Source organism: Kocuria tytonis (genome assembly GCF_003226895.2).
Lineage (GTDB): Bacteria > Actinomycetota > Actinomycetes > Actinomycetales > Micrococcaceae > Kocuria > Kocuria tytonis.
Map to the genome: position 1 here is coordinate 1 of NZ_PNJG02000004.1, position 57671 is coordinate 57671.

At 70.9% G+C, this 57671-nt stretch carries 39 protein-coding genes and 3 tRNA genes; 14 read left to right on the forward strand and 28 right to left on the reverse strand.

Annotated elements, in window-relative coordinates; translation table 11 throughout:
• Positions 1-421: 421 nt before the first annotated feature.
• From glgB to C1C97_RS10290, 3 genes are all read right to left on the reverse strand, one after another.
• A complete protein-coding gene (gene glgB / locus C1C97_RS10280) occupies positions 422-4660 on the reverse strand; it encodes a 1,4-alpha-glucan branching protein GlgB (RefSeq protein ID WP_121031702.1) in 4239 nt (1412 codons plus the stop codon).
• Positions 4661-4725: 65 nt separating this feature from the next.
• The gene (gene treS / locus C1C97_RS10285; protein WP_110920173.1) at positions 4726-6495 is read right to left on the reverse strand and encodes a maltose alpha-D-glucosyltransferase; all 1770 of its coding nucleotides are present in this window, start codon (positions 6493-6495) and stop codon (positions 4726-4728) included.
• A gap of 102 nt (positions 6496-6597) precedes the next feature.
• Positions 6598-9000, reverse strand: coding sequence for a maltotransferase domain-containing protein (locus tag C1C97_RS10290; protein ID WP_407657277.1), 2403 nt, complete (start codon positions 8998-9000; stop codon positions 6598-6600).
• A 111-nt stretch (positions 9001-9111) separates the two neighbouring features.
• Here C1C97_RS10290 and glgP point away from each other — a divergent pair, with 111 nt between their 5' ends.
• Positions 9112-11742, forward strand: coding sequence for an alpha-glucan family phosphorylase (glgP, locus tag C1C97_RS10295; RefSeq protein WP_121031704.1), 2631 nt, complete (start codon positions 9112-9114; stop codon positions 11740-11742).
• An 84-nt stretch (positions 11743-11826) separates the two neighbouring features.
• Here the strand turns inward: glgP and glgX are convergent, their stop codons facing one another.
• The 6 genes from glgX to C1C97_RS10325 all read right to left on the reverse strand — a co-directional run bounded on the left by glgX (position 11827) and on the right by C1C97_RS10325 (position 18734).
• Complete coding sequence (gene glgX, locus C1C97_RS10300; RefSeq protein WP_121031706.1) at positions 11827-13977, reverse strand: glycogen debranching protein GlgX; 2151 nt, start codon at positions 13975-13977, stop codon at positions 11827-11829.
• Positions 13964-14935 carry a 23S rRNA (guanosine(2251)-2'-O)-methyltransferase RlmB gene (gene rlmB / locus C1C97_RS10305; protein WP_121031708.1) on the reverse strand — a complete coding sequence of 324 codons (972 nt, stop codon included), beginning with the start codon at positions 14933-14935 and terminating at the stop codon, positions 13964-13966. Before rlmB ends, glgX begins: the two co-directional genes overlap by 14 nt.
• Before the next feature lie 83 nt (positions 14936-15018).
• Complete coding sequence (gene cysS, locus C1C97_RS10310; protein ID WP_110920169.1) at positions 15019-16461, reverse strand: cysteine--tRNA ligase; 1443 nt, start codon at positions 16459-16461, stop codon at positions 15019-15021.
• Between the two features lie 292 nt (positions 16462-16753).
• Positions 16754-17314, reverse strand: a complete 561-nt coding sequence (gene ispF, locus C1C97_RS10315; RefSeq protein ID WP_233542881.1) for a 2-C-methyl-D-erythritol 2,4-cyclodiphosphate synthase — start codon at positions 17312-17314, stop codon at positions 16754-16756.
• A 182-nt stretch (positions 17315-17496) separates the two neighbouring features.
• On the reverse strand, positions 17497-18234 hold the full coding sequence (gene ispD / locus C1C97_RS10320; protein ID WP_110920109.1) for a 2-C-methyl-D-erythritol 4-phosphate cytidylyltransferase: 738 nt from the start codon (positions 18232-18234) through the stop codon (positions 17497-17499).
• Between the two features lie 14 nt (positions 18235-18248).
• A complete protein-coding gene (locus tag C1C97_RS10325) occupies positions 18249-18734 on the reverse strand; it encodes a CarD family transcriptional regulator (RefSeq protein WP_110920108.1) in 486 nt (161 codons plus the stop codon).
• A 265-nt stretch (positions 18735-18999) separates the two neighbouring features.
• Here C1C97_RS10325 and C1C97_RS10330 point away from each other — a divergent pair, with 265 nt between their 5' ends.
• A complete protein-coding gene (locus C1C97_RS10330) occupies positions 19000-19551 on the forward strand; it encodes a hypothetical protein (protein WP_121031710.1) in 552 nt (183 codons plus the stop codon).
• Positions 19552-19699: 148 nt separating this feature from the next.
• Here the strand turns inward: C1C97_RS10330 and C1C97_RS10335 are convergent, their stop codons facing one another.
• Together C1C97_RS10335 and C1C97_RS10340 are read right to left on the reverse strand one after the other, a co-directional pair.
• Positions 19700-20380: a response regulator transcription factor gene (locus C1C97_RS10335; RefSeq protein WP_110920106.1), complete on the reverse strand. Its 681-nt coding sequence runs from the start codon at positions 20378-20380 to the stop codon at positions 19700-19702.
• A complete protein-coding gene (locus C1C97_RS10340) occupies positions 20377-21570 on the reverse strand; it encodes a sensor histidine kinase (protein ID WP_110920105.1) in 1194 nt (397 codons plus the stop codon). Before C1C97_RS10340 ends, C1C97_RS10335 begins: the two co-directional genes overlap by 4 nt.
• Positions 21571-21782: 212 nt before the next feature.
• Here C1C97_RS10340 and phoU point away from each other — a divergent pair, with 212 nt between their 5' ends.
• Positions 21783-22481 carry a phosphate signaling complex protein PhoU gene (gene phoU / locus C1C97_RS10345; protein ID WP_121031712.1) on the forward strand — a complete coding sequence of 233 codons (699 nt, stop codon included), beginning with the start codon at positions 21783-21785 and terminating at the stop codon, positions 22479-22481.
• Positions 22482-22559: 78 nt separating this feature from the next.
• Here the strand turns inward: phoU and C1C97_RS10350 are convergent, their stop codons facing one another.
• On the reverse strand, positions 22560-23318 hold the full coding sequence (locus tag C1C97_RS10350; protein WP_110920103.1) for a phosphoglyceromutase: 759 nt from the start codon (positions 23316-23318) through the stop codon (positions 22560-22562).
• 65 nt (positions 23319-23383) lie between these two features.
• Between C1C97_RS10350 and C1C97_RS10355 the strand changes: the two genes are divergently transcribed.
• Positions 23384-24184, forward strand: coding sequence for a class I SAM-dependent methyltransferase (locus C1C97_RS10355; protein WP_110920102.1), 801 nt, complete (start codon positions 23384-23386; stop codon positions 24182-24184).
• 192 nt (positions 24185-24376) lie between these two features.
• Here C1C97_RS10355 and C1C97_RS10360 read toward each other — a convergent pair whose 3' ends face one another.
• Positions 24377-24727 carry a DUF2516 family protein gene (locus C1C97_RS10360; protein WP_121031714.1) on the reverse strand — a complete coding sequence of 117 codons (351 nt, stop codon included), beginning with the start codon at positions 24725-24727 and terminating at the stop codon, positions 24377-24379.
• 9 nt (positions 24728-24736) lie between these two features.
• Complete coding sequence (locus C1C97_RS10365) at positions 24737-25867, reverse strand: trans-sulfuration enzyme family protein (RefSeq protein ID WP_121031716.1); 1131 nt, start codon at positions 25865-25867, stop codon at positions 24737-24739.
• A gap of 106 nt (positions 25868-25973) precedes the next feature.
• Here C1C97_RS10365 and tmk point away from each other — a divergent pair, with 106 nt between their 5' ends.
• From tmk to C1C97_RS10385, 4 genes are all read left to right on the forward strand, one after another.
• Positions 25974-26630, forward strand: coding sequence for a dTMP kinase (tmk, locus tag C1C97_RS10370; protein WP_233542882.1), 657 nt, complete (start codon positions 25974-25976; stop codon positions 26628-26630).
• Positions 26627-27754, forward strand: a complete 1128-nt coding sequence (locus C1C97_RS10375; RefSeq protein WP_110920098.1) for a DNA polymerase III subunit delta' — start codon at positions 26627-26629, stop codon at positions 27752-27754. The genes tmk and C1C97_RS10375 overlap by 4 nt, the downstream gene beginning before the upstream one ends.
• 42 nt (positions 27755-27796) lie before the next feature.
• Complete coding sequence (locus C1C97_RS10380; RefSeq protein ID WP_121031719.1) at positions 27797-29374, forward strand: alpha/beta hydrolase; 1578 nt, start codon at positions 27797-27799, stop codon at positions 29372-29374.
• 101 nt (positions 29375-29475) lie between these two features.
• Positions 29476-29551, forward strand: a tRNA-Thr gene (locus C1C97_RS10385).
• A 260-nt stretch (positions 29552-29811) separates the two neighbouring features.
• Here C1C97_RS10385 and C1C97_RS10390 read toward each other — a convergent pair.
• From C1C97_RS10390 to C1C97_RS10415, 6 genes are all read right to left on the reverse strand, one after another.
• Entirely contained in the window at positions 29812-32484 is a 2673-nt protein-coding gene (locus tag C1C97_RS10390; RefSeq protein WP_121031721.1) for an HAD-IC family P-type ATPase, read from the reverse strand.
• A gap of 203 nt (positions 32485-32687) precedes the next feature.
• Positions 32688-33794, reverse strand: coding sequence for a glycosyltransferase (locus C1C97_RS10395; protein WP_121031723.1), 1107 nt, complete (start codon positions 33792-33794; stop codon positions 32688-32690).
• 401 nt (positions 33795-34195) lie between these two features.
• Positions 34196-34774 (reverse strand): hypothetical protein, encoded by a 579-nt coding sequence (locus tag C1C97_RS12730; protein WP_110920094.1) that lies wholly within the window; start codon positions 34772-34774, stop codon positions 34196-34198.
• Positions 34775-34826: 52 nt separating this feature from the next.
• Positions 34827-35051: a YbdD/YjiX family protein gene (locus C1C97_RS10405; protein WP_121031725.1), complete on the reverse strand. Its 225-nt coding sequence runs from the start codon at positions 35049-35051 to the stop codon at positions 34827-34829.
• A complete protein-coding gene (locus C1C97_RS10410; RefSeq protein WP_233542883.1) occupies positions 35051-37336 on the reverse strand; it encodes a carbon starvation CstA family protein in 2286 nt (761 codons plus the stop codon). The genes C1C97_RS10405 and C1C97_RS10410 overlap by 1 nt, the downstream gene beginning before the upstream one ends.
• Positions 37337-37499: 163 nt before the next feature.
• Positions 37500-38483 (reverse strand): NAD(P)H-quinone oxidoreductase, encoded by a 984-nt coding sequence (locus C1C97_RS10415; protein WP_121031727.1) that lies wholly within the window; start codon positions 38481-38483, stop codon positions 37500-37502.
• Positions 38484-38735: 252 nt separating this feature from the next.
• Here C1C97_RS10415 and C1C97_RS10420 point away from each other — a divergent pair.
• Positions 38736-38823 (forward strand) — tRNA-Ser (locus C1C97_RS10420).
• A 72-nt stretch (positions 38824-38895) separates the two neighbouring features.
• On the opposite strand, the gene C1C97_RS10425 is transcribed toward C1C97_RS10420, so the two are convergent.
• The 3 genes from C1C97_RS10425 to C1C97_RS10435 all read right to left on the reverse strand — a co-directional run bounded on the left by C1C97_RS10425 (position 38896) and on the right by C1C97_RS10435 (position 42697).
• Complete coding sequence (locus C1C97_RS10425) at positions 38896-40596, reverse strand: phospho-sugar mutase (protein ID WP_121031729.1); 1701 nt, start codon at positions 40594-40596, stop codon at positions 38896-38898.
• Positions 40596-41252 carry a deoxyribose-phosphate aldolase gene (gene deoC, locus C1C97_RS10430; RefSeq protein ID WP_110919343.1) on the reverse strand — a complete coding sequence of 219 codons (657 nt, stop codon included), beginning with the start codon at positions 41250-41252 and terminating at the stop codon, positions 40596-40598. The genes C1C97_RS10425 and deoC overlap by 1 nt, the downstream gene beginning before the upstream one ends.
• A 149-nt stretch (positions 41253-41401) precedes the next feature.
• A complete protein-coding gene (locus C1C97_RS10435; RefSeq protein ID WP_121031890.1) occupies positions 41402-42697 on the reverse strand; it encodes a thymidine phosphorylase in 1296 nt (431 codons plus the stop codon).
• Positions 42698-42826: 129 nt separating this feature from the next.
• Between C1C97_RS10435 and C1C97_RS10440 the strand changes: the two genes are divergently transcribed.
• A complete protein-coding gene (locus C1C97_RS10440; RefSeq protein WP_233542884.1) occupies positions 42827-44089 on the forward strand; it encodes a NupC/NupG family nucleoside CNT transporter in 1263 nt (420 codons plus the stop codon).
• Positions 44090-44119: 30 nt separating this feature from the next.
• On the forward strand, positions 44120-45055 hold the full coding sequence (locus tag C1C97_RS10445) for a sugar-binding transcriptional regulator (RefSeq protein ID WP_121031733.1): 936 nt from the start codon (positions 44120-44122) through the stop codon (positions 45053-45055).
• A gap of 159 nt (positions 45056-45214) precedes the next feature.
• Here the strand turns inward: C1C97_RS10445 and C1C97_RS10450 are convergent, their stop codons facing one another.
• Complete coding sequence (locus C1C97_RS10450; protein WP_110919346.1) at positions 45215-47218, reverse strand: FAD/NAD(P)-binding protein; 2004 nt, start codon at positions 47216-47218, stop codon at positions 45215-45217.
• A gap of 246 nt (positions 47219-47464) precedes the next feature.
• Here C1C97_RS10450 and C1C97_RS10455 point away from each other — a divergent pair, with 246 nt between their 5' ends.
• A complete protein-coding gene (locus C1C97_RS10455; RefSeq protein WP_110919347.1) occupies positions 47465-48955 on the forward strand; it encodes an MDR family MFS transporter in 1491 nt (496 codons plus the stop codon).
• A 141-nt stretch (positions 48956-49096) separates the two neighbouring features.
• On the opposite strand, the gene C1C97_RS10460 is transcribed toward C1C97_RS10455, so the two are convergent.
• The gene (locus tag C1C97_RS10460) at positions 49097-51022 is read right to left on the reverse strand and encodes a S8 family serine peptidase (protein WP_233542885.1); all 1926 of its coding nucleotides are present in this window, start codon (positions 51020-51022) and stop codon (positions 49097-49099) included.
• Between the two features lie 212 nt (positions 51023-51234).
• Positions 51235-51323, reverse strand: a tRNA-Ser gene (locus C1C97_RS10465).
• Between the two features lie 200 nt (positions 51324-51523).
• On the opposite strand from C1C97_RS10465, the gene C1C97_RS10470 reads away from it, so the two are divergent.
• Together C1C97_RS10470 and C1C97_RS10475 are read left to right on the forward strand one after the other, a co-directional pair.
• A complete protein-coding gene (locus C1C97_RS10470) occupies positions 51524-52645 on the forward strand; it encodes a glycosyltransferase (RefSeq protein ID WP_121031735.1) in 1122 nt (373 codons plus the stop codon).
• Between the two features lie 133 nt (positions 52646-52778).
• Complete coding sequence (locus tag C1C97_RS10475; RefSeq protein WP_233542886.1) at positions 52779-54158, forward strand: lipopolysaccharide biosynthesis protein; 1380 nt, start codon at positions 52779-52781, stop codon at positions 54156-54158.
• A gap of 22 nt (positions 54159-54180) precedes the next feature.
• Here the strand turns inward: C1C97_RS10475 and C1C97_RS10480 are convergent, their stop codons facing one another.
• Positions 54181-55314, reverse strand: coding sequence for a glycosyltransferase family 2 protein (locus C1C97_RS10480; RefSeq protein WP_121031738.1), 1134 nt, complete (start codon positions 55312-55314; stop codon positions 54181-54183).
• 164 nt (positions 55315-55478) lie between these two features.
• Positions 55479-57632 carry a RecQ family ATP-dependent DNA helicase gene (locus C1C97_RS10485; RefSeq protein WP_121031740.1) on the reverse strand — a complete coding sequence of 718 codons (2154 nt, stop codon included), beginning with the start codon at positions 57630-57632 and terminating at the stop codon, positions 55479-55481.
• Positions 57633-57671 lie beyond the last annotated feature (39 nt).

The following is a 57671-nucleotide window of genomic DNA, read 5'->3' on the forward strand; positions in this document are numbered from 1 at the left end:
CATCAACCAAAAACAATCAAAATCTTTGGTATCAACAAACTAGACACACTATTGAGTTGACAAACAACACACCACATTGCGGCTACTCCTGCGAGCTGCACCGCGATCGGTTGCGGTTTGCAAGATTACCTCTGGCCGACATCCCTCGCAACCTCAGGTGAACCCTGGGTTGCTTCACGATGTTCGCACCGTTCGGTGACTTGCGGGGGTCAATCGTAGCACACCAGCCGGTCCTTGCGAACCTCCTGGCCGGCTCCGACTGGGACCCGATGCTGCTACCATTGCCGGTCTTCGCGACCGCCGCCGTGGCAACTCGGAAGACATTACACGTGGGCGCGGGATACGACAAACCCGCGGTGGCCGGCTGCCATCCGCGGGTTCGTCGTGGGCCGGACCGGATCTCCGGTTGGCCGCTGCAGTGCTAGTGGTTCCCGCTGTCCGATCCCGCGGCCGGGCTCGTCCCCGAGCCGCCGGCGGGCTTGAGGAACAGAACCGCCAACGGGGGAACCGTGAGCACCGTCGAGGCCGGTTTGCCGTCGTGGGCACCCTCCGTGGCGGTGACCCGCCCGAGGTTGCCCACCCCGGAACCGCCGAAGAGCTCCGAGTCCGTGTTCAGCACTTCCTCCCACTCCCCCGCCCACGGCAGTCCGAGCCGGAATCCTTCGTGGGTGTTGCCCGCGAAGTTCGTAACGCACACCAGGGGGTTGCCCTGGTCGTCCCAGCGGGTGAAGGACAGGGTGTTGCGCTTGGCGTCGTTCGCGTCGATCCACTCGAACCCGGAGGGATCGTTGTCCCGCGCATACAGGGCGGGGGTCTGCCGGTAGATCGTGTTCAGACTCCGCACCAGTTCCTGCACCCCGTGGTGCGGGGGCGTCTCCGAGAGCCACCAGTCCAGACCGTGCTCCTGGGACCACTCCGACTCCTGGGCGTACTCCGTGCCCATGAAGATCAGCTGCTTGCCGGGGTGCGCCCACATGTAGGCGAGGTAGGCACGGACGTTCGCCAGCTGCTGCCAGCGGTCACCGGGCATCTTGCGCAGCAGTGAACCCTTGCCGTAGACCACCTCGTCGTGCGAGATGGGCAGGATGAAGTTCTCCGAGAACGCGTAGACGAGGGAGAACGTGGCCTTGTTGTGGTGGTAGTGCCGGTTGATCGGGTCCTCGGCCATGTACTCGAGGCTGTCGTGCATCCAGCCCATGTTCCACTTGATCCCGAACCCCAGGCCCCCGGCGCTGGTCGGTTTGGTGACACCGGGGAAGGACGTGGACTCCTCCGCGATCATCACGATGCCCGGGCTGCGGCGGTAGGCCGTGGCATTGGCCTCCTGCAGGAACGCGATCGCCTCCAGGTTCTCGCGGCCACCGTACTGGTTGGGCTCCCACTCGCCGTCGTTGCGGGAGTAGTCGAGGTACAGCATGGACGCCACCGCGTCCACGCGCAGCCCGTCCACGTGGAACTCCTCGAGCCAGTAGCTGGCATTGGCCACCAGGAAGTTGCGCACCTCCCGCCGGCCGTAGTCGAAGATGAGCGTGCCCCAGTCCTTGTGCTCCCCGCGGCGCGGATCCGGGTGCTCGTACAGCGGCTGCCCGTCGAACTTCGCCAGGGCCCACTCGTCCTTGGGGAAGTGGCCGGGAACCCAGTCCACCAGGACGCCGATCCCGGCCTGGTGCAGCTGGTCCACCAGGTAGCGGAACTCGTCCGGGGACCCGAAGCGCGAGGACGGCGCGTAGTACCCGGTGACCTGGTAGCCCCAGGAGCCGCCGAACGGGTGCTCCGCCACCGGCATGAACTCCACGTGGGTGAAGCCCTGCCACGTGAGGTACTCCACGAGCTCGCGGGCCAGGTCCACGTACCCCAGGCCCATGCGCCACGAGCCGATGTGCATCTCGTACACGCTCATGGGCGCGTTGTGCGGATCACCGGCGGCCCGCTTGGCCATCCACTCCGCGTCCTGGAACTGGTAGTCCGACTCGAAGACGCGCGACGCGGTGGAGGGCGGGATCTCCGTGCCGAAGGCCATGGGGTCCGCCTTGTCCCGCCAGGCGCCGTCGGACCCGCAGATCTGGTACTTGTAGGTGTCCCCGGACTTCATCCCCGGCACGAACAGCTCCCACACACCGCTGGAGCCCAGTGCACGCATGGCGTGCTCGGAACCGTCCCAGCCGTTGAAGTCGCCGATCACGCGCACGGCCCGGGCGTTCGGCGCCCACACGGCGAAGCTCACGCCCGCGACGTCGCCCAGGGCGGAGGGATAGCGGCGCACGTGCGCCCCGAGCACCTCCCAGAGGGTCTCGTGCCGCCCCTCGCCGATCAGGTGCAGGTCCAGCTCTCCCAGGGTGGGGGCGAAGCGGTACGGGTCGTCCACGAGTTCCGGGGCCTTCCCGGCGTAGCCGACCTCCACGCGGTAGTCGGGGATCTTGCCCTCGTCGTGCGCGGGAACCACCCCGGTGAAGATCCCGCCCCACTCGTGCTCCAGGGGGAACGAACCATCGGGGGTGCGCACCGAGACCGCGGTCGCGAAACGACGCAGGGTGCGGATGGTCACGGTCCCGTCCGGGTTCGGATGGGCCCCCAGCACCGAGTGGGGATCGTGGTGCCGGCCCTCAGCCACGGCGGCCAGGACGTCCTCCGACACGGTCACCGGACCACCGGCGGGGCCGGCGGCGCTCGACGGCGCCGCGTCGGCTCCGGGCCGGTCCGCACCACTGTGCCCGGCCGCCGCCGAACCGGGCGCGGGATTCCCCGCCCCCTTCGGGTCGGACGGTGCGGCGGAGCCGTCGGACGCCGCGGGGGCCTGCCGGGCGGCGTCGTGGGCCGGGGGCTGCGGCGCCGGCTCCGAGGAACGAGGCGCGGAGTGCCCGGACGGCGTGGGACCGGGGCGCTCTGCGGCGGGCGTGGCAGCGGATTCTGCGGGGCGGGGGTGCTCGGTGGTCACGAAATCCTCGGTTCTGGACGACGTTGCATGGCTCTCGTGCTTCTCCCGCTTCACGTTACGGGAGCGTGCACGTTCAAGCGAACGAACCACCGCGTCCGCGGGCACCTGCACCCACTCCGGGCGGTTGCGCTGCTCGTAGACCACTTCGTAGAGGGCCTTGTCCAGCCAGAGGGCCCGGAAGAGCACGGAGTCCATGTCCACGCGCGCGCCGTTCGTGGCGCTGTAACCCTCCAGGAACGCCTCCGAGACGGCTCGCGTCCAGGCGGCCGTGTCCCGGCCCCGTTCCTTCGCGGCCATGGCACCCGCGTAGTCGAACGAGCGCAGCATGCCCACCACGTCACGCAGCGCCACGTCCGGGCGCACGCGCTCCTTGATGGGTCGCAGCGGCTCACCCTCGAAGTCCAGGATGCGGAATCCCTGGGCGTCGTTGTGCAGCACCTGCCCCAGGTGGTAGTCACCGTGGATCCGCTGCAGGGCGGGGATCTGCCGGGTGTCCGACAGCTCCTCCAGCAGCGCGTCCACCTCCGGCCCGAAGGCCGCGAACCGCTCGCCGCAGGACTCCCACGCCCAGCGGATGCGCCCGGCGAGGTCCTCGAGGAAGCGGCGCCGGGCGTCGTCGTCCACGGCAGCGGGTTCGAAGGCCGCCACCAGGTCCGCGTGGACGCGTGCCGTGGTGGCGCCGAGATCCCGTGCCAGGTCCGTGAAGTCGCGCTCCGCCGTGGCCGCGTCGACGGCCATGGCCCACGCGTCACGGGAGTCGTCGAGGAACTGGGCCGCCACGGCGAGCTGCCCGGAGGTGGTCACGAGGCCCTGGCGCCACTGCGCGTCGATCCATCCCGCGGTGGCCGGCACGGCCGAGGAACCATGCGAGGTGAGCTTGACCCCCACCTCGACGTCCGGGTTGCGGCCCTCGCCCACCACCCGGAAGAACTTGACGATGACGGCGTCGCCGCGCAGCACGGAATCCTCCGCGTCCGCCTCACCGGGACGCAGGATCACCGAGGTGTTGGACTGCTCCGAGGAGATCACCCGCACCTGCTCGGACGCCGCGACGCGGTAGTCGGTGTTCAGCGCCCCGGTGTAGCGCCCGTGCAGGCCCATCCCGTGGCGCAGCACGCCGCCCTCGGTGAGCTGGGCGTCCATCATGCGCAGCACGCGGTCCATGAAACCAGGCTCCGCCACGGCGTCGTAGAGGTGATGATGCGCTGCTTCGTGGCTGTCCGCGGTGCTCCCGTCCGGGCCCGCGGCGGGTGTCTTCTCCGGGTTCCCGACGCCGCGGGGGTCGCCGGAGCCGCCCGTGCCCGAGCGCGCCGACGACGCGTCCGCCCGGTCCGAGCGCCGTCGTCCCAGGAACGCGCCCGCCTGGGACACGGCGCGGCGCAGCACCGATGCCGACGCCTCCGCTCCCGCGGCGAGCTGCTCGGGGAGGGCGCGGCCGGAGCCGTCCGCGGGGTACGAGCCGATCAGGAACTGCTCGAGCTCCGGCAGGGGCTCGGTGCTGCGCACCACGGGAACACTGAGCAGTTCGTTGCGCTCCCCCACGGTGACCTGGACCAGGAACATGATGCGCTCGCGCCCCGGCTGGGACACCCAGCTGTCACCGCCGTCGAGCGCCGTCCGGCCCACCACGCTGAGGCGGAGCTGGTCCGGTGTGGCCGTGAACGGGAACCACCGCTGGCGCGGCAGCCACTCCCGAAGCCTGTCGAGAACTTGCTGGTCCGTCATGGAGGATCCCCCGTCGTCGTTCGGAAAAGCTCGGTCGGGCCCGTGCGGGTGCTCCCCGCCCGGGCTCACTCGCCGCGCGCGGGCTTGATGATGGGCATCGCGACGGTCTCCGGATGGTTGCCGTCCGTGCTGGGCGCGGTGCGCAGGCGCAGCCAGAAGAAGTCCTGCGATCCCAGGGTGATGCGGTAGTCCCCGGTCTCGGAGAACGTGCCGAAGGGCTCACCGCCGAAGAGCTCGCGCGTGCCCCTGCCCGCGTACTCCTCGAGGTGGACCGAGCAGCTCGCGGGCACGTGCGCGAGGTTGAAGATGCACAGCAGGGTCTCCCCGACGCCGTCGTCCGCGTCCTGCGGGTCCAGGCGGCGCAGGAACGCGAGCACGGACTCGTGGTCCGTGGCCACGTTGACGTACTCCCCCATCCCGAAGGCGGGGTGCGCCTTGCGCACCATGAGCATCTGCCGGATCCAGTGCAGCAGGGAGGACGACGACGCCAGCTGCGTCTCCACGTTGGTCTGCGCGTAGTTGTAGACCAGTGACTGCACCACGGGCAGGTACAGCTTTCCCGGGTCCGCGGTGGAGAACCCGGCGTTGCGGTCCGGGGTCCACTGCATGGGGGTGCGGGAGGCGTCGCGGTCGTCGAGCCAGATGTTGTCGCCCATGCCGATCTCGTCCCCGTAGTACAGGAACGGGGAGCCGGGCAGGGACAGCAGCAGCGCATGGGCCAGCTCCAGCTCCGCGCGGGAGTTGTCCAGCAGGGGCGCCAGGCGGCGTCGGATGCCGATGTTCGCGCGCATGCGGGAGTCCGGCGCGTACCAGCCGAGCATGGCCTGGCGCTCCTCGCTCGTGACCATCTCGAGCGTGAGCTCGTCGTGGTTGCGCAGGAACGTGCCCCACTGCGTGCCGCGCGGGATCTGCGGGGTGTGCTCCATGGTGGAGACGATGGGCGCGGCCTTCTGGTCCCGCAGGGAGTAGTAGATCCGCGGCATGATCGGGAAGTGGAAGCACATGTGGCACTCGGGGGACTCCTCGGTGCCGAAGTACTCCACGACCTCGTGCGGCATCTGGTTGGCCTCCGCCACGATCACCCGTCCGGGGTACTCCCGGTCCACCATCTCGCGCAGCCGCACCAGGAAGTCGTGCGTGCCCGGGAGGTTCTCGCAGTTGGTGCCCTCCTCCTCGATGAGGTAGGGGATGGCGTCCGCGCGGAACCCGTCGATGCCCATGTCCAGCCAGAACTTCACCACGTCGAACACGGCCTCGACGACCTTGGGGTTCTCGAAGTTCAGGTCCGGCTGGTGGGAGAAGAACCGGTGCCAGAAGAACTGCCGCCGCACGGGGTCGAAGGTCCAGTTGGAGACCTCGGTGTCCACGAAGATGATGCGCGCGTCCTGGTACTTCTCGTCCGTGTCGGACCACACGTAGAAGTCCCCGTAGGGACCCTCCGGGTCCTCGCGGGAGGCCTGGAACCAGGGGTGCTGGTCCGAGGTGTGGTTCAGCGGCAGGTCCGTGATGACGCGCAGCCCGCGGGCGTGGGCCTCCGCGACGAGCCGTTTGAAGTCGCTCACGGTTCCGAACTCGTCCAGCACGGAGTAGTAGTCCGAGATGTCGTACCCGCCGTCCCGCAGGGGCGACTCGTAGAAGGGCGGCAGCCACAGGCAGTCGATGCCGAGCCACTGCAGGTAGTCCAGCTTCTCGATCAGGCCGGTGAAGTCACCGGAGCCGTCCCCGTTCGCGTCCGAGAAGGCCCGCACGAGGACCTCGTAGAAGACCGCCTTGCGGAACCAGTCCGGATCGTGGGCGATCCCGGGAGCGTTGAGGTGGAAAGGAGTGGTGCTCATGGTTGGCGGGGCTGCCCTCTCGCGGAAGCGGGTGTGAAGAACATGGCGGGGTGGTTCGGGGTGGGCCGCTGCCGCCCACGACGGGGCGACGGCGGCCGCGGCTCACTTCACGCTGCGGCGGATGCTGAGCACGTGAGCGGGCTCCACGTACGGGTCCAGGCGCACGTAGTTGTGGGTCCCCCACTTCCAGCTCGCGCCGGAGATGAGATCGTCCACCCAGAAGGAGCCGTCCTCGTTGAAGTCCTCGTCCCGCAGGTCCAGGGAGTCCAGGTCCAGCCACACGGTGGCCTCGCGGGTGGCGTGGGGGTCGGTGTTGACCACCACGATCACGGTGTCCTTGACCTGCACACCGTCCCGCTCCACCGTCTTGGTCTTGCTGTACGCCACCATGGCGCCGTCCGTGACGTTCTGCAGCGTGAGGTTCTGCAGGTCCCCCAGTGCCGGGTGGTCCCTGCGGATCCGGTTCAGGCGGGTGATGTACGGCGCGAGCGAGTCCCCGCTCTCCACCGCGGCGGCGAAGTCGCGGGGGCGCAGCTGGAACTTCTCGTTGTCGATGTACTCCTCCGCCCCGGGACGGGCCACGTGCTCGAACAGTTCGAAGCCCGCGTACACGCCCCACAGCGGGGAGGCGGTTGCCGCGAGCGCCGCGCGCACCTTGAACGCGGCCGGCCCGCCGAACTGCAGGTACTCGGTGAGGATGTCGGGGGTGTTGACGAAGAAGTTGGGGCGGTAGAACCCGGAGGTTTCGTGGGAGACCTCCTCGAGGTACTCCTCGATCTCCTCCTTGGTGTTGCGCCACGTGAAGTAGGAGTAGGACTGCTGGAAACCGGCCTTGGCGAGACCCTGCATCATGGCGGGGCGGGTGAAGGCCTCCGCCAGGAACACGGTGTCCGGGTGGTCCTCGCGGACGCGGGCGATCAGCCACTCCCAGAACCACAGGGGCTTGGTGTGGGGGTTGTCCACGCGGAAGATGTCCACCCCGTGGGAGATCCACAGCTCCACCACGCGCAGCACCTCGGCGGCGAGGCCCTGGGGGTCGTTGTCGAAGTTCAGGGGGTAGATGTCCTGGTACTTCTTGGGCGGGTTCTCGGCGTAGGCGATGCTGCCGTCCGCGCGCGTGGTGAACCACTGCGGGTGCTCCTGGACCCACGGGTGGTCCGGTGAGGCCTGCAGCGCGAGGTCCAGGGCCACCTCCAGGCCCAGCTCGTGGGCGTGGGCCACGAACGCGTCGAAGTCCTCGAACGTGCCGAGGTCCGGGTGGATGGCGTCGTGGCCGCCCTCCGGTCCGCCGATGGCCCACGGGGATCCGGGATCCTGCTCGCCGGCGGTCAGCGTGTTGTTCGGGCCCTTGCGGTGGTTGCGCCCGATGGGGTGGATGGGCGGCAGGTAGGCGACGTCGAAGCCCATGCGCGCGGCGCGGTCCAGCGCGGCGGTCGCGGTGCGGAAGTTCCCGGAGGTCCACGTGCCGGACGCGGGGTCGTGGACGGCGCCCTCGGAGCGCGGGAAGAACTCGTACCAGGCCCCGCGCCCGGCGGCCTCGCGCTCCACCTCGAGGGGGTAGCGCTCGGAGGAGCTCAGCAGGTCCCGCAGGGGGCGCTCGGCCACGTACCCGCGGATCTCCGGCGACGTGGCGATTTCCCAGCGCTGCTCCGGAGACAGGTCCGTGTTCGTCATGGCCTCCGCGGCGCCCTCGAACGCGCGGGCCTCGGTGGCGCCGCGATCCGCCTCCTTGGAGGCGGCGTCGAAGAGCAGGCGCGCCTCCTGGAACATCAGCTCGACGTCCTGGCCCACCCCCAGCTTGATCTGCGCGGCGTGGTACCAGGTGTCGTAGAGGTCGGACCAGCCCTCCACGGCGAAGCACCAGCGGCCCTCGTACTCGGGCCGCAACCAGGCCTCGTAGCGGTCCGTGCCGGTCTCGACGAGCGCCATGGTCCGGCGCTGGGCCTCCCGCCCCCGGGGGTCGTACAGGACGGCGGTCACGCCCAGGGAGTCGTGGCCCTCGCGGAACGCGGTGGCGCGGACCCGGATGTCCTCGCCGGGGATGGCGGTGGCGGGGAACCGCCCGCCCTCCACCACCGGGCTGACGTCGGTGACGGGGATCCGGCCGTACACGAGCTCCTCGGACGGGAAGTCCACGGTGTCCTCCTCCGGATCGGCCGCGGCGGCCTGGGTGGTGCTGGTTTCTGCGGTGTCCCGCGCCTGCTGTGAACGGTCGACGGCGGGGCGCTCGTCCGCGTCCCCGGCCCGGTCCGCGGGCTCGTGGGTCACCGCGTCCCGCGCCACCGGCTCATGGGCCGCCGCTTCCTGGGTGATCGGCTCCTGGGCGGCCGGAGTCCCCGCTCCGGCGCGGTGGACCGAGGGAGCGACGTCGGGAACTCCCGTGGCGGGAACGGGTGGACTCAGCCGCGAACCCACGTCCGGGTGTGCGCCACCCGCGTGGGAGTCCGGTGCGGTCTCGGAGGGACGGCGGCCTTGGGGCTGGTTCTGCTGCGACACGGGGCCCACGTTACCGACTATCGGCGGGATTCTTAAGGCCGCGCGGTACCGGGGGACGGGGCGACGTCACGGGGCAGGAGGCATGGAGCGCGCCCGAGCCCACCCGCTAGGCTCGCCACTGTGAAGGCCATCCGACGGTTCACCGTCCGCACCGTTCTCCCCGAGACCATCGCCCCGCTGCGCGGCCTGGCCAGGAACCTGCGCTGGTCCTGGCACGAGCCCACCGAGAACCTCTTCGCCGAGCTGGATCCCCGTGCCTGGGAGGCCGTCCACGGCGACCCGGTCAAGCTCCTGGGGTCGCTGACCCGCGAGGAGATCCAGCAGATCGCGCAGGACCCCGAGCTGGTGGCCCGCGTGCGGGAACTCGACGCCGATCTGCAGAACTACCTCACCGAGGACCACTGGTACCAGCGCACGCAGGGCCCAGACGCGCCCGCCGCGATCGCCTACTTCTCCGCCGAGTACGGCATCACCTCCGCGCTGCCCCAGTACTCCGGCGGTCTGGGCATCCTGGCCGGGGACCACCTCAAGACGGCCTCCGACATGGGCATCCCGGTGCTCGGCGTGGGGCTGCTCTACCAGGCCGGCTACTTCAAGCAGTCGCTCTCGCGTGACGGCTGGCAGCAGGAGACGTATCCCGTGCTGGATCCGGACGAGCTGCCGCTCACGCTGCTGCGCGAGGCGGACGGCTCCCCCGCGCGCATCACCCTCCCCCTGCCGGACGGCCGCGCGCTGTCCGCCCAGATCTGGCGCGCGGACGTGGGCCGCGTGCCCCTGCTGCTGCTCGACTCCAACATCCCGGACAACGACGACGCCGCGCGCAACGTCACCGACCGGCTCTACGGCGGCGGCAGCGACCACCGCCTGCGGCAGGAGCTGCTGCTGGGCATGGGCGGGATCCGTGCGCTGCGCGTCCACAGCCGGCTCACGGGCGCACCCACGCCCGAGGTGTACCACTGCAACGAGGGCCACGCCGGCTTCCTGGGCATCGAGCGCATCCAGGAGCTGATGCACCCCTGCGACGGAACCACGCCCATGACGTGGGACGAGGCGCTCGCGGCAGTCCGAGCCGCCACGGTGTTCACCACGCACACCCCCGTCCCCGCGGGGATCGACCGCTTCGAGCGTGCCCAGGTGGAGCACTTCCTCGCGGCCGGTCCCACACCGGACGTCCCCGTGGAGCGGGTGCTGGAGCTCGGGGCCGAGACCTACCCGGGCGGTGACCCCGGCAAGTTCAACATGGCAGTGATGGGACTGCGGCTCGCGCAGCGCGCCAACGGCGTGGCCCAGCTGCACGGGGCGGTGTCGCGATCCATGTTCCAGGGGCTGTGGCAGGGCTTCGACGCGGACGAGGTGCCGATCTCCTCCGTGACCAACGGCGTGCACGTGCCCTCCTGGATCGATCCCGTGGTGTGGGACCTCGCGGTGGAGCCGCAGGAGAACGATCTCGATCCCGCCGCCCGGTGGCGCAGGATCCACGAGGTCCCGGACGCCGAGCTGTGGGCGGCCCGTCGGCTGCTGCGCGAGCGCCTGGTCGTGGACGTCCGCGAGCGCCTGCGCGCCTCGTGGAAGAAGCGTGGCGCCGCGGACGCCGAACTGGGGTGGACGGAGTCGGTCCTGGACCCGGACGTGCTGACCATCGGCTTCGCCCGCCGCGTGCCCACCTACAAGCGGCTCACGCTCATGCTGCGGGACCCGCAGCGGCTGAAGCGACTCCTGCTGGATCCGCAGCGCCCCGTGCAGCTCGTGGTGGCGGGCAAGTCCCACCCCGCGGACGAGATGGGCAAGCGCATGATCCAGGACCTCGTGCGCTTCACGGACGATCCCGAGGTGCGCCACCGGATCGTGTTCCTGCCCAACTACGACATCGCCATGGCACGCGTGCTCTTCCCGGGCTGCGACGTGTGGCTCAACAACCCGCTGCGCCCGCTCGAGGCGTGCGGGACCTCCGGGATGAAGGCCGCGATCAACGGCGGTCTGAACCTGTCCGTGCTGGACGGCTGGTGGGACGAGATGTACGACGGCCAGAACGGCTGGGCCATCCCCACCGCGGACAGCAAGGCCAGCACGGACGAGCGCGACGACGTGGAGGCGGCGGCCCTGTACGAGCTCATCGAGGGCCACGTGGCTCCCCGGTTCTACGGCGACGGATCCGAGGGCACCACACCCCCGTTCCGGTCCGACGCCCCGGAACCGACCGCCGGGGCCGTGCCCCACCAGTGGCTCGCGATGGTGCGGCACACGCTCGCCACGCTCGGTCCCCGCGTCTCGTCCCGCCGCATGCTCACGGACTACGTGCAGCAGCTGTACGTCCCGGCGTGCGTCTCAGGGCGCCGGGCGGCCGCCGACGACGGCGCGGCGGCCCGCGCCACGGCCCACTGGATCCAGCGCGTGCGCGAGGCGTGGCCACGGGTGCGGGTGGAGCACGTGGAGGCACAGGGCGTGCAGCAGGAGCCGCAGATCGGGGATGAGCTGGGCGTCAACGCCTACGTGGACCTGGGCTCGCTCGCACCCGAGGACGTCACGGTGCAGGTGGGCTACGGGCGGGTGACCGAGTCCGACCACATCCACGAGCGGTCCCATGCCGTGCTGGAGCCCGTGACCGACCTGGGAGCGGGCCGGGTGCTGTTCTGCGGTCCCGTGACCATCGACCGCTCCGGCCCGTTCGGGTACACGGTGCGCGTGCTGCCCCGCCATCCCGAGCTGGCCGACCCGGCCGAGCTCGCGCTGGTGTGCAACGCCGCGGACTGACGGCCGCGGGCACCCGGGAGCGGCGGCGCCGCGGGCCGCCGGCACGGGCTCGGTCCGGGGGCGCCCGGCGCGAGGACCGGACGCTCAGGTGAGCGCGAACACCGCGACGCTCTGCGCCGGGATCGCCACGGGGTCCCCCGAGTGCCACGTGTTGCCCGTCAGCTCGTCCAGGCGGGGGTCCGTGGCGAGCACGAGCCGGTAGCCGCACGAGCGAGGGGCCGCGTCGTCGTCGTCCGGCGCTTCGCGCGGGGGCAGCACCGCCCCCACCGCGGACCCGGTGCCGTTGATGACGAACAGCCCGGCGAGCGAGCCGCCGCGGGCCGCGAGCGCCACCTGCAGCGCCCGCTCACCGTCCGTCTGCCAGCGCTCGCCCGTCATGTGCTCACCGGAGGTGGCGTACCAGCGCAGCACCACGTTCTCGGGCCTCGTGGGGAAGTCCCGGGGCTGACCGGCCAGGAACGCCCGCCGGATCCGGATCAGGCGCTGGGTGGTGTGGAGCATGGAGCGGGCTTGGGGGGTCAGGCGCCAGTCCACCCATGAAAGCCCGTTGTCCTGGCAGTAGGCGTTGTTGTTGCCCTCCTGCGAGCGCAGCAGCTCGTCCCCGGCCGTGATCATGGGGATGCCCTGGGAGAGCAGCAGCGTGGCCATCATGTTCCGGGCCGTGGCCGCGCGGGCCGCCCGGATGCGCACCTCCGAGCTGAAGCCCTCGTGGTCGTGGTTCCAGGAGTGGTTGTCGTTGGTGCCGTCCGCGTTGTTCTCCAGGTTGGCCTCGTTGTGCTTGGCGTCGTAGGCCGTGAGGTCGTGGAGGGTGAAGCCGTCGTGGGCGGTCACGAAGTTGACGGAGGCCAGCGCGCTGCGGCCGTGGGGGGCGAACAGTTCCGCGGACCCGGCGATCGCCCCGGCCAGGCGCGCGGCCGTGCCACCACCCCCGCTGCGGCGCATGGTGCGCTGCGCGGAGAGCCAGAAGTCCCGCACGGTGTCCCGGTAGTGGTCGTTCCAGTCCGCCCAGCCGGCGGGGAAGCGCCCGGTCTGCCACCCGCCCGCGCCCACGTCCCACGGCTCGGAGATCATGCGGATCCCCTGCAGCTCGGGATCCGCGGCGAGCGCCACGAAGAAGGGGTGGTTGCGGGTGAAGTGGTGCTGCTCGTCCCGCCCGAGCTCGGGGGCGAGGTCGAAGCGGAAGCCGTCCACGTGGCACTGGGTGACCCAGTACCGCAGGGAGTCCAGGGCCATCCGCACCACCTGGGCGTCGGAGAAGTCCACCGAGTTGCCGCACCCGGTCACGTCCACGTAGTTGCCGGGCTCGTCGTGCCGGTAGTACGCGCGGTCCCCGAGACCACGCCAGCAGTACGGGCGCTGCTCGGCCCCGCCCTCCGCGGTGTGGTTGTACACCACGTCCAGGAACACCTGCAGCCCGGCGCCGTGCAGGGCGTCCACGGCCGCCTTGAACTCGTTGAGCACCGCCGTGGGGCCGGCCGCCCGGGCCGCCGCGGTGGCGTAGCCGGCGTGCGGCGCGAAGAAGCCCAGGGTGTTGTACCCCCAGTAGTTGCTGAGTCCGTTCGCGGTGAGGTGGGCCTCGTCCAGGTGGGCGTGCACGGGCAGCAGCTCCACCGCGGTGATCCCCAGGCCGCGCAGGTGCTCCAGCACCACGGGGTGCGCCAGCCCCGCGTAGGTGCCCCGCAGCTCGGGCGGGACGTCCGGGTGGGCCATGGTGAGTCCCTTGACGTGGGCCTCGTAGATCACGGTGTCGCGCCACGGCGGCGAGGGGCGGTGCGCGTCGTGCCACACGTGGTCCTGTGCCGCGACCACCGACACGTAGCAGCCGCCGTACGCGTCCGGACCCGGGTCCACGACGCCGCTCGGCGGGGCCACGCGCTCCAGGCCCTTCCCGTACGGGTCCAGCAGCACGGGCTCGGCCGCGGGGTCCGCCACGGGCGTGCCGGCGGGTGCTCCCGCCACGAAGCCGTAGCGGGTGCCCTCGGGCATGGCCGGGCACACGTCCCGGGCGAGTTCCGCGGCCGTCATGCTCTGCGGGGGGACGGAGCGCGGCCGCGGCACCGTGGCGTAGTGGATCCCGTGGTTGCGCCCCGCCAGGCGCAGCCGCCGCCAGGGCTCCCCCGGGCGCTGGAACACCAGGTCCACCTCCGGCAGACCCGGGGCGTGGACGGCCACGTTCGCCGTGCCGTCCCCCGAGCGGGAGGGGTGGACCCCCAGGGGGTGGCTACGCGCCTGCACGCCGGCGGGCGATCTCGTACAGCGTGATCCCCACGGCCATGGACGCGTTGAGCGACTCCATGGCGGACTCGATGGGGATGGAGACGATCGCGTCGCAGTGCTCGGTCACCAGCCGGGAGAGCCCCTTGCCCTCCGAGCCCACGACCACCACGAGGGGTTCGGTGGCCAGCTCGAGCTGCGGCAGGGACATGTCCCCGCCGCCGTCCAGACCCACCACGAAGTAGCCCTGCTTCTTGCAGTTCTGCAGCGTGCGGGTCAGGTTGGTGGCCTTGGCCACGGGGACGCGCGCGGCCGCGCCGGAGCTGGTCTTCCACGCGGTGGCCGTGACGCCCGCGGAACGGCGCTCCGGCAGGATCACGCCGTCCCCGGCGAACGCCGAGACGCTGCGGATGATCGCTCCGAGGTTGCGGGGGTCCGTGATGCCGTCCGCCGCGACCAGCAGGGGCGGGCGGGTGGCATCACGATCACGCATCAACGAGGCCGCGAGCTCGTCCGCGTCCGGGTAGTCGTACGGCGGGACCTGCAGCACCACGCCCTGGTGGATGGCGTCCGAGGACAGCCGGTCCAGCTCACCGCGGGACGCCTCGAGCGTGGGCACCTGGCCCTCGGCGCACAGCTGCAGGATGTCCTTGACGCGGTCGTCCACCTCGATCTTGGTGGCCACGAACAGGGTCTTGGCGGGAACCCCGGCGCGCAGGGCCTCGAGCACCGAGTTGCGGCCGGTGACCAGGTCCTCCTTGATGGGACCCGAACCCGCGGGCCGCTGCGAGCGGCGCGGCTGGTTCTGCTGCTTGCGGGCGGCGGCCTGCTTGGCCTTGTACGCCTTGTGGTACACGCGGTCCTCGGCCTTGGGCGTGGGACCGCGGCCCTCGAGGCCCTTGCGGCGCTGCCCGCCGCTCCCCACGACCGGGCCCTTCTTCTTCTTGCGGACGGCTCCGGGCCGGTTGTTCTGGGCCATGGTCAACACTCCGTGTCTGTCACGGGCACGGCCGGACGGCCGCCCCGGGGTGGTCGGCGATCTCGCCCCAGTTTAGGTCAGCGTCAGGATTCCACGGACCACGCGGAGCCCTGCGCACCGTCCTTGACGACGACGCCCGCGGCCTTCAGCCGGTCGCGCAGCCGGTCCGCGAGCGCCCAGTCCCTGGCCTCCCGTGCGGCGGCACGCTGGGCCAGCAGGTCCTGGACGAGGGCGTCGAGAGCGCGGTGCTCCGCGGCGTCGTCGTTCGCGGCGCCGCGCAGGTCCATGAGCTGCAGCAGGCCCAGGACGTCCGTCATCCCGGCGACGGCCGCCACGAGCGGCCGCGCCGCGCGGTGGTCACCGGACGAGAGCGCGGAGTTCGCGGCGCGCACGGTCTCGTGCAGCACGGCCAGCGCGCGCGGGACGTTGAGGTCGTCGTCCATGACCGTCACGAACTCGGCGGGGACGTCCCCGGTGGTCCACGTGAGGTCCAGCCCCGCTCCGGCCGCCGAGACCAGGAGGGACTCCACGCGCTCCACCGCGGCGGTGGCCTCCTGCAGCGAGGTGGGCCGGTAGTCGAGCACGGAGCGGTAGTGGGCCTGACCCAGGTAGTAGCGCACCGCCAGCGGGCGGGCCGCGCGGAGCATGTCCTGCGGGGACACCGTGTTGCCGATGGACTTGGACATCTTCTCGCCCTGGTAGGTGACCAGGCCGTTGTGCAGCCAGAAGTTCGCGAACTCCCGGCCCGCGGCCGTGGACTGCGCGAGCTCGTTCTCGTGGTGGGGGAAGCGTAGGTCCAGTCCGCCGCCGTGGATGTCGAAGTGGGCGCCCAGGTACTTGTCCGCCATGGCCGAGCACTCGAGGTGCCAGCCCGGGCGGCCGCGGCCCCACGGGGAGTCCCACGAGGCGGTGAGCGGCTCGCCCTCCTTGTGCCCCTTCCACAGCGCGAAGTCGCGGGGATCGCGCTTCCCGCGCGGATCGGCGTCCGGCGCGTCCTGCATGTCCGCCACGCGTTGCCGGGTGAGCTCGCCGTACCGCGGCCACGAGCGGACGTCGAAGTAGACGTCCCCGGAGTCGTCCAGGGCGGGGTACGCGTGGCCGGCGTCGATCAGCTCCTGGATCAGGGCGTGCATCTCCGGGACGTGCCCGGTGGCGCGGGGCTCGTAGCTGGGCGGGTCGATCCCCAGGGCGGCGTACGCCTGCCCGAACACGCGCTCGAAGCGGTAGGCCAGCGCCCACCACTGCTCGCGGGGGTGCTCCCCGCTGTAGTCCGCCGCGAAGGACGCACGGGAGTTGACCAGGATCTTGTCGTCGATGTCCGTGACGTTGCGCACCGTGGTGACCTCCAGGCCTCGGAAGCGCAGCCAGCGGGCCAGCACGTCGAAGACCAGCGCCGAACGCACGTGACCGATGTGCGGTGCCCCCTGCACCGTGGCCCCGCAGTAGTACAGGCGGGCCTCCCCCGGGTGGACGGGGACGAAGTCCTTGGTGGTCGCGGAGGCGGTGTCGTAGAAGCGCAGAGTCACCGGGCCAGTCTAGCGGGGCACCCGCCTGGCACCGCGGCGCTCTGACAGCGTCCGGCGGTCCTGCCCACCGCGCGCGGCGCCGCGGCTCGGCTGTTCCCGCTCGACCGGCACGGCGCGCAGGCCCCGCCTGGCCCGAACAGATCCTGAGGCCCTTCCTGCCGAGGCATCCAGCAGGCCCGCGTCGGGTCCGAACGGGCGCGGCCGACGGCGGCGGGAACGGTGCCGCTCGGACGGGGCGGGCGGCGGCGTCCTCCCGGAAGCTGCTGCCCGCGCGGACTGCGGCGCCCGGAGCTCAGGGGGTGCGCACCACCAGCGCCGTGGCGATCGCGGCGATCCCCTCCCCGCGTCCCGTGAGACCCAGGGCGTCGGTGGTCGTGGCGCTGAGGTGCACGGGGGCGCCCGCCGCCTCGGACAGCACCGCCGCGGCCTCCTCCCGCCGGGGTGAGAACTTGGGCAGGTTGCCCACCAGCTGCACGGAGATGTTGCCCACCGCGAATCCCGCCTCCCGCACGATGCGCACGGCCTCCGCGAGGATCCGGCACCCGGAGGCGCCCGCGAACTCGGGGCGGTCGGTCCCGAAGTGGGCCCCCAGGTCCCCCACACCGGCCGCGGAGAACACCGCGTCCGCCGCCGCGTGGGCGATCACGTCCCCGTCCGAGTGGCCGCTCAGCCCGCGCTCGCCGGGCCACAGCAGTCCCCCGATCCACAGGGGCGTGCCCTCCGGACCGAAGGCGTGGACGTCCACGCCCACCCCCACGAGGGGCAGCGGGTACGGGGGCACAGGGGTGGTGCGGGGAGGGACGGCGGGGCGGGTGCGGGGAGGGACGGCGGGGCGGGTGCTCTCATCGGTCATGCGGCCATTGTCCCGGATGCCGTGGATCGGGCCCCAGGAGCTCACGCGTGGGTTGCACCGATGGACGCCCCGGGTGTTGCCGCACCGCCGGATGCCCCGGACGGGACCGCACCGTCAGATGCCACGGGGCCCACCCGGTCCGCGCTCCACGGCCTCCCGCGACACGGGGACCGGCGAGGACGTCAGCCGCGCGAGTTCACGAGCGCCCGCGCGAGGACCAGGTCCAGGGGCCGGGTGATCTTGAAGGACTCCACGTCACCGGCCACCAGGGTCACCGGGTGCTCGGGGGCGAAGCGCTCCACGAGGCTGGCGTCGTCGGTGATCCCGGCGGGATCGCCCTCGCCCCGGTCCGGCAGCAGACCGGCGGCGGCGTTCACCCGGTCCAGCAGGGCGCGGTCGAACCCCTGGGGGGTCTGCACGCAACGCAGCCCCGCCCGGTCCACGGTTCCCGTGCTGCGGCCCTCGGTGTCCACCCCGCGCACGGTGTCCGTCACCTCGGTCACCGGCACCACCGCCGGGGCACCGGTCCGCAGCGCGGTGACCACCCGCTCGAAGACGGCGGGCGGCGTGAGGCAGCGAGCGGCGTCGTGCACCAGCACGTGTGTGACGGTCTCGGGGAGGGTGGCGAGCGCCCGCGCGACCGACTGCGCGCGCGTGGCCCCGCCGACCACCGGGGAGGCGCCGGCGGCGCGAGCCAGTGCCGTGAGGTCGGTGTCCCCCGCGGGGACGGTCACGATGGTCGTGGCCCCCGGCACCGCGCGCCGCACGGCGGCCAGGGCGTGCTCCAGGACGGACCGTCCGTTCACGGGGACCAGGGCCTTGGGCATCCCGTACCCCAGCCGCGTCCCGGATCCCGCGGCCACCACGACGACGGCGAGCCCGTCCGGTGCGGACGGGCTCGCTGTCTGGTGGTGGGTCATGGTGGGAGGAGGACTCAGGCCATGGAGAGGATGTCGTCCAGGCGCTTCTCCGCTTCTTCCTCGTCGATCTTCTTGGCCAGCGCCAGTTCGGAGGTGAGGATTTGGCGGGCCTTGGTCAGCATGCGCTTCTCCCCGGCGGACAGCCCCTTGCCGCGATCGCGGCGCCACAGGTCGCGCACGACCTCGGCGACCTTGAGCACGTCCCCGGAGGCCAGCTTCTCGAGGTTGGCCTTGTAGCGGCGGGACCAGTTGGAGGCTTCCTCGGCGTCCTGGGCCTGCAGCACGGAGATGACCTCCTTGAGGCCGGCCTCGTCCACGACGTCCCGCACACCCACGAGATCCACGTTCTCCGCGGGGACCTCGATCATGAGGTCTCCCTGGGTCACCTTGAGCCGGAGATACATCTTCTCTTCACCCTTGACGGTGCGAGTCTTGATCTCCTCGATGGTTGCCGCCCCGTGATGCGGATAGACAACCGTTTCGCCAACCTCGAAAACCATGCACAACCCCTTTCAGCCCGCTAAGTCTACCACGGTGTATGATGCCGGATTCCGTGCCCGAGGGCCCCATGAGGACGTCCAGCGGCGCGGCATCCCGCGCGTCACGGGGTCGTACTCCCCCGCGGGTCCGGTCCCCGGGTCCGACGGCGCACCACGCGTCCGGGCGCGCCACGAGGGACGTGTGGATGCAGACGATCCGTGGCCAAACCGATAGACTGAGCGCAGATTTCACCCTATTTGTCGGAGAGCCCGAGGAGTTCGTGCCGTGAAGAACGCCGCCCACAAGAAGCTGCAGCACCTCGGAGCAGGTGTGGCAGCGCTTGCCGTCCTGACCAGCGTGAGCGGTTGCTCCTACATCAGCCCGCAGGCCACCATGGACAGCTTCGCTCCGGCGGACGGGGTGCAGATGAATCTCGGGGACATCCAGCTGCGCAACGTGCTGGTCGTGGCCGAGGGCGCCGACTCCGAGGGCCGCGTGCTGGGCACCGTGATCAACAACGGGGACTCCGCCCGGACCGTCACCCTCGACGCCAAGGGCTCCAGCGCCAAGATCGAGGTGCCGGCCAACAAGGAGGTCGTCCTCGAGAAGTCCAAGCCCGTGATGCTGGACCGGGCCGGCGCGGATCCCGGACTCATGGTGGACACCAAGTTCGCCACCGGCGACCAGGACGACACCGTCTCGGTGCCGGTGCTGGACCACACCTACTCGCGCTACGCGTCCTTCGTGCCCGGTGGCGCTCCCACCACGCCGGCCAACCCCTCCAACACGGCCGCTCCCGAGAAGCACGGGGAGGGTCAGGCCGAGGGCGGGCACTGACGAGCCCCGCGCTCCGTGACCGGAGGACCGCTGCCCCCGCCGGGGCCGTGGTCCTCTTCTCGTTGTCCGCTTCTCGTTCCCGGGGCGTCCTGTCCCGGCGGCCGGGCATCCGGGCGGGGTTCCGCGCCGTCGCGACCGCCGGTCCCGGTCAGGGCTCGAACTTGTAACCCAGTCCCCGCACGGTCACGATGTGCTGCGGGGCGGAGGGGTCCGGCTCCACCTTGGAGCGCAGCCGTTTGATGTGCACGTCCAGGGTCTTGGTGTCCCCCACGTAGTCGGATCCCCACACGCGGTCGATGAGCTGACCGCGCGTGAGCACCCGGCCGGCGTTGCGCAGCAGCATCTCGAGCAGCTCGAACTCCTTGAGGGGCATGGCCACGACCTCACCGGCAACGTGGACCACGTGCCGCTCCACGTCCATGCGCACGGGGCCCGCCGAGACGGTGGCGGTGATGAGCTCCTCGGGTTCCGCGCGGCGTCGCAGCACGGCACGGATCCGCGCCACGAGTTCGCGGGACGAGTACGGCTTGGTGACGTAGTCGTCCGCGCCGAGCTCGAGTCCCAGCACCTTGTCGATCTCCGCGTCCTTGGCCGTGAGCATGATGATCGGGACGTTCGAGCGCTGCCGGATCTGCTTGCACACCTCCGTGCCGGACTGCCCCGGCAGCATGAGATCCAGCAGGACCAGGTCGGCCCCGGAGCGGTCGAACTCCGTCACCGCACTGATCCCGTCCGCCACGACAGTGACGTCGAAGCCCTCCCGGCCCAGGAGGTAGGCCAGGGGGTCGCTCAGGGACTCCTCGTCCTCGACCATGAGAATCTGGGTCACGCGCGCTCCTCCACTCGGTGGTTACGGTGCGCACCGCTGGAACGCGGTGGCTCTTGCTGGTCCTCTGGGTCCTCCATGGGCGGGAGCACCAGGGTGAAGGTGGAGCCCCGGCCGGGCTGCGACCACACGGAGACCTCCCCGCCGTGCTGCGCCATGACGTGCTTGACGATGCTCAGCCCCAGCCCGGTGCCGCCGGTCTGCCGGGACCGGGCACTGTCCACGCGGTAGAAGCGCTCGAAGATCCGCTCCTGCTCGGCCTCGGAGATCCCGGGGCCCTGGTCCGTGACGGTGATCTGCGCCATGCCGCCCCGCTCCCGCAGCCCCACGCCCACCCGGGTGTGCTCGGGGGAGTACCGCACCGCGTTGTCGATCAGGTTGCGCACCGCGGTCACGAGCATGTCCGGATCCCCGAACACCGGCGCCTCGATCCGACCGCCCACCCTGATGTCGATGTGCCTGGTCTGCGCGGCCAGCCTGCTGCGGTCCACGGCCTCCCCCACGGCGCGGTTGAGGTCCACGGCGGTGCCCTTGGCCACCACGTCCGTGCCCTGCAGCCGGGAGAGCTCGATGATGTCCTGCACGAGCGCGCTCAGCCGCATGGACTCGCGTTGCAGACTCGCGGCGAAGTGGCGCACGGAGTCCTGGTCCGCGGCGGCGTCCTCGATGGCCTCCGAGAGCAGACTGATGGCGCCCACGGGGGTCTTGAGCTCGTGGGAGACGTTGGCCACGAAGTCATTGCGGATGGACTGGGCGCGCACGATCTCGGTCTGATCGTCCGCGAGCAGCAGGATGTACTCGTCCGCGATGGTGACCACCCTGATGTCCAGCACGATCGACCCGCGCTGCAGCTGCCCGCGGGTGAGTTCGAGACGCTTCTCCTCCACGACGCCGTTGCGGCGGGTCCGGCGGATCATGTCCAGCAGGTCCTGGTGCACCACGGTGTGCCCCCGGACGATCCCGTACGCGTATGCCGCCGGCGATGCCCGGACGACACCGTCCACACCGTCCACCACCACGTAGGCGAGCCCCAGCGCCGCGAGGATCTCCGCGGTGCCCTCGGGCAGAGTGGGCTCCTGGACGTCCGCGAACGAGTGCCGACGGCGCTGACTGACCCGCACGGCGATCAGACCGCTGATGCCGAGCAGAAAGCCGATGAACCCGGCCAGCAGGGCAATCGTCGTCTCGCTCACGGTGTCAGCTTAGACGCCTCCGCGTCCCGGCAGCCCTGCGCGGGACCCCGGTTCAGCCAACGTTCATCTGTGGATGGCGGTTCGTTCACGCCGGCCTGTGACCCTGGTGAGGCGTGTGCGGATTCATCGTTCCGCTGACCCGGCGGACCCCGACCCGTTCGAGACGCGTAAGCTACGGGACCAAGAATTGCCGTGAACGAAAGGACGCCCCTGTGCGTAAGGTTTTCCAGGCTGAGCTCCACCAGGTCGGCGAGGAGCTGATCCAGATCGCCACGCTCGTGCAGCAGGCACTGGGCAGCGCCCGGACCGCTTTCCTCGACGCCGACATCCAGCTGGCCGAGGAGGTCATCTCCAACGACGCCCGCATCGACTTCCTGCAGAACGATCTCGACGAGCGCTCCATCGACATCCTGGCCCTGCAGGCCCCAGTGGCCTCGGACCTGCGCATGATCGTGGGCGCGCTGCGCATGAGCGCCTCCCTGGAGCGCATGGGGGACCTGGCGCGCCACCTGGCGCAGCTCGCGCGGCTGCGCTTCCCCGAGCCCGTCCTGCCCGCGTCCATGCGGGGTCACTTCGAGGAGATGTTCGACATCGACCTCAAACTGATCACCCGCATGATCTCCGTGCTCGAGGACCGGGACATCAGCGAGGCGGACGAGATCTTCGCACTGAAGTCCCACCTGAACATGAAGCACCAGCAGGTCTTCGAGATGCTCGCGGACCCCAGCTGGGACTCCTCCGTTCCCACCGCCGTGGACGTCACGCTGGCCTCACGCTACCTGGAGCGCATCGGCGACCACGGGGTCTCCGTGGCCCGCAAGGTCTCCTACCTCGTGACCGGCGACTGGGCTCCGGTCACGGAGAGCCGTCCCACCGGTCACGGCCCCATCGGCACCGACGCCGGCGAGTGAGCTGACGGGTCCCGCCACCACCCATGACGAATCCCCCGCCTCAGCGAGGCGGGGGATTCGTCATGCCGGGAACCGGGCCTACTTCTTGCCCTGGTTGGCCACGGCCTTGATGGACTCTGCGGCGGCGTCCGGATCCAGGTAGCGCCCGCCGGCGGTCACGGGCTTGAAGTTCTGGTCCAGCTCGTAAAACAGTGGGATGCCCGTGGGGATGTTGAGCCCGGCGATGTCGTCGTCGGAGATCCCGTCCAGGTGCTTGACGAGCGCGCGCAGCGAGTTGCCGTGGGCGGCCACGAGGACGGTCCTGCCGGCCTTGAGGTCCGGGACGATCTGCTCGTCCCAGTACGGCAGGAAACGCTCCAGGACGTCCTTGAGGCACTCCGTGCGGGGCAGGTTCGCCACGTCCGCGTAGCGCGGATCCCCGGCCTGGGACCACTCGGAGGAGTCCTCCAGCTCGGGCGGCGGCGTGTCGTAGGAGCGGCGCCAGGTCATGAACTGCTCCTCGCCGTACTCCTCGCGGATCTCGGCCTTGTTCTTGCCCTGCAGCGCGCCGTAGTGGCGTTCGTTGAGGCGCCAGGAGCGCTTGACGGGGATCCAGAGGCGGTCCGCGGCGTCCAGCGCGAGGTTGGCCGTGTTCATGGCGCGGCGCAGCAGGGAGGTGTGGACCACGTCCGGCAGCAGCTGGTTCTCCGCGATCAGTTCACCGCCCCGGGCGGCCTCGCCGCGGCCCTTGTCCGTGAGGGGAACGTCCACCCAGCCGGTGAACAGGTTCTTCTCGTTCCACTCGGACTGACCGTGACGCAGGAGGATGAGCTTGTGGGTAGCTGAATCGTTAGCCATGCCGCCATTGTTCCACCCCGGTGGGCACGGCGGAACGCGTGACGCGCGCCGGATACAGTGTCCGTGTGCCAGCCCAGACCCGCCCCGTGGGGGCCATCACCCGTGGCACCACCAACCCCAACCGGTTGCGGCGCGCCGACCGCTATCTCACCGGGGTGCTCGCCCCCCTCCTGCGCGCGGCCGAGGACCCCCTGCTCGTGGACCTGGGCTTCGGCGCGGCACCCATCACCACGGTGGAGCTGTGGGAACGCGCTCGCACCGTCCGCCCGGACGTGGAGCTGGTGGGGATCGAGATCGACCCGGACCGTGTGGCTGCCGCCCGCGGCCACGCCCGCCCGGGGCTGTCCTTCCGGCGCGGGGGCTTCGAGATCCCCACGGAGCCGCGCTCCCCCGTGTTCGTGCGCGCCTTCAACGTCCTGCGGCAGTACCCGGTGCAGGAGGTTCCCGCGGCCTGGGAGCTCGCGTGCTCGCGGCTCGCGCCCGGCGGGGTGCTCATGGACGGCACGTGCGATGAGATCGGCCGCCTGGCCACGTGGCTGTGCTGCACGGTGCGAAGACCGCAGACCTTCACGGTGAGCATGCGCCCGGGGTCCTTCCGCGTGCCGTCGGACGTGGCCGCCCGACTGCCCAAGATCCTGATCCACCGCAACGTGCCCGGGGAGCGGATCCACGACTTCCTCACCGCGGCCGACGCCGCCTGGCTCGCCAACGCCCCGCTCTCACCGTTCGGTGCGCGGCAGCGGTGGAGCGCGATGTGCCGGGACCTGAAGGCGGCGGGCTGGCCGGTGCTGCACGGGCCCCGCCGCTGGCGGCTCGGTGAGGTGAGTGTGCCGTGGGAGGCGGTGGCGCCGTCGTCGTGGGACTGAGGTGTGCTGGGAGCCGTTCCTGCGCCGACCGGTCCGATGGACGCGTGGTGGTGGAGGGGGCTGTGCCGGAGCCCGCGGCCGTTCCCGGGGCACGCGGTGGACGCGTCCTGACGATCGGGCCGCGCGGCTGAGCCCACGTCCCTCTCCGGCCCTGAGGCCCCTACCGGCCGGTGGCGCGGAGGGCTCGGCCGCTCACCAGTGCCCGGGGTTCTTGGACTCCCCGGACACCGCGGGACGCACGTCCGCGAGGTACACGCCGGCGATGGTGGCCGCGATGAGCATGAGGATCAGGGAACCGGTGCCCGGGACCCCCAGCTGCACGAGGCCCAGGGTGGAGGTGATCGCGCTGAACACGGAGACCACCGCAGCACCTCCCGTGAGCGCGAGCCAGAAGGTCTTGGTGCGCTTCCAGGCGCGCTCGAACTGCACGGCGGAACGCCGCAGGCAGTCGAACACGGCGAGCAGGGCCAGCACCGCCACCACCAGGGTGATGGCGTAGTCCAGGTAGTTCGCCAGTACCAGGGCCCACGGGAATGAAGTCACGGGGCCAGTCTACCGATCCGCGAGCGCGTCGAGTCCCGCGCGCAGGTCTTCCCACAGGTCCTCGACGTTCTCGATCCCCACGGACAGCCGCAGCATGTTCTCCGGGACGCTGCGGGGCTCGTCATGGTGCCGGCGGCGCCGTTCGATGAGGGATTCCACACCGCCGAGGGACGTGGCGGGCGTCCACACGCCCAGGTGCGAGACGAGATCCTCGACCGCGGCGGCGTCGGCACGGGGAACTACCGAGAGCACCGACCCGAACCCGCCCGTCATCTGGGCGGCCGCACGCTCGTGACCGGGGTCCCCGGGCAGCCCCGGGTAGCGGACCTGCATCACGGCGGGGTGCTGCTCGAGCCGGCGGGCGAGCTCCGCGGCGCCGGCCATGGACCGTTCCACGCGCACCGCCAGGGTGCGGACACCGCGCAGGGCGAGCCAGGCCTCGAACGGGCCGGGGATCGCGCCCTCGAGCGTCCGCTGCGCATGAAGCCGCTCCCGCAGCCCGGCCGTGGCGCACACCAGGGCACCCAGGAGGACGTCCGAGTGCCCCGCGAGGTACTTCGTGGCGGAGTGCACCACGAGATCGGCTCCCAGGTCCAGGGGCTGCTGCAGCAGCGGGGTGGCGAAGGTGTTGTCCACGCATGTGAGCACGCCCCGCTCGCGGGCGCCCGCCAGCAGCGCCGGGAGGTCCGCGATCTCCAGCATGGGATTGGTGGGACTCTCGATCCAGAGCACGTCCGCGCCGTCGAGGGCGGCCAGGGTGGCGCGCGTGTCCGCCACGTCCACGGTGCGCACCGAGAAGATCCCACGTTCCTGCCACCGCCGCGCGAGCTGCATGCTGCCCTGATAGCTGTGCCGGGGCAGCACGAGCGTTCCGCCCACGGGGACCAGGGTGAGGGCCGCCGCGACCGCCGCCATGCCCGAGGCGTAGGACAGCGCGGGGCACGGGGCGTTCTCCAACCGGGCGAGAACGTCCTCGAACGCCTCCCACGTGGGATTCGTCAGACGCGCGTAGGAGCGGTCCTCCGCCGTCACCGCGCCCGTTCCCCGGTACGTGGACGTGAGCACCACGGGGGGATTGACGGGTGCGTCGTGGACGTGCTCGGGGCGTCCACCGGCCACCACCACAGTGTCTTTGTGCATGCTTCCCACCCTAGCCGGGCCGCCGGGCGCACCACCGTGCGGAGCGCCCTGCCCAGCCGCGGGGGCAACGGCCGTGGCTGTCGGGCCCGCTCGCTACAGTGGTGGCGTGAAACAACCAGCGCGCGGGGTCCTCATCGTGTTCGAAGGCGGTGACGGCGCCGGGAAGTCCACCCAGGTCACGGCGCTCGCGCGCTCCCTGCGGGAGGCGGGGCACACGGTCACGTGCACCCGCGAACCGGGGGGCACGGCGCTGGCGGAATCGGTGCGCGCGCTCGTGCTGGATCCCGCCCACGCCCCGGTGTCCGCGGCCACCGAGGCCCTACTGTTCGCCGCCGCGCGGGCGGACCACGTGGCCCGGCTGATCCGCCCCGCCCTGGAGCGCGGCGAGATCGTGGTGTGCGACCGCTTCGTGGACTCGTCCGCGGCCTACCAGGGCGCCGGTCGCGGGCTCGGCACCGGCCACGTCCTGGAACTGAACCAGTGGGCGCTGCAGGGCCTCGTCCCGGACCTCACCGTGGTGCTGGACGTGGATCCGGCCACCGCCGAGGCACGACGCCGCGGTCGCGGGGCGGCCGCGGACCGGATGGAATCCGAGACCCGCGCCTTCCACGACGCCGTCAACGCCGCCTTCCGCGAGCTCGCGCACCGCGCCCCGTCCCGCTACCTCGTGCTGGACGCCTCGGACTCCGCGGCCGGGATCACCCGCGCCGTGTCCGCGCGCGTGACCCCTCTGCTCCCCACCCCGGACGGAGCAGCGCGATGAGCGTCTGGGACGAGGTCGTGGGCCAGCCGCGCGTGGTCGAGCAGCTGCAGCGTGCGGCCCGGGACGCGAACCCCACCCACGCGTGGCTGTTCACCGGTCCGCCCGGATCGGGGCGCTCCACCGCCGCGCGTGCGCTGGCGGCCGCCCTGCTGTGCGAGCACGGCACGGGGTGCGGGCAGTGCCACGCGTGCCGCACCGCCTTCGCCGGCACGCACGCGGACGTCACCAACTTCGCGACCGAGAACCCCCAGATCAGCATCGAGGAAGCGCGTGAGCTCGTGGTCCGCGCCCAGGACCGCCCCTCCGTGGGGTCCTGGCGGATCATGATCGTGGAGGACGCGGACCGGATGACGGAGCGCACCTCCAACGTGATGCTCAAGAGCATCGAGGAGCCACCGCCGCACACCATCTGGCTGCTGTGCGCCCCCTCCCCCATGGACGTGCTCGTGACCATCCGCTCCCGGTGCCGCGCGGTGACCCTCAAGGTGCCCTCCCCCGAGGACGTGGCCCGGTTGCTCGTGGCCCGGCACGGCGTCTCCGAGCGGCGTGCCGTGGAGTGCGCCCGGCTCGCGCAGTGCCACGTGGGCGTGGCCACCCGGCTCGCCTTGTACGACGACGCCCGCACCCGTCGGCAGGAGGTCGTCTCCCTTCCCCTGTCCATGCGGGGTGTCACGCAGGCGGTGCGGGCGGCGGACCGGCTGCACCGGCTCGCGGTGGACGAGTCCGCCGCGGACGCGGAGGCGCGCAATGACGAGGAGCGCGCCCAGTTGCTGGTGTCCATGGGTGCCCCGGAGACGGGACGGGTGCCCCCCGCCATCAGGGGTGCCCTGAACCGGTTGGAGGCGGACCAGAAACGGCGCTCGCGCCGCATCCAGACCGACACCCTGGACCGGTTCCTGATCGATCTCACCACCTTCTACCGGGACGTGCTGAGCGTGCAGCTCGATACCGGGATGCCGCTGATCAACCTGCACCTCGGTGAGCAGATCCACGGTTACGCCACCAACACCTCCGCCGAGCAGACCCTGCACAAGATCGACGTGATCAGCGAGACCCGGCGCCGCATCCGCACCAACGTGAGCGCGCAGCTCGCGTTCGAGGCCATGATGGTCTCGATCGTCTGATCCCCGGGATCAGCTCCCCGTCTGCTTCCCCGAGAGGTTGCCGTGAAACGCTCCGTCCCCCGCCGCGCGCTGGTCCTGGTGTGCGCCGCCGCCCTGGCCCTGTCCGCGTGCTCGAACGGCGGGTCCCCCGGCCGGTCGGAGGCGCAGGGCGGCGCGGACCCGGACGTCACCGCGAGCGCCGATCCGGCCTTGGCGCGGTACTACACCCAGTCCCCGCAGTGGGGGGACTGCTCCACCACCGGTGACGAGCAGCAGTTTCCCCACGGCACGGAGTGCGCCGGGATCACGGTGCCCGTGGACTACGCGAAGCCCTCGGGCGGGGACACCACGGTGCAGATCGCCCGCCTGAAGGCCACGGGGTCCGATCCCCAGGGCGCCCTGTTCCTGAACCCCGGCGGTCCGGGTGGATCCGGTGTGGACATGATGGCCTCCGCGGACTACTTCACCTCCGCGGACGTGCGCAGGAACTACGACCTCGTGGGCTTCGACCCCCGCGGGGTGGGCCGCTCCGACGGCATCCGCTGCCTCTCGGACCGGGAGCTGGACGAGTGGCGGGCGGAACCCGCGTTCGATCCGCAGAAGGAGTCCCTGGCCGAGCTCCGCACCAGTTCGCGGGAGATCGGCGAGAAGTGCCACGAGCACTCCTCGGCCGTGGTCTCCCACATGGACACGCAGAGCGTGGCCCGGGACCTGGACGTGCTGCGGGCCGCGCTGCGGCAGTCCGCCACGCACTACCTGGGTTTCTCCTACGGCACCGAGATCGGCGCCACCTACGCGCACCTGTTCCCCGCGCGGACCGGTCGGATGATCCTGGACGGCGCGGTCGACCCCCTCCGGGACGAGCGCTCGGCTTCCCTGGCGCAGGCCGAGGGGTTCGAGGACAACCTGCGTCACTTCGTGGCGGACTGCCAGGAGACCACGAGGGGCTGCGCCGTGGCCGGCGACGGCGTGGATGCGGGGATGGACAAGATCCGGCGTCTGCTGCGCACCGTGGCCGAGGGGCGGACCAGGACCTCCGACGGCCGCACCGTCACCGCGACCAACGCCTTGGAGGGGATCCTGGTCCCCCTGTACTCCACCACCGGCTACCCCCAGCTGAACTCGGCCCTGCAGCAGGCGTTCGACGGCAAGGCGGATGCGCTCATGGCATTCTCGGACTCCAACCACGGGCGGGACTCCTCCGGGAAGTACACCTCCAACGTCTCCATGGCCTTCACCGCGGTGAGCTGCCTGGACTCCTCCGTGGCCGAGGTCACGGACGAGCAGATGGCCCAGGCCGCCCGCGAGATGTCCCGGCGGGCCCCCACGTTCGGCCCCTACCTGGGCTACGGCGCGGCCGCGTGCCAGGGGTGGCCGGACAAGCCCGTGAAACCGCTCCCGGACTACCACGCGGACGTGACGACCCCGGTGATGGTCATCGGCACCACCCACGATCCCGCCACTCCCTACGCGTGGGCGAAGTCGCTGAGCGCGCAGCTCGGGGACGCACGGCTGCTGACCTACGAGGGCTACGGGCACACTGCCTACACCTCCGGGGACCGCTGCGTGTCCGAGGCCGTGGACCGGTATCTCCTGGACGGGGTCCTCCCCGACGACGGCACCACGTGCGGGCAGAGCTGACCTGCGTGAGCACCCGCTGAACCCCCTGCGCTGATTGGTGGTGCCGGACCGGCATCTGATACTGTTTCGGCGTGTATCTGGGGTGTTCGCACCCCGGTCACGCCGCCTTAGCTCAGTCGGTAGAGCGATTCACTCGTAATGAATAGGTCGCCGGTTCGATTCCGGCAGGCGGCTCCACGGAAGCCCCGTCACCGTTCGGTGACGGGGCTTCTCCCGTTGCGTCCCGGGCCGCGCGGAGCCGGGGCTTCCTGCGCCGATCCTCGAGCCGCGCGGACTCGGAGGGATCTCCTTCCTCGGCCGAGTCCCGCTCTGAGCTCCACGGACCCCTCGGAGAGCGGCTCGCCGGACAGCGGCTCTGGGACAGCGGTTGGCCGGAGGGCTGCGACCCCGGTGGCGTCAGTCACACCCCGGGGCCGGTGGCTCCGCGCGAACCCGACTCACCGGTGGGTTCTCGCGGCTCGGAGGGCCCTCTGGTCCGCCTCGTGGGCGGCCGGCTGGCGGCGACGCAGCCACAGGGTGTGCACCCGGAAGTTGATCTCCACCAGGACGGATCCCACCGCCGCAATGGCCAGGGCCGCCCAGAACAGGGAGGCGTGGGGCAGCTCGAACTGGTGGTACGTCAGGGAGAGCGGGATCACCAGGACCAGCACGAGGCCGGCGTACATGGCCAGCACCAGGGCCAGCCGCACGAGGGTCAGCGGGCGGGAACCCACGCACAGCACCCACAGTCCCACGAGGACCAGCACCATGAAGCTCGAGGTCTGGAACGCCCGGGTGGTGGCCGCCGGATCCACGGTGCGCTCGTAGAAGTTCAGTCCCACCACGCACAGGGTCACGATCGCCGCGCTCGGCAACGCGAAGTGCAGGGCCCGCCGCAGGTACCCGGAGACGTAGCGGCGGGTGTTGGGCAGCATGGTCAGGACGAACGACGGCGCACCGATCATGAGCGCATCCGCGGTGGAGTACTGGCGCGGCAGGAACGGGAACGTCCACGCGAGCAGACCCAGGACCACCCCCATGAGCACCGCGAAGCCGGTCTTGGTCAGGAACAGGTTGGTGACGCGCTCGATGTTGGCGATGATCCTCCGCCCCTCGGCGAGCACCGCGGGCAGCCGGGAGAACTGGCCGTCCAGCAGCACAAGGCGGGACAAGGCCTTGGTCGCGGGAGCGGCGTTGCCCATGGCGATGCCCAGGTCCGCGTGCTTGAGCGCGAGTGCGTCGTTGATGCCGTCGCCCGTCATGGCCACCACGTGACCGGCCTCCTGCAGGCCCACCACCATGTTCTTCTTCTGGTGCGGGGACACCCTCCCGAACACGCTGTGCTCCAGCGCCGCCCGGCGCAGCTCCTCGCCGTCCTCGGGCAGCCGACTGGCGTCCACCGCCCCCTGGGAGACGTCCATGCCCGCGATGCCCGCGGCCGCGGCAACGGTGGCGGGGTTGTCCCCCGAGAAGACCTTGAGGTCGATGCCCTGCTCCACGAAGTACGCGAGCGTCTCCCGGGCGTCGGAGCGCACCTGTTCGCAGAACGTCAGGAGCAGCTGCGGCTCGAGGTCCGCCGGGAGCTGCTGCGCGGCGCGCGCCTGTCCGCCCTCCTCCGTGCCGCCCTGCAGCACCAGGTGCGGCGCGTGAGACAGCACCATGGTGCGCATCCCCGCCGCCGCCAGCCGCTGGGCACGCTCTCGCGCGGCCCGGTGCTCGGGGGCCGCGAGCAGCGCCTCCGGGGCACCCAGGAGCCAGGCACCCGAATCCGCGAACTCCACGCCCGAGAAGCGGTTGGCGGACGAGAACGCCAGCACCGCCACGGGGGGACCCGGGTGGGGATGCCCGAACCCCTCGGCCAGGGCCGCCGCGGTGGGATTCGCGTGGGGGTCGGCCCCGAACCACCCCAGGGCGGCCGCGGCCTCTGGGGCGGGTGCCATGATGTCGGCGTCCCCGTGGTCCGCCCCGTTCCCCGCCGCGTCGTCGACGGCGCGGGGCTCGCTCTCGGGGCGGGCTGCGGCGTCGTCCGCGGTGGGCCCTGCTGCCGCACGAGGCGCGGCGGCACCGGAGGACCCGGCCGCCGCGGGAGACCCGTCACTGGCCGGGAGCAGCGGGCGCGCGGCGTCGAACGAGACCCCGCCCTCCGTGAGAGTGCCGGTCTTGTCGAAGCACACCGTGTCCACCCGCGCCAGGACCTCCACCGCGGGCTGCTCCTGGATCAGGACCTCGTCACGGGCGAGCTTGACCGCGGCCACCGCGAAGCTGATGGTGGTCATCAGCGCCAGACCCTGCGGGATCATGGAGGCCACCGAGGACACGGACGCCACCAGGGCATCCTCCCAGCTCCCCGTGGCGATCGCCCGCTCCCAGCCACCGGCCGCACGCATCTGACCGTTGAGCACCACGACGATGATGGGGATCAGCGCAATGGTCAGCCACCTCACCACACGCCCCAGGGACTCCCGCAGCTCGGAGCGGATGGGCGCGAACTGCCGGGCCTCGTTCGCGAGCTTGGACGCGTGGGACCTGTCCCCCACCGCCGTGACCCGCACCCTGCCGGAACCGCTGACCACGCTCGACGCGGAGAGCACCGCGTCCCCCGCGCGCTTCACCACGGGGTCGTTCTCACCGGTCAGCAGGGACTCGTCCAGGTCCAGGCCGGCCGCCTCGAGCACCACCGCATCCGCGGGCACCTGGTCCCCGCGGGACAGCAGCAGGACGTCGTCGAGGACGATGTCCTCCAGCGGCACCCGCACGATCTCCCCGTCGCGCAGCACCCGGGCGGGGTCGCGCCGCAGCAGGGCGATCCTGTCCAGCTGGCGCTTGGCGGAGAACTCCTGGACGAACCCGATGACCACGTTGCTCAGCGCCGCGAGACAGAACAGCAGGTCCAGCCAACGCCCCAGCACGATGATGACCGCGGCGCACAGCCCCAGCACCAGGTTGAACAGCGTGAACACGTGCGTGCGGGTGATGGCCCAGACGCTGCGGGACGTGGTGGTGGAGGCCGCGTTCGTGAGTCCGAGGGCCGTGCGCTCCGCAACCCCATCTTGGGAGAGACCCTCCCGGACCATGATGCCGTCTTCGGCCCTCTGCGGCCTTTTCGGCGGGGTCAGGGTCCGCTGGGACATTGCGCTCCTCGGGGTGGGCTCGAATTGGTCCTCAGTCTATGGGCACCACTCCACCGAATGGCCGCACTTCCACGGGATCGCCTCGTGGGGTACCTCGCACGATCCCGAGGTCCCGTGCGGCGGGACGCGGGTCAGCAACCGTGCGCGCGGTCCGCCATCGTCCGCCATCGTCCGCAACCGTGGCATGGTGGCACTGCCCGCGGTCATCGTGCGCCGACACGCGCCAGGGACCTTGCCTCCTCGTAGAGAGCATTGAGCTGTTCCACCACGGCGTCGACGCCATACCGGGCTCTGATCTCCCGCGCGAGCTCCTGCGGGGAAGCCATGCCCTCACCGTCGACGACCTCCATGACCGCGCGAGCATAATCCTGAGCGGAGCGGGTGTGCACCAGGCGGCCGTTCGAGTCGGTGACGAAGTCGCGCTGCCCGCCACGGTCCCCCATGACCACGGGGCAACCGGCAGCCAGCGCCTCCGCGGCCGCCACGCAGAACGTCTCGGATTTCGTGGGGAGCACGAAGACATCCGCTCGCGCCAGGTCCTGCTGCACACCTGCGGGCTCCCGGAACCCGTTGAACGTCACGAAGGGCGCCACGCCGAGGGAAGCGGCCAGCTCCTCGCACGTCTGGAGCAACGGCCCGGTGCCGTCCCACGTGAGGGAGGCCCGCACACCGCGCTCCCGCAGCCATGAGACCGTCTCAACAGCCACCAGGGGGCCCTTTCGTGGAATGAGCGAACCCACCGAGACGAGTTCGATCTCATCCGGGTTCCGTGGGGCGCGTTCCGGAGACCCCCCGAAGTCCACCACATTGCCGAGAGCGCGCACCCGCCCGGTTCTGGCGAAGGCCGTGAGCGTCTCGTTCATGAGTGAGCTCACCCCTGTGACGAGAGTGGGCAGCCGCAGTACGTGACGCAGCCAGGCCGCTCGCTCCCACCACCGGTTGACGGTGTCCGGGTACAGCACGCCGTTCCAGTGTTCCGTGTGCACCCACGGGCGACCGAACACCGCAGGGGCAGCAACCAGCGCAGAGGAGAACGCCATGGTGTGGACCACATCCGAGAAGTTCGCCCACCGCCGGATCTCCCGCACCGCGCGCACCATGGACAGGGGTTTCCTGGGGTCGAAGCCCACGCGGGTCACGCGTACCCCGTTGAAGACCTCCTCCGTGACGGCGGCCCCGCTCATGAGTCGGACGTGGACCACGTGCACGTCGTGGTCACGGTTGATGGCGGCGACGTGCCGGGGCACGAAAGGGGTTGCTCCGGGGTCCTCCGGACTCGGATACCAGGTGGTCACAACGAGAATGCGCACGGGTCCACTTTAGTCATGGGCCCGATCTGAGATCGGTACCGTTCCCCAGCGGGTGCCCGACCCGCCCGTGCCCCACGGGCCGGGAAAGCGACCCCGGGTGGCGAGGATCGGGGCGCCGCCCTGCGATGTCCCAGACATGCGTCTCACCGTCCGGCTGGCCGGCCGAAACCATGCCCTCCATCGGCGTGTCTCGAATCGGCAACAATCCACCGTGGAGCTTCCACCGTGCAACAGCGTTTTATCACATTGGATGTGAGGGTCGCGGTCCTAATGGCCGGACATCTCGCAACAGGGGACGCAATACTGCCCCGGAGGCTCATCGTGTCGACCGGTCGGTCCAAGGGCGGAGGATCCTCCGGGGCACTGTGCATCCCAGTGCCGGTCTCCAGCTCAGCCCGGTGTCAGAACCGGCTGCTCGCGTGGCTGGCCATGAGCTCCTCCGCCGCCGCCACGTACTCCGCCACCACCGCCGAACGCCGGCGGATCGATCCCACACCCGCTGAGGACGACTCCGGGTGCTCGGGGGCGCCCGCGGCGTCGGCACCCGCCACGGGTCGGGTCGGGGAGTTCCGCGCGGGAGTGCCCGGCGCCCCGGCGGGCCCCGCGTGCCCCGTCCCCTGTGCCGTGAAACGGGCCATGGTCAGGGCCTCGGCGGTCTGGGCCATCGCGTTGCCCGCCCGGGAGAGCTGACGGTGCACGTCCGAGAGGTACCCGGACGTGGAGTGCGGGATGTCCTGGGTCTGGGAAGGCGCCCGTCCGTGGGCTTCCATGCACACGGCGCGCACGCGCGGCAGCAGGTCCGCGAGCTCGTTGGCCAGGGGGACCGCGGCGGCGCGCAGCTCGGGGTCCCGCACGGACTCGAGGATCTGGTGGTAGCGGTCCAGACCGCGCTTGAAGCGGTCGTGCGCGCGGCGCCAGACGCCCTCACCCAGCTCGCGCTCGTCCCGACGCGTGGCCCTGTACTCACCGAAGAAACCCACCGATACCCCTCTCCCGATACGCCGCCCGCGGGCGGCGGTCCATGCTACCGCGTCAGCAGCAGCGACCCTCGGGGTGGGCGTCCTGCCAGTCCTGGTAGTCCCGCCAGAACTCGCGCTCCGTCATGGGCTCCGCCTCGCTGCCCGTGGCCCGGTGGTACTGCAGGTAGCGCTCGTACCTGTCCGCGCCGAGCACCCCGTTGCCGAAGCGCACGGCCGCACGCCACCAGGCCCCGACCAGCGCGAGCGCGGGGACCGGGTGCTGTGCCGGACCGGGCATCAGTGGTGCCCGCCGCCCGTGGGTGTGCGCTGCTCGAGCGGCAGCGCCTCCCACTGCGTCATGAGGGCCTTCTCCGACGGCGTGGCACCCAGCCCCGACGGCGCGTAGATCCGGGACTCCACGAACGGGTCCTCGTGGGTCCGGCGCTCGTGCCCGCGCAACGCTTTGACCGTCTCGATCGCGGCCATGACCACCACGACGATGGTGAGCACCACGAACAGCACGGACAGCGTGCCCTGCACGAAGGTGTTGCGCACCACCGCCTCCATGGCCGCCACGGTCTTGGCAGTGCCGAAGCTCTCCTTGCCCTGGGCCAGCGCATCCTTGAACGCGACGTGGTTGGCCCAATACCCCACCTTGGGGTCGGAGGAGAAGATCTTCTGCCACGAGCCGGTGACGGTCACCACCACGTCGAACACGAGCGGCACCAGGATGATCCACAGGTGCTTGAACCGGCGCAGGTTCGCGGCGATGGCCAGGCACACGGCCAGGGCGATCGCCGCGAGCAGCTGGTTGGCGATGCCGAACAGCGGGAAGAACGTGTTGATCCCGCCCAGCGGGTCGGTGACACCCAGGATCAGGATGGAACCCCACCCGGCCACCATGATCGCCGTGGTGAGCCACGCACCGGCACGCCAGTTCACGTCACGGAACTTCGGGAAGAAGTTGCCCAGGGTGTCCGTGAGCATGAACCGGGCCACACGGGTGCCGGCGTCCACGGCGGTGAGGATGAACAGCGCCTCGAACATGATGGCGAAGTGGTACCAGAAGCTCATCATGGAGGCCCCGCCGAACCACTGGTGCATGATGTGCGATAGGCCGACCGCCAGGGTGGGAGCACCGCCCGTGCGGGAGACGATGGTCTCCTCCCCCACGGCGTCCGCGGTGCCCTGCAGCAGCTCAGGGGTTACGTGCACGCCGGAGAGCCCCAGCGAGTTCACGAACGCGGCCGCGCCCTCCACGGTCCCCATGGTGGCAGCGGGGGACGCGTTCATCGCGAAGTAGATGCCGCGGTCGATGGACACGGCCGCCACGAGCGCCATGATGGCCACGAAGGACTCCATGAGCATGCCGCCGTAGCCGATGAACCGGGCCTGGCGCTCCTTCTCGATCATCTTGGGGGTGGTGCCGGAGGCGATCAGCGCGTGGAAGCCGGAGAGCGCACCGCACGCGATGGTCACGAACAGGAAAGGGAACAGCGAACCCGTGAAGGAGGGCCCGTCCGTGCGGCTCGCGAACTCGCTGACCGCGGGCACCGTGATCTCGGGGCGGACCACCACGATGGCGGCGGCGAGCAGCACGATGGTGCCCACCTTCATGAACGTGGAGAGGTAGTCGCGCGGGGAGAGCAGCAGCCACACGGGCAGCACGGCGGCCACGAAGCCGTAGCCGATCACGCACCACGCCAGGGTCACGCGGTCCAGGGTGAACAGCTGGGCGCCGAGCTCGGTGTCCGCGACCCAGCCGCCGCCCACGATGGCCACCATGAGCAGCACGAAGCCGATGACGGAGACCTCCATGACCTTGCCCGGACGGAGGTAGCGAAGGTAGACACCCATGAACAGGGCGATCGGGATGGTCATCCCCACGGAGAACACGCCCCAGGGGGATTCGCCCAGGGCGTTGACCACCACGAGCGCGAGGATGGCCACGATGATGACCATGATGGTGAGCGTCGCGACGATCGCGGCGTAGCCGCCCACCACGCCCAGCTCCTCGCGGGCCATCTGACCGAGCGAGCGCCCGCCGCGGCGCATGGAGAAGAACAGCACCAGGTAGTCCTGGACCGCGCCCGCCAGGATGACGCCCACGATGATCCAGATGGTGCCCGGAAGGTAGCCCATCTGCGCGGCCAGCACCGGGCCCACGAGCGGACCGGCTCCCGCGATCGCGGCGAAGTGGTGGCCGTACAGCACCCGCCGGTCGGTGGGCAGGTAGTCCTTGCCGTTGGCGTGGTACTCCGCCGGGGTGGCCCGCCGGTCGTCCGGGCGGGTCAGCTTCGCCTCGATGAACTTGGCGTAGAAGCGGTACGCGATGAAGTAGCTGCACACCGCGGCGAACACGAACCAGATGGCGTTGATGGACTCCCCGCGTGCGAACGCGATCATGGCCCAAGCCACCGCCCCGAGCAGGGCGATGCCCACCCACAGCGCGATCCGCAGGGGCGTCCAGCGGGTCTGCTCGCGCTCCAGGACCTCGGGGTCCACGTGGTTGGGAGGCAGCTCTGCGTGCCCCTCCGCTGCGGGCCGGGGCGCGCCCGACGGCTGGTGGTGTGTGGTGCTCATGGGAAGGCTCCGGGTCTCGTGCCAACACGCTGGATCCCGCGTGTGATTGCGGACACGAGTCTATGCGAGGCGGGCCACCCGCCCGGGCCCGCCCCGCCCATCCGCTGCAACCACCGCAGTCGGCTCCCGGTGCGTCGTGAGCTCACGGCACCGCACGGCCGGTTCACACGGTCAGCAGCACCTTGCCCACGTGCGAGCCGCTGTCGAAGTACTCGTGCGCCTGGCGCACCTGCTTCAGGGGGAACGTGCGGGACACGAGGGGCCGGACCTCGCCGGAGGCCAGCAGCGGCCACACGTACTCGCGCACCGCGGCCATGATGCGGGCTTTCTCTTGCCCGGAGCGTGCCCGCAGGGTGGTGCCGATGACCGCGGCGCGCTTCTGCAGCAGCTGCCCCACGTTCAGCTCCCCCTTGACCCCGCCCTGCATGCCGATGATCACGATCCGACCGTTCGTGGCCACGGCGTCGAGGTTGGGGCCCAGGTACTTGGCGCCCACCACGTCCAGGATCACGTCCGCGCCGCGGCCGTCGGTGAGCTCGCGGACGCGCTCCACGAAGTCCTCGTCCTTGTAGTTGACGGCGGTGGCGCCCAGCTCGGTCACCACCTGCGCCTTCTCGGCACTGCCCACGGTGGCCAGGACCGTCATGCCCAGCGCCCGCGCCACCTGGATGGCGTGCGTGCCGATGCCGCCCGCACCGCCGTGCACCAGTAGGGTCTCGCCCTCGCGGGCCGCGGCCGCCATGAACACGTTGGAGAACACCGTGGCGGCCACCTCCGGCAGTCCCGCCGCCGCCACCGGGTCCACGCCCTCGGGCAGGGGGAGCACCTGCTGCCACGGGGCCACCACCCGTTCCGCGTACCCGCCGGAGTCCACGAGGGCGACCACGCGGTCCCCCACGCCGAAGCCCGCCGTCTCCGGGACGTTCTGCCCCAACGCGGTCACGGTCCCGGATACCTCCAGTCCGAACACGTCCGTGGCATCCGGGGGCACGGGGTAGTTGCCCTGCCGCTGCAGGACGTCCGCGCGGTTCAGGCCCGCGGCGGTCACCGCGATCATCACGCCGTCATCGCCCAGCTGCGGCTCCGTCACGTCGGTGATCTCCAGGACCTCGGGTCCTCCGGCTCGCAGATCTCGTACGGCACGCATGGCTGTTCCTCTCACTCGTCGGCTCGGTCGTCCTCATCTTCCCGCCGCCCCGCGCGCACGCGCCAGCGGACGACGCCGCTGTTCCCGCCTGGCGGACACCGCACCGCTGTCCGGCGGCGCGCTCCGGTGCCGTCGAACCGGTCGGGGGCAGCGGCGTCGTCACCGCGGCACGGCGCACTGGCACCCCGAGCGCGGGGCGTGGAATAATGGCCGATCGTGCGCGCCGAGCCGAACGTTCCGCGGCGCACGCAGGGAAGGTTGTCCGAGCGGCCTAAGGAGCTGGTCTTGAAAACCAGTGTGCGGTGACCCCGTACCAAGGGTTCAAATCCCTTACCTTCCGCGCGTTCGAGAGCCCCCGCTCCCCTGGTGTCCCAGGCGGGCGGGGGCTCTCGTCATGCGGGGCGCGGAGGTCTCAGAAGCCCAGGACCACTCGCAGCTGGTCGCTGATCGCCGCCAGCCGCCGGGCGGCCTCCGCGCGTGGGACGGCGGCGCCCTCGGCCACGGGCAGCACGACCTCCAGGTAGCACTTGAGCTTGGGCTCGGTGCCGGAGGGGCGCACGATCACGCGGTCGTCGGCCTCGGTGCGCATGAGGATGCCCTCCGTGGGGAGCATCTCGGGCCCACCCTCGGCGAGGTCCACGAACTCCACCACCGGTGAGCCGGCCAGTTCCGCGGGCGGGTTCTCCCGCAGCCGCGCCATGCCGCGGCCGATGAGCGAGAGGTCCGCCACGCGGAACGTGAGCGGGGCGGTGGCGTAGAGACCGTGCAGGCGCGCCAGCCGGTCCAGCTCGTCCTGGACCGTGGAGCCGCGCTGCTTCAGCTCCGCCACGAGGGACGCCACGCGCACGGCGGCGGAGACGCCGTCCTTGTCCCGCACCGCGGTGGGGTCCGTGCAGTAGCCGATGGCCTCCTCGTAGCCGAAGCGCAGCCCTGGGGTGCGCGCGATCCACTTGAACCCGGTGAGGGTCTGGCGGGACGAGAGACCGTGGTGCTGCGCGATCCGGCCCAGCAGCCGCCCGGAGACGATGGAGCAGGCGAGGGTGTCCCCCGCGCGCTCCGGATCCGCAGCGGCGTCCTCGCCGAGCAGCGCACCGAGCTCGTCACCGCTGAGACGGCGCCAGTCCCGGGCGGGATCACCCGTTCCCGCGCCGGTGGGCACGGCCACCGCGCAGCGGTCCGCGTCCGGGTCCAGTGCGATCGCCACGTCCGCGTCCTCCCGGGCGGCCAGCGCCGTCACGAGGTCCATGGCCCCCGGTTCCTCCGGATTCGGGAAGGCCACCGTGGGGAAGTCCGGGTCCGGTTCGGCCTGCTCCGCGACCACCGACACGCGGGAGAACCCGGCCTGCTCCAGCACCCGCCGCGCGGTCCCCAGGCCCACGCCGTGCATGGGGGTCAGGGCAATGGTGATGTCCCCGGAGTCCGCGCTGGTGCGCAGGGACGCGGCGCGGTCCACGTAGTCGGTGACCAGGGCGGCGTCGGCGGTGGTCACGGACTCCGGGTCGCGGGGGACCTCGTCCGCGGCCGGGGTGGCGGCGATGCGTTCGGCGATCCGGGCGTCGTCGGGAGGGACGATCTGCACGCCCTTCTCGTCGTCCGTGGCCACGGCACGGCCACCGAGGTAGACCTTGTAGCCGTTGTCCGCGGGCGGGTTGTGGGAGGCGGTGACCATGACCCCGGCGTCCGCGTCGAGTGCGCGCACGGCGTGGGCCACGAGCGGCGTGGGCAGCTGGGCGGGTAGGCGCACCGCCCGGCAGCCCGCGGCGGCGAAGACGGCGGCGGCATCCGCGGCGAAGTCCTCGGAACCGTGGCGGGCGTCGCAGCCCACCACCACGAGCGGCTCGGAGCCCACCCGGTCCAGCAGGAACTCCGCCAGTCCCGCGCTCGCGCGGATCACCACGGCGCGGTTCATCCGCGACTCACCGGCCCTCACCGCGGCCCGCAGACCCGCGGTGCCGAAGACCAGCGGGCCCTCGAAACGGGAGCCGAGGTCCGCGAGCGCGGCCTCGTCACCGGAGCGCGCGGCGTCGAGCAGGGTGGCCAGCTCGGTGCGGGTCGCGGCATCGGGATCGTGCTCGATCCACTGCTGCACACGGTCGAGAAGTTGTTCGCTCATCAGGAGTCCAGTCCTTCCAGGACGGTGCGGGTGCCGGAGAGACCCAGGCGGGTGGCGCCCGCCTCGACCATGGCCAGTGCGGCCTCGGTGGTGCGGATGCCGCCCGAGGCCTTGACGCCCAGGCGTCCCCCCACGGTCCCGGCCATGAGGCGCACCGCCTCGACGCTCGCGCCGCCGGCGGGGTGGAAGCCCGTGGAGGTCTTGACGAAGTCCGCCCCGGCGGCCTCCGCGGCGCGGCACGCCGCGACGATCTGCTCGTCGTCCAGCGCGGCGGACTCGATGATGACCTTCAGGACGGTGGGCGCGGGGCACGCCGCGCGCACGGACTCGATGTCCTCGCGCACGCCGTCCCAGTCGCCGTCCATCGCCAGACCCAGGTTGATGACCATGTCCACCTCGTCCGCGCCCCGGGACACGGAGTCCGCGGCCTCCACGGCCTTGACCTCGGAGGGGTGCGCACCGGAGGGGAAGCCGCACACGGTGGCGAGCTTCACCCCCTCGGGCAGGTCCACGTCCAGGCGGGACGGGGACACGCAGATGGAGTAGGCGCCCAGGTCCGCGGCCTCGCGGGCGAGATCGGCAACCTGCTGGGCGGTGGCCTCGGGCTTGAGCAGGGTGTGGTCGACCATGGCGGCCAGTTCGGTGCGGGTGGTCATGCGGTTCTCCTTGGTGGTTCGGGTGCGACGCGTCGCCCTCGCGAGGGGACGCCGTGGTGCTGCGGCGGTGCTGGGGTGAGGGGCGGGACGCTCGAGCGGGCTCGTCCGGGGTGCTGATCGACCCCGGACGGGTCCCGCCCGGGGCCCGCTCAGGCGATCCGGTCCAGGACCACGTCCTCGCGGGCACCGGTGCCGTCCGCGGCGTCGGGATCGACCGTGGCGCCGCCGGCCAGGGACTCCAGGGCGCGGTCGAAGCGCTCCGGGGTGTCCGTGTGGAGGGTGAAGAGCTTCTGTCCCCGGGTGACGCGCTCGCCGGGCACCGCGTGGATCTCCACGCCGGCGCCGGCCTGCACGGGATCGCCCTGCCGGGCACGTCCCGCGCCGAGGCGCCACGAGGCGACACCCACGGACATGGCGTCCAGCTCGGTGAGCACGCCGTCGGTCTCCGCGAGGACGTCCTGCGTGTGCGCAGCCTGAGGCAGCGGGGCATCGGGGTCCCCGCCCTGGGCTGCGATCATCTTCTTCCAGGTGTCCATCGCCCGGCCGTCCTGCAGCGCGGCCGCCACGTCCGCGTCCTGCACGCCGGCGGCCGCGAGCATCTCCTGGGCCAGGGCCACCGTCAGGCGCACGACGTCGCCGGGCCCGCCCCCTGCCAGGACCTCCACCGATTCGCGCACCTCCAGGGCGTTGCCCACGGTGCGCCCGAGGGGACGGGACATGTCCGTGAGCAGGGCGACGGTGTCCACACCGTGGTCCTTGCCGAGGTCCACCATGGTGCGGGCGAGCTCACGGGCGTCCTGCTCCGACTTCATGAATGCGCCGGGTCCGGTCTTGACGTCCAGCACCAGGGCCCCCGTGCCCTCGGCGATCTTCTTGGACATGATCGAGGAGGCGATCAGCGGGATGCACTCCACGGTGGAGGTGGTGTCCCGCAGGGCGTAGAGCTTCTTGTCCGCCGGGGCCAGACCGCTGCCGGCCGCGCAGATCACGGCGCCCACGGTGTCCAGGATCTCCATCATCCGCTCGTTGGACAGGTCCGCCTGCCACCCGGGGATGGCCTCCAGCTTGTCCAGGGTGCCGCCGGTGTGGCCCAGACCGCGGCCCGAGAGCTGCGGGACGGCCACCCCGAAGCTCGCCACGAGGGGCGCCAGCGGGAGGGTGATCTTGTCCCCCACCCCACCGGTGGAGTGCTTGTCCGCGGTGGGCCGGGAGAGTGCGGCGAAGTTCATCCGCTCGCCGGAGTCGATCATGGCCTGGGTCCAGCGGGAGATCTCCGTGCGGTCCATGCCGTTGAGGAACACGGCCATGGCCAGGGCGGACATCTGCTCGTCCGCGACCACCCCGCGGGTGTAGGCGTCGATCACCCAGTCGATGGCCTCGGGGGACAGCGTCTCGCGGTCCCTCTTCATGCGGATGACGTCCACGGCATCGAACGCTTCGACCATGGTGTTCACTCCCTCGTGTAGGTGCGGCGCCGTGCGGTGGCGGGCGCGGACCCGCGACACGACTCACTCGCAATCCTAGGCGTCGCGTCGGAAACTCTGTCAACTATAGTTTTGACAAATGTTCGCACCGTGGCAGAGCCGCCGCGGTGCCGTGAATCGAAAGCCGAGGTCACCGTGGACCGTTTCCAGGGCCTGATCGGGATCTTCCTGATCCTGGGCATCATCGTTCTGCTCTCCCGCCACCGCAGCGCCATCAAGTGGCGCACGCTCGCCGTGGGCCTGGCCCTGCAGATCGGCGTGGCGCTGCTGATCCTCAAGTGGGGCCCGGGCTTCGAGGCCCTGAAGTGGTTCTCGGACCTGGTCCAGGGACTGATCGGCTTCACGAACGAGGGCACCAAGTTCGTCTTCGGCGGTCTCATGGACGAGAAGAACGGCTTCGTCTTCGCGCTCAACGTGCTTCCCGTGATCATCTTCCTGGGGGCGCTCATCAGCGCGCTGTACTACCTGCGGGTCATCCAGGTGTTCGTGCACGTGCTGGGCACCGTGCTGAACAAGATCATGGGCACCTCCAAGATCGAGTCCGTGTTCGCCTCCACCGTGATCTTCCTGGGGCAGAGCGAGGCCCCGCTGATGATCAAGCCGTACCTGAGCAAGCTCACGCGCTCCGAGCTGTTCGCGTGCATGACCGGTGGTTTCGCCGCGGCCGCGGGCTCCACCCTGGTGGGGTACTCGCTGCTGGGCGCACCGCTGCCGTACCTGCTGGCGGCGTCGGTGATGAACGCCCCCGGGTCCCTGCTCGTGGCCAAGGCGCTGATGCCCGAGACCGAGAAGTCCGTGGCCTCCGTGAACACCCTCAAGGTGCGGGACACCGAGTCCAAGAACCTCATCGACGCGGTCGGCACCGGTGCGCTGAACGGCGGTCGCATTGCCGTGATCGTGGGCTGCCTGCTGATCGCGTTCATTGCGCTAATCGCCCTGCTGTCCGCCGTGCTGGGCTGGTTCGGCTCGCTGTTCGGCTTCGAGGGCTGGTCCCTGGAGGGGCTGTTCGGGATCATCTTCGCGCCGCTCGCGTGGGCCATTGGCGTGCCCTGGCAGGACGCCGCACAGGTGGGCAACTTCATCGGCCAGAAGACCATCCTCAACGAGTTCGTGGGCTATACCGCGTTCGGCCCGGAGATCCCCAACCTGGATCCCCAGTCCGTGCTGATCACCACGTTCGCCCTGGCCGGGTTCGCGAACCTCTCCTCGATCGCCATCCAGATCGGCTCGTTCGGCGGCCTGGCCCCGGACCGGCGCTCGGACGTGGCGCAGATGGGGCTGTTCGCGCTGCTCGCAGGCTTCCTCACCAACATGCTCAACGCCGCGCTCGTCGGCGTGATCATGGGCCTGTGACGGCGTGCTGGCGGCACTGAGGGCGACGGCGTGGAGCTGAGTCCCCGGGACGGCCAGTCCCTCGAGGTGGCCCGGCTGTACTACCAGCGCGGGCTCTCCCAGGCGGAGGTGGCCCGGACACTGGCCATGTCCCGCCCCACGGTGTCCAAACTGCTGCAGCACGCGCGCGAGTGCGGTTTCGTGAGCATCGAGATCCGGGACCCCCGCACGGTGTCCACGGACGTGGGGCGCGAGCTGTGCTCCGCGTTCGGGCTCGTCCAGGCCACCGTGGTGGCCGATGCGGAGACCGAGCACGAGTTGCTGCACAACCTGGGTGTCGCCGGGGCGCGCATGCTCGAGGAGAATGTGGCCGACGGCGATCTCGTGGGCATCACGTGGGGTCGCACCATGCGCGCCGTGGCCCAGGCGCTGACCCCCCAACCGCGTAGCGGCGTGCACATGGTCCAGCTCAAAGGCGGCAGCAGTCTGGTCTCACCGGCGGCGGGGCATTTCGAGACCGTGCGGATGTTCTGCACCGCGTTCAACGCCTACCCCCACACGCTGCCCCTCCCGGCGCTCTTCGACAGCCCCGAGGTCAAACGCCTCGTGGCGCAGGACCGGCACATCGAGTACGTCCTGGACCTGGGCCGCAGCGCCCGGGTGGCGGTGTTCACCGTGGGCTCCGCCGGACGGGACGCACCCCTGCTCGCACGCGACTACCTGACCACCGAGGAGCGGGAAGGGGTCGCGCAGCGCGCGGTGGGTGACCTGTGTTCCCACTTCATTGACGACGCCGGCAACCCCGCCGTGCCCGAGCTCGACGCCCGCACCGTGGCCATCCCCCTGGACTTCCTGCGGCACAAGGAGATCCGGATCTGCGTGGCCGGCGGCGCGGCGAAGACCCCGGTCCTGCGCGCGGCACTGCGGGCCGGGTACGTGTCCCACCTCGTCACCGACGAACGCACCGCCCGCACCGTCCTGGGCTGAGCCGGCGGCGCGGTAGTGGTGGGACCCGCATGGTTCGGCGCGATCCCGGCCGGGTCGACGTGATCCCGGCGGTGTCGGCCCGAGCCCACCCGTCCCGGCCCCATGGCGCGCGGTTGCTCCGCGCACGGTCACTCCCCGTATGACGCCGCCCGGGCCGGATCACTGCCGCGCGCGCGGCTCTCCCAGGATCTCCCGGGCGATGGCGTCCGCGTCCGCGATGGTCCGGGCACCCAGGTGGGCCGGTGCACCGGCCTCGGCCGCGATCGACACACCCCACTGCACCGAGGACAGTTGCAGACCGATCACGTGGATGCCGGGTTCCACCGCGTCTTTGTCCCCCACGGCGCGGTAGACGAACGAGCCGGCCGCGGCGTCGTCGTCGTGGGCACCCCGCGGACGCTCGCGCGAGACGTCCAGACCCGTGCTCGTCTCGGGGCTCGCGCCGTCGCGCGTCTCCATGAGTTTCGCGCGCACCAGGCCGCGCTCGTGCATGTGCGTGAGCAGCGGGGAGATGTTGCGGTGGACGTCGTTGCTCGGGGACATGGCCTCGATCATCCACCGTGAGCGCACGGGTGCCGCCTCGACCCACGGGGACGCGGCCACGAAGTAACCCTCGGAGCGGTCCACGACGAAGCGCGGTTCGGGGCCCAGGAACCGCACGATTCCTGCGCGGGTCAGCGCGGCGAGCTGCTGGATCCGCAGCACGGGCGGTCCGGAGGCCAGCCCCTCCACGAAGGGTTCGAACTCGCGCTGCAGCTCGTGGACCCAGGACGAGTCCGAGATGCCGATCTCCGCAAGGACGCACTTGAGCACGCTGCGCGCGGCATTGAGGGACGCGATCGCCATCTTGACGGGATCGTCCTCACCCTGCAGGGACCCGTGGACGTCCCGGTCCAGGTAGTGCACCACGGCGGCCGCGTACTCGTCGTGGCTCGCGAAGCTCACGTCCTCGAAGGGCCGAGCGAGCCGGGCCTGCTGCAGTTGCCGCCCGGGGACCACCGAGTCCGAGATCAGCGCATCGCTCTTGCGCGCCCAGTTCACGTCCGTGCGATCCGTGAGGATTTCATCCAGCCGGTCCAGGAACGCCCGGGGGTCCCCCAGGAACGCGTCCGGTGCCGTGCGCGCGAGCACCACGTAGTAGTTCCACACGGCGTCCTTACGGATCAGGGGTCCGAGTTGCCGGTCGAAGGACAGCTCGCCGGGGCTCGAGGCCGCAACGTGGCGCACCGCGTCCACGGTGAAGAAGCGGGTCTGCAACGACGCCGCGTAGTACCCCCGGAGCCGCGGCTTCGCCCGGTACGGCGTTCCGCGACGCGAGCCCGCCACGATCTTCGGTTCCCGTCCGGAGGGGTGGTACACCAACCGTTCGGGGTTGTCCAGATCGGTCGTGAAGCGGCCTCCCCGCCCCTCGGTGAGCTGGGCGAGCGCGTCGCAGAAGTTCAGGCCCATGCCCCGCACGAGCACCGTCTCGCCGTGCGGTAGATCGGGCCACGCGGCGTCCGCGGGCACGGTGGGCGGCCAGTACGTCAGTCCGTGTTCGGCGGCGCCGTCCACGAGTTCCTTCTGGGACGGACGCAGGTGCGCGTCCAGGTGGCCCAGCGCGAGCACGACAGCGTCCGCGGGCAGCACCACACCGCCCGCGAGTTCCACGGAGTAGCGATGACGCCCGTCCGTCCTGACCCACGCGTCCACGGCCTCGGCGCGGTGCACCGTGAGCTCCACGGTGCGCGGCAGGTTCTCCCGCAGGGTCGCGAAGACCCACGCGAGGTAGCGCCCGTACGTGGCGCGCGGCGGGTACCCCTGCGGGGTCAGCCGCGCGAGTTGGTCGCGTTGCTCGTCCGTGAGCGGGCTCACCGGGGTGATCTCCCCGGCGACGACGCCGCGGCGCCACCGTTCGAAGCTCACCCCCCGCAGGGGCTCCAGCGCGGGGACTGCCAATGCGCCGTCGGCAGCGATCACGGTGGGGAAAAGAGAAGGGGTGTTCATGAGGAACAGCTCCGACTGGTCCGTGCGCCACACATGCCCCGGTCCGGGAGGGAAAGGATCCACCAGGTCCACGTGGACACGGATCCCGTGGGCCGCGGAGTGCGCCGCGAGCCGTTCCACCACGGACAGACCTCTGGGGCCCGCTCCCACCACCACCACGCGTTGCTGAATCACCACGTCCTTCAGGATAACGAAGGGTGACCCCCGTTCGGGCCGGGCATGAATCCGACGTGGACGTCCGGCCGGTGTCGCGCTCGAGTGCTCGACGGACCGACCAGCAGACCACCCGCGGGCGTGCTGCGGGCCTGGCGGAGCGCTCCCGATGCGCATGTGCACGCGCTCGTCTGTGACCGTTACCCTTACAGGGGCCCGGCCCCGGAAGGCCCGCCCGACCCCGTCCGCTCCAACGCTGGGAACCTCTCCATGTCCTCTGCCGCTCCGGCCGAACCACGCACGCTCGCCCCCCAGGGCACCACCGGGACCATTGCGGTGCTGCTCGTGGCCGCGTTCGTGGTGATCCTCAACGAGACCGTCCTGAACGTGGCGCTGCCCCACATCATGGGAGACCTGCACGTGGACGCCGCCACGGTGCAGTGGGTGACTACGTCCTTCATGCTCACGATGGCCGTGGTGATCCCCACCACCGGGTTCCTGCTACAACGCTTCAGTACCCGCGCGGTGTTCGCCCTGGCCATGGGCAGTTTCGCGGCCGGGACCCTGCTGGCCGCGCTGTCCCCGAGTTTCGGGGTGCTGATCGCCGCGCGCGTGATTCAGGCCTTCGGCTCGGCGATCATGCTCCCGCTGCTGATGACCACCATCCTCATGCTCGTCCCCCAGCAGCGCCGCGGGGTGGTGATGGGCAACGTGTCCATCGTGATCTCGGTGGCCCCCGCCCTGGGTCCCACGCTATCCGGGTTGATCCTGGCGCACTTTCCGTGGCGCACGGTGTTCTGGTTCGTACTGCCCATCGTCCTGCTGGCCCTGGTGATCGGCCTGCTGCGGTTGCGGGACGTGAGCGAACGCGGGAGCCTCACACTGGACCTGCTGTCCGTGGTGCTGTCCGTGCTGGGCTTCGGTTCCCTGGTCCAGGGCCTTTCCGTGGTGGGGGCCGCCGGTTCCCACGCCGGCACCGAGTCCGGCTGGCTTTCCACGACCGCCGGCGGTGCCACCGTGCTCGCGCTGGGCGTGGTCCTCGTGGCCCTGTTCGTGTGGCGGCAGATCCGGTTGCAGCGCAAGGACCAACCGTTCCTGGACCTGCGCACGTTCCGGCACCGGGACTTCACGGTCTCCGTGGCGGTGCTCGCGCTCGGCATGATGGCGTTGTTCGGCGGTGTGATCGTGTTGCCCCTCTACCTGCAGACGGGCCGCGGGCTGGACACCCTGCAGACCGGCCTGATCCTGCTGCCCGGTGGGCTCATCATGGGTCTGCTGGGACCGCTCGTGGGTCGGTTGTTCGACGCGTTCGGCCCCCGCCCCCTGGCTGTTCCCGGCGCCGCACTGCTGACCCTCGTGATGTTCGGCTTCTCCCGGTTGCAGTCCGACACCCCCGTGTGGTGGATCGTGACCCTGCAGATCTCCATGTCCGTGGGGCTCGCGCTGATCTTCACGCCCGCGTTCACCTCCGGGCTGAACCCGCTGCCGCCGCAGTTGTACTCGCACGGTTCCGCGACGCTGTCCACGTTGCAACAGGTGGCCGGCGGTGCGGGCACGGCGTTGCTCGTGGGCGTCCTGCAGGCCGGCACCGTGATTCATGGACAGGCCGACGGCACCACCGTGACCGATTCCATCCCCGGTGTCCACGCGGCATTCGTCACCGCCACGGTGATCGCGGCGATCGTCCTCGTGCTCACGTGCTTCATGCGCCGCTCCACCCCCACGGAACTGACCCGCGTGGGGGACGACGCCGCTCGGTAATGTCCGCGCGCGGATGCCGCAGCGCTGTCGTACCCCGCCCACGAACCGCTCGAGAACATCCGAGGCCCGAAAAGGCACGCTGCCAATCGGTGGCGTGCCCTTTCGGGCCAGGAATGCAGCGGGTGGATCACCGCGGGGCGGTCACTTGATGCGGGTGACCTTGACACCCCCGCGCGGGGTCCAGGTGTACTGCGTGCGCTCGCCCGTCTTGATGTTCTGGAACCGCTGGTAGGCGCCGGTGGACGTGCGGACCTCTGGGGAGATCGGGTACCCCGCCTTGGTCTCGTACCCCTTGCGGACCCAGATCTGGCCGATGCCCGAGCTCTCGACGATCGGTTGCGCACCCGTGCGAGCGCTCCACAGGATCTTGGTGGTCTTGCCCGAACGCGGGTCCACGAAGCTCTGGTAGTAGCCTCCCGTGGCGGTGCGCTGCTCGTTGTTGAACGGGATGCCCACCGCGCGGGCACCGCCCAGGCCCTCGTGGCGCGAGCCGATGCCCGTCCACGTGCGGACCTCGCGCACCCCGGTGCGGGAGGACCAGTAGAGCTTGGTGGTGCGCCCGTTCTTCACGAAGTGCTGCACGACGCCGCCCACGCCCGTGTCCCGCTCCCCGGTGGTCGGATTGCCGTAGACGCCCGCCTCGCCGTGGGACTTGTAGTACGTGGCGATCGCCCCGCGCGTGGTGGGCGCCACCGCGCGGGCGGCGCGCACCGCGTCCACCTTGCGGTAACCGTTCACGTTCACGCCGGTGTCCCGCAGGGTCTTACGGATGGCCTCCACGCCGATGTTCGGGTTGCGTTCCTTCATGAGCGCGATCACCCCGGACACGTGCGGCGCCGCCATGGACGTCCCGCTCAGGTCCCCGTACGAGGGAGCGCCCAGGCTGAACTTCCCCGTGTTGACCGTTGACCAGATGGGCGCGTTGGTGTCCCCGCCCGGGGCCGCGACGTCCACCATGGGGCCCCAGTTCGAGTAGCCGGTGATTTTGTTGTGGGACGACGTCGCGGCGACCACGATCGCGCCGCCACAGTTAGCGGGGGCGGCGAGGTTGGCGCTCTTGCCCGCGTTACCGGCCGCGACCACGAGTGGGACCCCGATCTTGTGCATCCGGTTGACCGCGTTCTGCATGACGGGCGCGCACGTGGGGGCGTCCCAGGCCTCGGAGAGGTTCACGACCTTGGCGGGGGTCGTATTGCGCGGGACCCCCGGGATGGCGATGCCCGCGGACCACATCACACCGTCCGCGATGTCCGAGACGTACCCGCGACCGTCCGCTCCCAGGACGCGGGCGTGCTGGATCCGGGCGTCCGGGGCCACCCCGGCGATCCCCGTGCGGTTGTTGGTGTGGGCCGCGGCGATCCCGGCCACGTGCGAACCGTGCCACCAGTTGGGCCGTCCGGGGCTCCAGTCGCCCTCGTCCTGGGGGTTGCCGTCCCGCCCGTTGCCGTCCCGCGAGTGGTACAGGTCCGAGAGGAAGTCGTACCCGCGCACCGTGCGCTGATTGAGGTCCGGGTGGTTGATCTGGCCCGTGTCCGCGATTCCGATCACCACACCATTGCCCGTGCCGTGGGACCACGCGGAGGGCACGCCGATGTTGCGGGGACCCCACTGGTAGTTCCAGTAGCGGTCGTTCGGGGCGGACGCCGCGTGCGCCGCGAGCCCGTTGACCACGATCAGGTCCGGTTCCGCCGATTCCACGGCGGGGTCCTTCTCGAGGGTCTCGACCACCGCTTGCTGCTCCGCCTTGTCGAGCATCGTGTCGGATTCCACGACCTGCTCGGCGTTGCCCGTGGTCTTGACGATCTCCGGGTCCTCGATCTCGGTGGCCGTCTCCACCTCGGTCAGGACCTCTTCCTTCTGCGCCTCGGGGACGTGGTCCTTGAACTTCACCACGACCCGGTCGGTTTCCGCCAGGACCTTGCCCTGGGCGCCCGTTCCCCTTCCGAGGGATTCGACGCCGCCCACGGTCGGGGGTTTCGTCTGAGCCTGTTGTTCCGGGGTGGGTCCCTCCGGGGGTGCCGCCGAGGCGGGTGCGGCCGTGGCCAGCAACAGCGCGGAGACGGACAACGTGAGAAGTGTTCGGGCGGAGCGTCGTGGCATGATTTCCCCCTCGGGAATCAGCTCGCGGAGGCGGGATCAGCACCGGATCGAGGTGGCTGACGCCCGTGGGCGGGAGCACCGGACTGCGAGTGCCACGGACTTTACCAATGTAAATATCGCGAGGGTACCCCCGACACGAACGAGGGCCCCACATGACGTGTGGGGCCCTCGACATTTCGCGGAGACGGGGGGATTTGAACCCCCGGTCCGGTTTAACCCGGACCCTTCATTAGCAGTGAAGTCCATTCGGCCGCTCTGGCACGTCTCCGTGTCGTTCGTGATGCTCCAGTTCCATGAGAACAGGCTCATCCCAAAACAACGGACGTCAGCTTATCGGCACGGTGCGCGAGCGGTCAAAGCGGCGGGCGCGTCGTTCCCGCCGGGATGCAGCGGCAGCACACCCCGGCGTGGTAGTCATGGTGCGGGGCGTTGTGCTCCGTCCGCTTCCTCCCGAAAGGTCTTCGTCCCGTGCGATCACTCGTCGTCACCGCGTGGTTCCCCGACGCGGAAACCCCCAGCCGCACCCCCTTCATCGTGGAGCACTGCTGGGCGCTGCAGGAAGCGGGCCACGACGTCGCTGCGGTGCACGTGAACATCGGTTGCCGCTCGCGCACCACGGAGCAAGAGGTCTACCAGGGCATCCCCGTCACCCGTGTGTGGCTCGATGTGATGGATCCTCGTTCCTACGCGCACGTGACCCGCGTGCTCTCCGCCGGGCTGCGCGGCGCGGACGTGCTGCACACGATGGCGTTCTCCGCGGTCCTGCTGAGCGCACCGGCCTGGGCCGTGCGACGGCTGCCCTGGGTACACACCGAGCACTGGAACGGAGTGGTCAATCCCGCGAGTGTAAATCCGCTGTGGCAGCGGTTGGCGTGGCTGCGGCATGCCTTGCGACTGCCTCACGTGGTCACGGGCGTGACCGCCGAGCTGTGCACCGAGATGGCGCGCTTCTCCCGCCCCGGGGCGACCCACGTGGTGCCGTGCGTCGTGGAGAACCCTCACCCGGCCGCCGAGTTCCCGGCGAGCCCGCCCCTGCGACTGGTGGGCGTGGGGGCACTCATCGATCGCAAACGCCCCGTCCTGGCGTTGGAGACCGTCGCGGAACTGGTGCGCCGCGGAGTGGACGTGCACTACACCCTGGTGGGCAAGGGCCCCCTCATGGAGTCCCTCCCGCAGACCGCCCGTGAGCTGGGCATCGAGGACCGGGTCGAGCTGACCGGGGCGGTCTCCCCGGCGGAGATCGCCCAGCGGCTCTCCGACGCGCACATCTTCTTCCTCCCGAGCGCCCAGGAGAACTTCTTCACCGCGGTTGCCGAGGCGATCGCGGCCGGACGGCCCGCCGCGGTCCCCCTGAGCGGTGGGTTCGACGACTACTGCACCCCCGAGAACTCGGTGCTCACCCACAGCTGGGACGTCCCCGTGCTCGCGGACGCGATCGAGACCGCGCGGGACCGCTTCCGTGAGGCCGATCCGGCCGCCATCGCCGCCACCGTGCGCTCCCGGTTCTCCCGCGCGGAGATCGGTGCGCAGTTCTCCCGGCTCTACCGTGCCGTGACGCGGGATGCGTCCGGTCGACACGCGAGTCGATAAACTCCAGGATGTGACATCCTCCCCCACCTCAGGCTCCCCCTCTCGGCGGTGGCGGGGAATCCTCTTCCCCCCGCCGAATCACGAGAACCGGGACAACCCCATCGGTTCGTCGTTCGCGTTAACCGTGATCGCCGTGTTCGTGCAGGGACTCTCCCGTTTCGGGTACAGCCTGCTGGTGGGCAACATCCTGGGCAGTGAGATCCTGGGGCGGGTCAACCTGGCCATCTCCCTGGCCCTGTTCCTGGTCCTGCTGTGGCCGCAGGCCTCGGGCAACGCGGCGGCCAAGTTCATTGCCATGGCGCGCGGTCAGCAACACCGCGAGGAGCAGTTGTCCGTGGCGGTCTACGCGTCACGCACCGCGGCCCTGGCCTCGGCGGTGCTGGCCGTGGTGGCGGTCGTGGTGGCCACGTACTTCCTGCACCTGCCCCCAAGCTACGCGCTGTCCGCGGGCCTGCTGGTGATCGCGCTGTCCGCCTACAACTTCGTACGCGGTGTGCGCACCGGCAACAACCAGTTCGTGACCACGGCCGTGTGGGACTGCATCAGCTCGGGGATCACACTGACCCTCCTGCTCGTGGTGCTGCTGGGTGGTTTCACACCGCTGCTGCTGGTGCCGCTGAGCCTGGGCTACCTGATCTACGCGATCCCGGGCTGGCCGCACCGTTCCGGCGGCCCGCTGCCCACATCCCTCAAACGGCAGATCAACTCGTTCACGGCGTGGGCGTCCATCAACATCCTCACCGCTTCGGGTCTGCTGCAACTGTCCATGATGCTCGGCAAGCACTACGACACCCCCGCCGCGGTGGGTCAGTACTCCGCCGCGGTGAGCATCGCGACGCCGGCCAGCATGCTCTCCTCCTCCATGCTCGTGGCCCTCGCGCCGGCCGTGGCCCGCATGTTCACCGCCGGGGACATGGCCGGCATGAAACAGCAGCTCGATTCCATCCTGCGGGTCATGGTGCTCATGTTCCTGCCCGTGTTCGGCGTGGGCATCCTCTGGGCGCCGTACGTGATCCACGGGCTCTACAACGCCCGCGCCGAGGAGTTCACCGGGGCCGTCCCCCTGCTCATCGTCCTGTTCTTCGCGGTCTCCGCCACGAGCTTCAACGCCTCCAACTCGCGGCTCAACGGCGGAGAGAGCTGGGGGGTCCGCGCACTCGCGGCGTGCAACGCGCTCGGGCTGATCCTGGGCGTCGCCACCGTCCTGTGGTGGGGTCCGCGGCTCGGTGTCATGGCCGCGGCCATGGGGTACCTGGTCGGCTGCCTCATCAGTGCGGTGGGGCCGCTGATCATTGTGTGGGTCCACGACCGCATGAAATGGTCCGGTCTCATGTTCCGGGTGATGTTGGGGTACGTGCTGATCCTGTCCGGGCTGTGGCTCGTGTTCACGCACCAGGGCGTGCTCGTGACCGTCCTGGCGACCGTGGCTTTCCTGGCGCTGTGGTGTGCGATCTCATGGCGTGATCTCGCACCGCGTGTGGCCATGGTCATGCGCAGGTTCCGTCGCGGCTGACCCCATCACGACGGCGGCCGGTTCAGTTCCGCGACCCCGCGGCGAGCGCCCAGCGGTAACGCAGCATCTGGACGGCGCTCGCGGCGACCACCCGCAGGGGTGCCTGCCGGCCCAGTACCCGGGTCCAGCGCTCGGTGCGCAGCGCCCCCGGCGTGGTGTAACGACGTCGCTCGGCCAGGGCCGCGAGCAACTCCCGCTCCCCCGCGCCCGGGGACAACAACCGCGCGACCCGCAGGTCCGCGCGCGAGAGCTGGTCCGTCACGTGCGGCGCGTACTGCGTCAGTTCTTCGAACACGGCATTCGCCGACCGCGCGTAGTTGGCGTCCCAGGTCCCCGAGCGCACGGCGTGCTCCAGAGCGGGGAAGAAGTTCACGCGGATGTACTTGAGGATGTAGGACCGCTTCAGCTCGTCCGGGGCCCCTGCGAACCAGGGTTCGCGTATCAGGTCCAGCGCGGCGGCCACCTCGTCGCGTATTGGGAGGGACTGCCGGGAGACCCGCGCGTCGGCATCGGCGTGGACGAGGTAACCGGGCGTGCCCGGCGCGGAGTCGATCCGGCGGGAACCCGCGTAGAGGGCCATGACGAAGGACTGGTCCTCCCCGGTGCGCACGGACTCGTCGAACCGGGCACCCATCTGCCGAGCGGCGTCGACCCGGACGAGGCCGAATGCCGTGCTGCGGTACCCCAGGCGGTCCTTCACAGGATCCAGATCCGAACGGCGCAACGGCCTGACGATGGGGGTGATGTCCACCCTCGGGTTCTCGTGGTGCTGGAAGGGCATGACCAGGTCGCTACCGCGCCGCTCCGCGATCCCGAGCCAGCGGGTGACGGCCCCCGGGTCCAGGGTGTCGTCGCTGTCCAGGAAGCTCACGTAGCGGGCGGATGTCCCGCGCAGGGCCTCGTTGCGCGGCACCGCGGCCGTGACGCCCTTGTCCTCGCACTCCAGGATGTTGACCAGCGCCCGCTGGGTCTCCGACAGCATCCCGGCCACCTGAGCTGCTGTGAGGTGGTGGGCCACCACGGTCACGCGGCACTGCCCCGGGGCCGCCCCCGTGCTCGCGCGCAGCGCCGATGCCACGGCGCGCCCGAGCGGACGGGTGGTGGAATGCACAGGGATGACGATGTCCACGAGCGGTTGATCAGAGCGTTCGGTCATGCGCCCAGACTAGGTCAGCGCAGCCTGGCGTTGCCTGGGCTCAGCCCTCCCCGGCCTCGCGTTCGCGGGGGCCCGGGCCCTCCGGTGCCACGCTCCACGGTGCCGCCGTGCGAGCCGGACGGCTGCATTCGACCGGCACTCATGGGCCACGCCGGGGCGGGGTCCTACCCCTGCGCCGCGAGCACGAAGGGCAGCACGGCGTCGGCCCCCGCGAAACGCAGCTGCCGGGCCGCTACCGTGAGACTCCACCGGCTGTCCACGAGGTCGTCCACCAGGAGGATGTTCGCGCGGGGTGTGCTGGCCAGCTGCCGTGCCAGATCAGGGGCCACGACGAACCGGTCCCACACCTCGGCCAGTCGGTAGGCGCTGTTGCCCCCGTGCGACCCCCGGGGAACGTCAGGGTTCAGCTCCAGCGAGCCCCAGAACGGCAGATGACCTGCGGACGCCAGACCGCGGGCCAGGGAGTCCACCAGCCGCGGCCGTGACACCGAGGGCATGGCCACCACGGCGGTGGGCCGCTGCTGCCAGTCCCACTGCGCCAGGACCGAGATGCTGGCGCGCCCGAGGTCGGACGTCACCGTGGAATCCACGGCGGCGCCGTTCTGGTCCCCGTGGAAGATCTCCCGCAGGCGCTGTCCCCACCCGAGGTCCGTGAGCCGGGCCAGGGCGCGTCCCCGCTCGGCGCGTTCCGCCTCCGGGATCTTGCCCTTGAGGGGAATTCCCAACCGGTCCATGCCGGTGGGCCACTGGGCCCGGGGTTCCAGGGGAACGCCGGCCCGGTGCAGGGCCGCCTCCGCGGCGTCCGAGGACTCGGAACGCACGTCCGTGGGATACCACGGCCCGGCGCAGGCGTCGCAGCGGCCGCACGGCTCCCCCGTGGGATCGTCGAGCTGGCGCGTGAGGAACTGCATGCGGCACTCGTCCGTGGTCTGGTAGTCCAGCATGGCCTGCTGCTCGGCGCTCCTCGCCTCGCTGACCCGTTCGTAGCGCGGGGCGTCGTAGGTCCAGGGGCGGCCGGTGGCCTGCCAGCCACCGCCCACGCGCTCCACCGCCCCGTCCACGGCGAGCACCTTGAGCAGCAGCTCCAGCGGGGAGCGTTTGATGTTGACCCGGGGTTCGAGGGCCGCGACCGACAGCGCCCCGCCGTGCTCGGCGAGCGCCCGCAGCACCGCGGTGGCCTTCTCCTCCGTGGGCATCGACGACGTGGCGAAGTACTCCCAGATGTCCCGGTCCTCGCGCCCCGGCAGCAGCAGGACGTCCGCGCTGTCCGTGGCGCGTCCCGCGCGTCCCACCTGCTGGTAGTAGGCCACGGGTGAGGACGGCGCTCCCAGGTGCACCACGAACCCGAGGTCCGGTTTGTCGAAGCCCATGCCCAGGGCCGAGGTGGCCACGAGGGCCTTGACCTGGTTCTCCTTGAGCGCGGTCTCCAGTTCCTCCCGCTCCGCGGCGTCCGTGCGGCCGGTGTAGGCGGCCACCCGGAGTCCCGCGTCCGTGAGGGCCCGGGCGGTGTCCTCCGCGGCGCCGATGGTCAGCGCGTAGATGATCCCGCTGCCCGGCAGCTCCTCCAGGTGCTCCAGCAGCCATGCCAGCCGCACCGCCGTGGACGGCAGGCGCAGCACACCCAGTCGCAGGGAGGCCCGGGACAGCGGACCCCGGAGCGTGAAGACCTCACCGCGGTAGCCGGAACCCACGCCGAGCTGCTCCCGGACGTCCGCGATCACGCGCTCGTTCGCCGTGGCGGTGGTGGCCAGCACGGCCACGGTGTCCGGCAGCTGACCCAGCATGTCCTTGATCCGCCGGTAGTCCGGACGGAAGTCGTGGCCCCAGTCCGAGATGCAGTGGGCCTCGTCCACGACCAGCAGTCCGAGCCGCGACATGAGCTGGGGCAGCTGCTCGTCCCGGAACCTCGGGTTGTTCAACCGCTCCGGGGAGACGAGGAGGACGTCCAGCTCGTTGCGGTCCAGGGCCGCGGAGATCTCCGCCCACTCCGTAGGGTTGGCGGACGAGATGGCGGCGGCGCGCACCCCCGCGCGCCGCGCGGCCGAGACCTGGTCCCGCATGAGCGCGAGCAGCGGGGAGATGATGAGCGTGGGGCCGTAGCCCTGGGCACGCATGAGGAGCGCGGAGAGGAAGTAGACCGCAGACTTGCCCCATCCCGTGCGCTGCACCACGAGCGCCCGGCGGTGCCCCTCCACGAGCGCGGACACGGCCTCGAACTGTCCGGGGTGGAAGTCCGCCGCCGGATTGCCCGTGAGTTCACGCAGATGCTCCAACGCGCGGGATCGCAGCGGCACGGTGCTGTGGGAGGGTTCGGTCATGGACCGAGTGTCCCAGGGCTCTCGGACACGCATAAGCGT

Coding starts and splice junctions, on each gene's coding strand:
- glgB (WP_121031702.1), bottom strand. CDS start 4,660: ATGACGGACCAGCAAGTTCTCGACAGGCTTCGGGAGTGGCTGCCGCGC.
- treS (WP_110920173.1), bottom strand. CDS start 6,495: ATGAGCACCACTCCTTTCCACCTCAACGCTCCCGGGATCGCCCACGAT.
- rlmB (WP_121031708.1), bottom strand. CDS start 14,935: ATGGCCCAGAACAACCGGCCCGGAGCCGTCCGCAAGAAGAAGAAGGGC.
- ispF (WP_233542881.1), bottom strand. CDS start 17,314: ATGACCGATGAGAGCACCCGCCCCGCCGTCCCTCCCCGCACCCGCCCC.
- ispD (WP_110920109.1), bottom strand. CDS start 18,234: ATGACCCACCACCAGACAGCGAGCCCGTCCGCACCGGACGGGCTCGCC.
- C1C97_RS10325 (WP_110920108.1), bottom strand. CDS start 18,734: ATGGTTTTCGAGGTTGGCGAAACGGTTGTCTATCCGCATCACGGGGCG.
- C1C97_RS10350 (WP_110920103.1), bottom strand. CDS start 23,318: ATGGCTAACGATTCAGCTACCCACAAGCTCATCCTCCTGCGTCACGGT.
- C1C97_RS10365 (WP_121031716.1), bottom strand. CDS start 25,867: ATGCACAAAGACACTGTGGTGGTGGCCGGTGGACGCCCCGAGCACGTC.
- C1C97_RS10375 (WP_110920098.1), top strand. CDS start 26,627: ATGAGCGTCTGGGACGAGGTCGTGGGCCAGCCGCGCGTGGTCGAGCAG.
- C1C97_RS10390 (WP_121031721.1), bottom strand. CDS start 32,484: ATGTCCCAGCGGACCCTGACCCCGCCGAAAAGGCCGCAGAGGGCCGAA.
- C1C97_RS10405 (WP_121031725.1), bottom strand. CDS start 35,051: ATGCCCGGTCCGGCACAGCACCCGGTCCCCGCGCTCGCGCTGGTCGGG.
- C1C97_RS10410 (WP_233542883.1), bottom strand. CDS start 37,336: ATGAGCACCACACACCACCAGCCGTCGGGCGCGCCCCGGCCCGCAGCG.
- C1C97_RS10415 (WP_121031727.1), bottom strand. CDS start 38,483: ATGCGTGCCGTACGAGATCTGCGAGCCGGAGGACCCGAGGTCCTGGAG.
- C1C97_RS10425 (WP_121031729.1), bottom strand. CDS start 40,596: ATGAGCGAACAACTTCTCGACCGTGTGCAGCAGTGGATCGAGCACGAT.
- deoC (WP_110919343.1), bottom strand. CDS start 41,252: ATGACCACCCGCACCGAACTGGCCGCCATGGTCGACCACACCCTGCTC.
- C1C97_RS10435 (WP_121031890.1), bottom strand. CDS start 42,697: ATGGTCGAAGCGTTCGATGCCGTGGACGTCATCCGCATGAAGAGGGAC.
- C1C97_RS10455 (WP_110919347.1), top strand. CDS start 47,465: ATGTCCTCTGCCGCTCCGGCCGAACCACGCACGCTCGCCCCCCAGGGC.
- C1C97_RS10480 (WP_121031738.1), bottom strand. CDS start 55,314: ATGACCGAACGCTCTGATCAACCGCTCGTGGACATCGTCATCCCTGTG.
- C1C97_RS10485 (WP_121031740.1), bottom strand. CDS start 57,632: ATGACCGAACCCTCCCACAGCACCGTGCCGCTGCGATCCCGCGCGTTG.